Raw genomic sequence first — 57,671 nt, forward strand, 5'->3', positions numbered from 1 at the left:
GATAGCTCAGTCGGTAGAGCAAGTGACTGTTAATCACTGGGTCGCAGGTTCGAGTCCTGCTCCGGGAGCCAATCTCTGCCGTTCTCGTTTCCTTCGTTGTCGGCTCGCGTCGAGTCGCAGTCAGCGTTGATTGGGTGACTGCTCGGCGGGCATTACTGCCGTATACTCGTCATATGAAAAAACGATAGGAATCCTGCCATGCGCAGCGCACTCTCATGTGGCTTGTTGATGTGCCTGGTTGCCGTTACGGGGCATGCCCTCGATGCGCCGGAAGGGCGGGTCATACTGACGGTCACCGGCAGCATTGGCGTGACAAACGGGGAAGGCGCGGCGCTGTTCGATCGTGCCATGCTGGAAGCCATGCCCCAGCATACGATCAGGACTCATACTCCCTGGCACGACGGTCAGGTCACCTTTGTCGGCCCGCTGGGTCGCGACCTGCTCGATGCCGTGGGGGCCCAGGGCGAGATGCTGCGGGTGATGGCGCTGAACGATTACAGCGCCAGCATTCCAGTGGACGATTTCAATCAATACGATGTGATACTGGCGATGACCCTGGATGGCGTCCCTCTGCGGGTGCGCGACCAGGGCCCGCTGTTCGTCATTTACCCCTTCGACGATCATCCCGAATTGCTCAACGAGAAGATCATGTCGCGCTCGGTGTGGCAGGTCGCGCACATCGATGTTCTCCCGGAGTAGTGGCATGTCGCGTACGGCGCGTCCGAGCCTGCATTACCGGATCGCGGCCTGTGCCGCTATCGTGTTGTTCGGCTCGGCGCTGCTGACGGCCAAGATCATCCATGACCGAATGCAACAGATCGAGCATCGCATGCTCGAGGATCTCACCTGGTCGGCTTACCAGTTCGATCGGGAGGTCAGGGAGATGCGGATGACGCTGTCGCCCTGGCGCGGAGATATCGATGGACTGTTGCTGCGCTACGAAATCCTGTACAGCCGTGCCGACCTCTTCGGGCGTGGTGAGCTGAAGCAGAGTCTGGCCACGCAGTCTCTGGGCGAGACCCTGGAGCGTGCCATCGCCATGACGTTCGAGCTCGATTCCATGCTGTCGCCGCTGGAGAGTGGCAATGGCGTACTCGACGCTGCTGCCCTGGCGACACTCATGGAACGGTTGGCTGCGCTACAGGAAAAGACCTCTCGCTTGATTCTCGACATCAATGCTCACGTTGCTCTGTTGCGTACCCAGGAGCGCGGTGACCTGTGGAACCTGTACACCCTCTTGCTCGTGCTGATCGTGCTGCTGATGGGGGCCGGCTCGGTGCTGGTGGCCTTCTTGATCAGCGAGGGCAGGACCAACCGGGAGCGGCGCTATCTGCTCGAGATCCAGGCGCGTGAACTCGATGCCGCGGTGCAGAAGGCGGAAAGGGCGAGCCAGGCCAAATCGGAATTCATGGCGGTGATGAGTCATGAGATCCGTACGCCGCTCAACGGGGTCGTGGGGGTCGCGGAACTGCTCGCCTATGAGCCGTTGAGCGAGCAGGGCGCACGGCTGCTGGGTACCTTGGATGACAGCCTGGTGAGCCTTCAGGCGGTGATCAACGATGTGATCGACTACACCAAGTTCGACGCTGGCGCTCTGGATCTCGATCCGCAGCCCTTCCGGCCCAGTGAACTCATCGACCAGCTGGAGCGCCACTACGGCGTGCTGAGTGCGAGCCGAGGTGTCGCTTTCAGGGCCGAGCTGGAGGGTTCGTTACCTGGCTGGGTGCTGGGCGACCTGACTCGTATTCGTCAGGTGCTGATGAATCTGCTCAACAATGCCTTCAAGTTCACTGCGGCCGGCGAGGTTCGCCTGGCGGTCCAGTGCGGTGAATACGATACGCTTTGTTTCCGCGTCGAGGATACGGGGTGCGGCATTCCCGAGCAGAGTCGGGCGCATATCTTCAAGCCTTTCACCCAGGCGGACAGCACCATCGCGCGCCGCTACGGTGGCTCGGGGCTGGGCCTTGCCATCTGCGAGCGGCTGGTCAAGGCCATGCAGGGGCGCATCGATTTCACCACGGAAACGGGCGTGGGCAGCTGCTTCCAGGTTCAGTTACCGCTGCGCGTACCGAGCCGGGAGGCCATCGAGCGTTACGCGAGAACTCGTCAGGAGCCGGCCTTGAGCCTGCCCAGGGGAAGCATTCTGATCGTCGAGGACCAGCCCGCCAACCGTGAGCTGGCCAGAGCCCTGCTCGAGCGTTTGGGTCAGCGCGTCAGCGTGGCGGCCGACGGTCAGGAGGGATTGGCACTGATGGCGAGCTACCGCTTCGACCTGGTGCTGATGGACATGCAGATGCCCACACTCGACGGTCTGGAAACCACCCGGCGTTGGCGCCGTCAGGAGCCGGACAGCCTCGCGCCGCTGCCCATCGTGGCGCTGACGGCCAATGCGACACCTTCGGCCAGACAGCGCTGTCTCGAGGCCGGTATGAACGACGTGCTGTGCAAGCCCTACACGCGCCATGATCTGCAGCGAGTCATTCGACAGTGGATGCTGCCGCAGGGCGCTCATGCACCCGCCGAAGCGGAGTCTGCCGTGGCGGCCTCGGCGGCACTGCCGACCGCTCCCCAGGGAGACGTCAGCGAAGCGGAGGTGGAGATCGACCCCGCCACGCTGACCTCGCTTCGCGAATCGCTGGACGAAAGGGCGCTGAGCCATCTCGTGCGACAGTTCGTCGTACGGCTGGACGAGGACCGCGCGGCGCTGCTGAGGGATCTTGATCGGCACGATCGCTCTGGCCTCAGGGAGACCTCGCATTCGCTGAAGGGAGCGGCAGCGTCCATGGGCTGCGAAGCGCTGTCGCAAGCCGCTGCCAAGCTCGAGCAAACGGCCGAGGCGGCAGGGCAGGAGGCACTCGAGGCCACGGTGGAGCGTATTACGCGTCTTGGACGCCTGAGCGTAGCGGCCTTTGCCAGGCTGGGGTATGCGGCTGAGCATACGGCGACCGGTGACGTGCCTCGTGGCGATCTGGCATCACCGGCCGAGGGGTGAGTCGAGCCTGGCCGGTCTGCGTCAGCGTGGCTGACAGAGACGACGGCCGATCGAGGCGACGAAAGTGCCGAGCCGATCCGCGGTCATGGGTTTGGCCAACCAGAATCCCTGGATCTCGTCGACATCGAGCGCCTCGAGATAGTCGCGCTGGCGCTGGGTTTCCACGCCTTCGGCAATGGTCTTGAAGCCCAGCCCCTGACTCAGGGTCGTGAGCGAGCGGACGATGGTACGGCTGGAACGCTCCTCGGTCACGCTGTTGGTGAAGCTGCGGTCGATCTTCAGCGTATCTATCGGGAAGCGTAACAGGTAGTTGAAGGTAGAGTGACCGGTGCCGAAGTCGTCGATGGCGATCGAGAACCCCAGGTCCTTGAGCTCGAGCAGCATTTTCAGCGTCTGCTCGGGATGACCCATGGCGGCACTTTCGGTGATCTCCAGTTCGAGCTGCTTGGGTAGTAGCCGATAGGCATTGACGTGTTCCATGATGCGCTGCGGGAAGTCCGGCTGATTGAACTGCACGGCGGAGAGGTTGATGCTCATGCGCAGATGCAGACCGGCCCGCTGCCACTCGGCAAGCTGCCGGCAGGCCTCGCCGATGACCCAGTCGCCGACATCGACGATTTGGCCGGACTCCTCCAGCAGCGGAATGAATTCCGCCGGCGACACCACCCCACGGCTGGCATGACGCCAGCGTAGCAGGGCTTCCACGGCACTGATATGGCCATCGGCCAGGTGTTGCTGTGGCTGGTAGACGAGAAAGAATTCGTCTCTTTGCAGCGCTTGCTGCAGATGGGCCTCGAAGCTCAGCGTGCCACCATTGGTGTGGCCAAGGATTTCATGCCTCAACAGCAGCCGCTGCTGGCCTGTCTGAGAGCGGGCGAGGCGTTGCGCCTGCAGCGCGGCGCCCAGCAGCGTTTCGGCATCCTGTGCATCATCGGGGTACACGCTGACACCGGCGCTGAAGTCGATGTACACCTCTTGCCCGGCGATGTATTGAGCCCGGGCCAGGGGCATCATCCATTGCTGACAGAATTGGCGAGGGTCTGTCGCATCCGGTAACGCGACGGCCACGCCGAAGCTGCCGGCGTCCAGGCGCCCGAGCAGGGCATGGCTGGGCGCAAACCTCTCCAGACGTCGTGAGAACAGCACCAGGGCCTGATCGCCTGCGCGAATGCCCAGGGCTTCGTTGATGCGATGCAGGCGGCTGATATCCAGTACCGCTACCAGCCAGCGGTTCTCGGGTGCCTGCGCCAGGCGCTCGGCGAGCAGGCCGAGAAAGCAGTGGCGTTTGGGCAGCCCGGTCAGCTCGTCGTGGGCCGCCAGGTAAAGCGCCTTGTCCTCGAAGGCGCGTAAAGCGGTGACGTCCTGAAACGCCCCCACCAGGTACTGTTCGTTGTTTTGATCGGCGCTTTGCAGGCGCAGGGTACGTTCGAGATTGCCCTGACCAACGGTAAGCTCGAGGTCCAGCCCTTCGCGGTTCTGGCTGGCGACGCTGAGGGCAGTCTCCAGCCGCTGTCTGTGCTCGGGAGCGATCAGCGTCGTCAATTCCGCCACGCAGCCGGGCAGAGTGGGCCAGCCCAGCATGTCGGCGGCGCCTTCCGACCATTCCAGCTTGCCGCTGTGGACGTCGAGGTGCCAGAAGCCCAAACGGGCGAGCTTGCAGGCGCTGGCCTGTTCCAGCTGTGCCTCGCGCAGGGCCCGCTCGCGGGCGGCGCCGCTCAGCGCATAGCGCACCCGTTCGGTCAGCAGTGGCAGGTTGATCGGCTTGGGCATGAAGTCGGTCGCGCCGGCATCGAAGGCGTCGTTGATCGAGCCTACGTCGTCATGACCGGTCAGCATCAGCAAGGGAACGTAACGACCGTTGACCCCGGCCTGGCCACTGCGAATGGCGCGCAGGGTGCCGAAGCCGTCCAGTCTCGGCATGCTCACGTCCACCAGCACCAGGTCGGGCGCATGCTGATCGAAGACCTCGAGCCCCTCCTGACCATCGGCGGCGAGCAGCACCCGGTATCCCTTGCGTTGCAAGCCGGAGGCAATCAGCAGGCGAATGGTGGGGTCGTCATCGACGACCAGCACGGTGGCCAGGGGGGGAATGTCGCCGTTGCTCTCCACTGTCGTATCGGTAGTCGGCTGAAGGTGCGTAAGGAGGGCAGTGGCTGGATGAAGCCTGCCTGTATCGGTCATGTGCCTTCCCCCGCGCAGGGAGCGCATCGGGCATGCGCTGAACGTGTTACGCGCCTCTGGTGAGCCGCATGGTGCACGTCCATCCTCAGGCATCGGCGAGGTGGCGACAAGCTGTCCGTTTAACGCAGCCGTCAACCTAGGTCGGATTTGGGCAGTAAAGAAACGAGTAACGCCCGGCGCGTGTCGTTGCGCCGGGCGTCAGGTGGGGTAGGGCAAGTCTGTCCGTGCTATTGCGAAGATCTCTCGCGAAGATCTCTCGCGGCTAGAAGCGGCCGGCCAGGCGCCGCTGGGTCAGCTCGGCATAGTCGGCCAGGATGGCTGCGGCTTCGGTCACCTGGACCCGCTCCACCGGCTCCTCTTCGTTCTCCTCGCCACGAGCATCGATCAGCTCGTTCAGCGGATCCAGCCCCAGGGCTTCGCGGCGACGGTTCTCCAGCGCCAGCTGCTCGGCGTCGCGCGCTTCCACTTCGCGCTGGCGCTGTTCGCGGTCGAGGCTGACGGTGGTCTGCTCTTCGCGCATGCGCCGGGCGAGCTCGGTGCGCTCCTTGAGGAAGATGAAGTTGGGATGCGAATCGGCCCGCTCGCGATGCCGGGAGCGCAGGGTTTCCAGATACTCCCAGGGCTCGCCGTAGTGGCGATACTGCACGGCCTGCACCGTATCCCACTCCAGGGCGTTGTCGAGGCTGCTCTCGCCGATGCGTTCGGGGTCGACCATATCGGGGAAGAGGATGTCGGGCTCGACGCCGCGATGCTGGGTGCTCTCGCCCGAGATACGGTAGAACTTGGCGCGGGTCAGCTTGATCTGGCCATGGCTCAGGTCGTTCAGGGTCTGCACGGTGCCCTTGCCGAAGGTGGCGCTGCCCAGCACCAGGCCGCGGCCGTAGTCCTGAATGGCGCCGGCCAGGATCTCCGAGGCCGAAGCCGAGAGACGGTTGACCAGCACCGCCAGCGGGCCGTCGTAGAGCGTGCCGGTCTCGGTGTCGCCGTAGAGGTTGATGCGGCCGCGGGCGTCGCGTACCTGCACCGTGGGGCCGCGGTCGATGAACAGGCCGAGCAGGGAGTTGGCTTCCTGCAGCGCGCCGCCGCCGTTGTTGCGCAGGTCGAGTACCAGACCGTCGATGCCTTCGGACTTGAGGCGCTCGACTTCACGGGCCACGTCACGGGTGGTACTGCGGAACTCCTCGGCGCCGGACTGCCAGGCGTCGAAGTCGACGTAGAAGGTGGGAATGGTGATCACGCCGATACGCTTGTTGCCGTCTTCGCGCTCGACCTCGACGATTTCCCCCTTGGCGGCCTGGTCTTCGAGATCGACCGTGTCGCGGGTGATCTCGACGGTGCTGGAGCGGGTCATGTCCACCGCTTCCGCCGGCACCACCTCGAGACGCACCACGGTGCCCTTGGGGCCGCGAATGAGATCGACCACCTCGTCGAGACGCATGCCCACCACGTTGACGATCTCCTCGTCCTCCTGGCCCACACCGACGATGCGGTCGGCGGGCTCGAGCACGCCGGCGCGATCCGCCGGGCCGCCGGGCACCAGGCTGGTGACCTTCACGTACTCGCCGTCGGATTGCAGCATGGCGCCGATGCCCTCCAGCGACAGCCGCATCTGGATGTCGAAGGACTCGCCCTGGCGCGGAGAGAGGTATTCGGTATGCGGGTCGATGCTGCTGGTCACCGCGGCCATGAACAGGCCGAACACGTCTTCGCCGTTGGTCTGACGCAGACGTGACAGCTGGCCTTCGTAGCGCTGACGCAGGTTGTTTTCCACCTGCTCTTCGTCCTGACCGCTGATGTCGAGGGTCAGGGCAGCGTTCTTGAGGCGCTTGTACCACAGCTCGTCGAGCTCGGCTTCGCTGGTGGCCCAGTCGGCCTCGCGGCGCTCGAGGTCGAGCCGCATGTCGCTCTCGTAGGTGAAGTTCAGCCCCTCGTCGATGGCGCTCAGCAGCCACTCGAAGCGGCTCTCGGCGCGATCGTGATAACGCTGGTAGAGCTCATAGGCCGGGGCCAGATCGCCTTCGAAGAGCATGTCGTCGATACGCTCCTCAAAGTGACGGAACTCGTCGATGTCGCTCTCCAGCAGGAAGGCGCGCTGACCATCGAGAATATCGAGATAGCGCTCGAACGCCAGGCGTGACCAGGTGTCGTCCAGGGCGGTTTCGGCGTAGTGGCCGTAGCGCAGCGACTCGGCGACTTCCAGAGCCGCCTGCCGATGCACGTCGTTGGGCTGGATCTGGGCTAGCGCCGACTGAGCGCACGACAACAACGTCACCAGCGAGAGAATCGCTGTGTGCCTAAGAACGACTGACAGGCTCATCAATGAAGCACCCCTGGTTTCGTGTACACTTCCTTCCCTAGACAAGCGTATGGCTCATGAGTTGCGAGGCCAGACGTCGCATTGTAGCAGTTCTTGCGTCAACCACGACCCCTGATGAGGACCCACATGTCTCGGGAAGCTCGTCTCGAGCGTCTGCTCGAATTTCTCCATCGCTCGCCGACCCCCTGGCACGCCGTCTCGGCCATGGCCGAGCGGCTCGATGCCGCTGGCTTTCGCCGGCTGGACGAGAGTCAGGCCTGGGAGGTCTCGCCCGGCGAGCGTCTCTACGTGACGCGCAACGGCTCGTCGATCGTGGCGCTGCAGCTGCCGCATGACGGGCTTGAGGCGCTGCGTATGATCGGCGCCCACACCGACAGCCCCGGCCTGCGCCTGAAGCCCAACGCCGCTCAGCTCTCGGCAGGCTGGCTGCAGCTCGGCGTCGAACTCTACGGTGGTGCCTTGCTGGCACCCTGGTTCGATCGCGACCTGGGCCTGGCCGGCCGCGTTCACGTGCGGCATCCCGACGGCCGCATCGAAGGCGTGCTGCTGCAGGTGGATCAGCCCGTTGCCATCATTCCCAGTCTGGCCATCCATCTCGACCGCGAGGTCAACAACGGTCGGCCGATCAACGCCCAGACCCAGATGCCGCCGGTGTTTCTGCAGGGTGGCGACAAGCCCGACCTGCGGCGGCTGCTGCTCGAATGGCTGGAGGAGCAGAGCGGCGTCGTCGGTGCCGAGATCCTCGATTTCGAGCTGGCGCTGTATGACGTGCAGCCCCCGGCGCTGGTCGGTGTCGGGCGAGAGCTCATCGCCAGTGCGCGACTCGACAACCTGCTGTCCTGCTTCATCGGGCTCGAAGCGCTGCTGGAGAGCGACGGCAGCCAGGGCGTGGTGCTGGTGGCCAACGACCACGAAGAGGTCGGCAGCGCCAGTGCCTGCGGCGCTCAGGGGCCGTTTCTCGGCGACGTGCTGCGGCGAGTCAATGCCCAGTTGGGCGAGCCGGGTGACGAAGGCTTCATTCGTCTGATCCAGGCTTCGCGGATGATCTCCTGCGACAACGCTCACGCCCTGCATCCCAATTTCACCGACAAGCACGATGCCGCCCATGGCCCCGCACTCAACGGTGGCCCGGTGATCAAGGTCAACGCCAATCAGCGCTACGCCACCAACAGCGCCACGGCAGCGCTGTTTCGCGATCTCTGTCGCGAGGCCGACGTGCCGGTGCAGACCTTCGTCACCCGTGCCGACATGGGCTGTGGTAGCACCATCGGGCCGATCACGGCCACCGAACTCGGCGTGCCGACGTTGGATGTGGGCGTGCCGCAGTGGGCCATGCACTCGATCCGCGAGACGGCGGGCAGCCGCGACGTGGAGTACCTCACCCGGGCGCTGATCGCTTTCGCCAACCGGCCGCGACTGGCCTGACGTGCACTCGGCTGGATTGGCTATGCACTTGGCTACAAGCTACTAATATTAAGAAGTGCCACCACGAAAAACCCGGCGCCAGGGCGCCGGGTTTTTTTTCGATTTCTGGTGGCTACGCCCTGACTCGAACAGGGGACCCCATCATTATGAGTGATGTGCTCTAACCAACTGAGCTACGTAGCCATTCAACGGGGGCGAAGTTTACGGATTCGCCCCCATCAGGTCAAGCCTGAAGGCTACACATTGAAGCGGAAGTGGATCACGTCGCCGTCCTTGACCACGTACTCCTTGCCTTCCAGACGCCACTTGCCGGCATCCTTGGCGCCCTGTTCGCCGCCCAGGGTGACGAAGTCGTCGTAGCCGATCACTTCGGCGCGGATGAAGCCCTTCTGGAAATCGGTGTGAATCACGCCGGCAGCCTCGGGGGCGGTGGCGCCGATCTTGACCGTCCAGGCGCGCACTTCCTTGACCCCGGCGGTGAAGTAGGTCTGCAGTCCGAGCAGCTTGTAGCCGGCACGGATCACGCGATCCAGCCCGGGTTCCTCCATGCCCATCTCGCTGAGGAACATGGCGCGCTCTTCATCGTCCAGCTCGGCGATTTCGGATTCGAGCTGATTGCACACCGGTACCACCACGGCGCCTTCCTCGGCGGCGATTTCGCTGACGACGTCGAGATAGGGATTGTTCTCGAAGCCGTCTTCATTGACGTTGGCGATGTACATGGTCGGCTTCAGCGTCAGGAAGCCGAAGCTCTTGAGCTGGCGCTTGTCGTCATCATTGAGGCCGAAGCTTCTCAGCGGCTGGCCTTCGGCCAGGTGGGGCTGGATGCGTTCCAGTATCGCCTTGGTGGCGATGGCGTCCTTGTCGCCGCCCTTGGCCACGCGTACCAGGCGCTGGATGGCCCGCTCGACGGTGTCGAGGTCGGCCAGGGCCAGCTCCATGTTGATGATTTCGATGTCCGCCCGCGGGTCGACCTGGTTGGCGACGTGAATGACGTTGTCATTGTCGAAGCAGCGCACCACGTGGGCGATGGCCTGAGTCTCGCGAATGTTGGCCAGGAACTTGTTGCCGAGACCTTCGCCCTTGGAAGCGCCTGCCACCAGGCCGGCGATGTCGACGAATTCCATGGTGGTGGGAATCACCTTCTGCGGACCCACGATCTCGGCCAGCTTGTCGAGGCGCGGATCGGGCATCGGCACGATGCCGACGTTGGGCTCGATGGTGCAGAAGGGGAAGTTCTCGGCATCGATGCCGGACTTGGTCAGGGCGTTGAAGAGGGTCGACTTGCCCACGTTGGGCAGACCGACGATACCGCAGTTGAAACCCATGATGATGTCCTGAGTAAGATGGCGAGTGGCGCTCGCGAACGGGCGCTATTCTAGCTCAGCCTTGGCGCCGGTTCAGCCCGAGAAACTGTGCAGTCGGCTCATGGCGCGGGCCCAGTCGCCCGACACGGCCAGCGGCAGCGTGGCCAGGCACTCGTTGAGCGCTGCGCCGATGGCCTCGAGCTCCGCCTTGCCGGGGCGCCCTAGCACGTAGTTGGTGACCTGGCGGGAATCGCCGGGGTGGCCGATGCCGATGCGTAGACGGTTGAAGCCTTTCTCGCCCAGCGCGCTGATGATGTCGCGCAGGCCGTTGTGCCCGCCGTGGCCGCCGCCCTGCTTGTAGCGGGCAGCGCCGGGGGGGATGTCCAGCTCGTCGTGGGCCACCAGCAACTCGTCGGGGGCGATCTTGTAGAACTGACACAGGGCCGCGACGGCTGCGCCGCTGCGGTTCATGAAGGTGGTGGGCTCGAGCAGATGCAGCTCCTGTCCATCCAGCAGCACCTTGGCATAGAGGCCGAGGAACTTCTTCTCCTGGCGCAGTTCGGTGCCGGCCTGGCGCGCCAGAATCTCCACCAGCCAGGCGCCGGCGTTGTGGCGGGTGGCGGCGTAATTGTCACCGGGATTGCCCAGTCCGATGATCGCCTTGATCTGCGGCATGCGGGGTCTCCAAACAAAAACAAGCGCCGCAGCGCTTGGTCGAGACGGAAAGGGGCCGCCCGAGGCGGCCCCGACGGCATGGCTTATTCGGCGCTTTCTTCGCCTTCTTCGCCTTCCTCGCCCTCGGCCGTCTCGCCGCGGGTCTTGGGCTTGGTGATGCTCAGCACGGCGTTGTCATGATCGGCACCGTGGGTCAGCTCGACCAGGGTCACGCCGGCCGGCAGCTCAAGGTCGGAGAGGTGCAGGGTGGTGCCCAGCTCGACGTTGGTGATGTCGACTTCCAGGAAGTCCGGCAGGTCCTTGGGCAGACAGCTGATCTGGACTTCGTTGGAGAGGATGTGCAGTTCGCCGCCCTGGTCCTTGATGCCCTTGGACTTCTCTTCGCCCACCACGTGCAGCGGCACGTTGATGGTGATGGCGTGAGTGGCGTCCACGCGCATGAAGTCGGCGTGGGTGACCAGCGGCTTGTACGGGTGGCGCTGCAGATCGCGCACTACCACCTGCTCCTTCTTGCCGTCGATGACCAGGTTGAGCACGGAGGAGAAGAACGACTCGTCCTCGATGGCCTTGTAGAACGGGGCCTTCTCGAGGGAGATCGGCTGCGGCGCCTTGTCACCGCCGTAGACGATGGCGGGCACTTCGAGGTTCGCACGACGCAGGCGGCGGCTCGCACCTTTCCCCAGGTCGTTACGAACGCTGGCATTGAGTGTGAAATCGGACATGTTGTTGCCTCTTGCTGAATGTAAGGGAGACGTGCGACCCGCGACCTGATCGCGACGTTCCCGAAAGCCCCCGTGGGGGCGCTACTCCGGCGCCTGTTGTGCTGAGAGCTGCTGAGAGTCTCAGTGGAACATGGCGCTGACGGATTCTTCGTTGCTGACGCGGCGGATCGCCTCGGCGATCAGGCCGGCCACGCTGAGCTGACGAATCTTGCCGCTGCGACGGGCGACGTCGGACAGCGGGATGGTGTCGGTGACGACCACTTCGTCGAGTACCGAACCGGTGATGTTCTCCACCGCCGGCCCGGAGAGGATCGGGTGGGTGGCGTAGGCCACCACGCGGCGTGCGCCGTGTTCCTTCAGCGCGTCGCCGGCCTTGCACAGGGTGCCGGCGGTATCGATCATGTCGTCCACCACCACGCAGGTGCGATTCTCGATCTCGCCGATGATGTGCATCACCTGGGCCTGATTGGCCTGGGGGCGACGCTTGTCGATGATGGCGAGATCGGCATTGAGCTGCTTGGCGATGGCGCGGGCCCGGACCACGCCGCCCACGTCGGGCGATACCACCACCAGGTCATCGTAGTTCTGGCGCTCGATGTCGTCGAGCAGGATCGGCGAGCCGTAGACGTTGTCCACCGGCACGTCGAAGAAGCCCTGGATCTGGTCGGCGTGCAGGTCCATGGTCATGACCCGGTCGACCCCGGCCTTGACCATCATGTCGGCTACCACCTTGGCCGAGATCGGCACCCGGGCGGAGCGTACCCGGCGATCCTGGCGGGCATAGCCGAAGTAGGGCACCACGGCGGTGATCCGGGTGGCCGAGGCACGACGCAGGGCGTCAACCATCAGGATCAGCTCCATCAGGTTGTCGTTGGTCGGTGCGCAGGTGGACTGCAGAATGAATACGTCCTTGCCGCGAACGTTCTCGTTGATCTCGACCGCGATCTCGCCATCGCTGAACTGCCCGACCGTGGCATTCCCCATACGAGTATCGAGACTCTCGGCGATCTTCTGGGCGAGTTCGGGGTTGGCATTCCCGGCAAAAACCATCAATTTTGACACGCGCATCCACCTATGCAGTGTTGGGGAGCTCAGTTGGCGATACAGGATACCGCAAGCGCGGCGATTCGGCGCTCGCTGACAGCACGTTCATCGGCCAAGAGCAGCATGTAGCGGGGAGAGGTTCAGGCCGCGAGCCATGAAAGCAGTATAGTGGCTCGGCAGATCTGCCATGATGTGCCGTGCTTCGGCCTGCGAGTCGAGCCGGGCGAAGATGCAGGCACCGGTTCCCGTCAGCATGGCGGGTGCACGGCAGCCTAGCCAGTCGAGTGCCTCGGCGACCTGCGGATAGAGTGATCTGACCGTGGGCTCGCAGTCGTTGCTCCAGCTGGGCGCTCCCCCCTGCAGTGCGCGCGCCATGGTAATCGGGGCAGTGTCACGTGTCAATTGCGGTGCCCCGAACACCGCGGCGGTGGCGACTTCGATGCCGGGGTGTACGACCACGAACCAGGGGGTGTCGAGTTCCACCGGGATGAGCCTCTCTCCTACGCCCTCGGCCCAGGCGGCACGACCGCGGACGAACACCGGCACGTCGGCGCCGAGGCGCAGGCCGAGTTCGGCAAGCGGCTCGAGCGGGTGGTCGAGACGCCACAGGCGGTCGAGGCCGAGCAGCGCGGTGGCGGCATCGCTGCTGCCGCCGCCCAGGCCGCCACCCATCGGCAGGCGCTTGGTCAGATGGATGTCGGCGCCCAGCCGGCAGCCGCTCTCGGCTTGCAGCAGCCGGGCCGCCCGCACGATCAGGTTGTCGCTGTCGGGCACGCCCGGCAGGGCCGGCGTCAGACGGATCTCGCCATCGTCGCGCAGGCGCAGATGCAGGGTGTCGCCGTGATCGAGAAACTGGAACAGGGTCTGCAGCTCGTGATAGCCGTCGGCCCGTCGACCGACGACGTGCAGCATGCGGTTGAGCTTGGCCGGTGCCGGCAGGGTGAGCTCGGCTGCGGTCGCGCTGTCGGTCATCGTCTCGATCGTCGACTTACGCCTCGGCTCAGTCATCGAGCACGGGGCGCCACTCGGTGACCACCAGGGTCACGCGCAGGTCGTCGTACTCCATGATCAGGCGGCGCGGCAGCCACAGTGATTCCACCTCGACCCAGTCGCGATAGTCGATCTGCCAGCCGTCCTGCTCCAGGCGCTGGGGAAAGCCCGTGTCGTCGTGCTCGAGCCGGTACTGGCTGTGATCGGCGGGCAGGCCGCGGATCCAGTCGGCCAGCGAACTCACCGGCAGCGACCAGCCGAGCTGCTGCTGCATCAGCGCTTCCGGGGTCTCGGCCACGAAGCGGCCGTTGGCGTTGGTCAGGGAGAAGCGGCCCTCGCGGCCTTCGAGCAGGTTGCGGCCGCTGCCGAAGGGGCCGCTGATCAGCATGCGGTAGTAGTGCGGATGCTGACTCCAGTCGAGATTGGCGCTGGTCGACTCCTGGGGCGTGCGCAGGCCGGCCTTGCCGACCAGGATCCAGGTATCCAGCTCGGCGAGGCGCTCCTGCTGGGCTTCCCAGCGGTCGGCGCGCATGTCGGGCGCGGTCCCCGGGGCGGCGCAGCCGGCCAGCAGGGCAAGTGTCAGGCCCGCCGCCAGGCATCGTATCGTGGTCATCCGGTGTGTCATGACGTCGTCTCGTGGAGCAGTGGGTTGGATCAGGGTGCCAGCTCGGGTATGCGTTCGAGAAGCTCGTCGATGAGCGGGTGTTCGTCGAAGCGCTGCAGCGCCTGCTCGACCACTCTGCGAGCATCATCGTGCCTTTCCAGTACCCATAGTACCTCGGCCAGGTGGGCGGCAATCTCCTGGTCGGGCATGCCGGCATAGGCGCGCTCCAGCCACGGCAGGGCGCGTTCGGGGTCGCCCAGGCGGTAATACACCCAGCCCAGGCTGTCCATGATGGCGGGGTTGCCGGGCTCCAGCGCATGGGCTCGCTCGATCAGCTCGCGGGCTTCCTCCAGGCGGTCTTCGACGTTGAGGTCCGCCAGCGTGTAGCCGAGAGCGTTCAGGGCGGTGGCGTTGTCCGGGTTGGCTTCGATGATGCGCCCGAGATCGCGCTCCATGGCTTCGATGTCGCCCCGCTCCCAGGCGCGCATGCCGCGAAGATAAAGCAGGGTCTCGTCGTTGGGGGTGCGTGAGAGCTCGCGATTGAGCAGCGCATCGGCTTCCGCTTCCAGGCCGGCTTCGCCGAGCAGCTCCACTTCCAGTGCCACCAGCTCGCTGAAGCGGGCCTCGTGGCGCAGGCGCTCGATACGCAGGAAGGCACGGGCGTCGAGCAGCCGATCGTCGTCGATCAGCATGCGCGCCGCGCGCAGGCGGGCACGCAGGAAGTCGCCGCCGGGCGCCACCTGGCGATAGTAGAGCAGGGCGTTGTCCACCTCGTCCTCCTCCTCGGCAATGATGCCCATCAGGTAGAAGGCGGCGGGTGGGGGCTCGTCGCTGCTCACCAGGGGCAGCAGCAGGCGCCGTGCGGCATCGAGGTGACCGTCCTCCAGATAGAGGCCGGCGAGCGAGATGCGCAGCTCCTGATTGCCGATGTGCTCGTCGAGCAAGGTCGAAGTGTGACGCTCGGCGGCCTCGACATTGCCCAGCATCAGCTCGGCTTGTGCCATCAGCAGCAGAAAGCGCGGGTCGCCGGGAGACACCTCCAGGCCGCGGCTTGCGGCCTCGCGGGCCTGGCGCGGGTTGTTCGCCTCGAGGGCCAGCTGCGCCCGGGTCAGCCACAGGGCTGGCAGTTCGGCGTGGTCGCGGGCGAGCTGGTTCAGACGCCGCTCGGCCTGCAGCGACTGTCCGGTGGCCGCCTCCAGGATGGCCGTGGCCAGCACGGCATCGTGATAGTGGGGGTGAGCGGCGGCTGTGGGGCGTTCGAGATGCGCGCGCAGCCGTTCGCGCAGGGGCAGCGGGTCGGTGCCGGCTTCCAGCGCCAGTTCGGCGAGCAGCGCCAGCTCGGCATGCTGGCCCTGCTCTGCCAGTGCCAGGCGCCATTCCAGGGCAGTCGTCCAGTCACCGCGCTGCAGGGCCAACCCCGAGAGCAGGCGCAAGGGCGCTTCGGCGTTCGGGGCGAGCTCGTGCCAGGTGCTGACCGCCTGGTCGAGCAGCAGGATGTCGTTGCTGAAACGCGCCGCCAGCGTGCCGCGTTCCGCCAGCGGGGCGGCCTGATAGCGCTCGGCCATGGCCAGGTAACCCAGGGTGGCGCGGCGGTAGTCGCCGCGCTGTCCGGCAAACTCCGCCGTCAGCAGCGTGGCCAGCCCTTCGGCGTCCAGGCCGCGCTCGATGGGCGGGGCCGAGGCCAGGGGGTCGTCTGTAGCGGTGGCGAATGGCGAGGTGGCCAGGCCTTGGCAGCCGCTCAGCAGTGCAGCCAGGCCAAGCACTGCCAATCCATGGCGCGAAGAGCGCTTCAACGTCGAGGGCATGCGTGTCTCATCTGGTGTCCCGAGGTGTCAGCATAACGGCTAGCCGCGCGGTGGCAAAGGGATCGCTGCGATCGGGGCGGCCAGGTCATGAATGCCGTTTGCCTTGTCGTGTGTCAATTGCGCGCTTGGTGCGGCTGGCGCCGAGTGCGAAAGGCTGTGATAGAATGCAGCGCCGCAGATACGTTTTTTTCACTTACGCTGCCGCCGGCCGACATCATCGAAGACGCTTAACGCATGACGCTTCTTGCCCTTGGAATCAACCACAGGACGGCCACTGTCGCGGTGCGCGAGCGGGTCGCCTTCACGCCCGCGCAGCTGGAGTCGGCGCTGACCCAGCTGCGCCATATTCCCCAGGTGCACGAAGCAGCGGTGCTGTCGACCTGCAACCGCACGGAGCTCTACTGCGTCACCGAGCCGAGCGGCGAGCGTGCCATTCTCGACTGGCTGAGCCATTTTCATGGGCTCAAGCTCGAGGAGCTCACCCCCTGCGCCTACCACTATCTGGACAACGATGCCGCGCGCCATCTCATGCGTGTGGCCGTCGGGCTCGATTCGATGGTGCTGGGCGAGCCCCAGATTCTCGGCCAGCTCAAGGAGGCGTATCAGTCGGCACGCCAGGCGAGCGGCCTCGGCGGTGAACTCGAGCTGCTGTTTCAGCACACTTTCTCGGTGGCCAAGCAGGTCCGCACGCGCACCGGGATCGGCCAGAATCCGGTGTCGGTGGCCTATGCCGCGGTCAGCCTGGCCAGCCGGATCTTCGAGGATTTCGCTCGGGCACGGGCGCTGTTGATCGGTGCCGGCGAAACCATCGAATTGGTGGCCCGACATCTGCGCGAGGCCGGCGTGCGCGACATGATCGTGGCCAACCGCACGCGCGAGCGTGCCGAGCTGCTGGCCGGCGAGTTCGACGCCGAGGCGATTTCGCTCAACGAGATACCCGATGCCCTGGCGCGCTCCGACATCGTCATCTCTTCCACTGCCGCACCGCTGCCGATCCTGGGCAAGGGCATGGCCGAGCGGGCGCTGAAGAAGCGTCGCCATCGGCCGATCTTCATGGTCGACATCGCCGTTCCTCGCGACATCGAGCCCGAGGTGGGCGACCTGGATGACATCTTCCTGTACACGGTCGATGATCTCAACGAGGTGATCCAGGAGAACCGTCGTCACCGCCAGGCGGCCGCCGATCAGGCCGAAGCGCTGATCGAGCATGGCGTGCATGTCTGGCTGCATGAACGGCGCATTCGCAGCGGCGGCGAGCTGATCCGCCGCTACCGCGACCGGGCGTCCGAGCTGCGTGAACTCTCGGAGCGTCAGGCATTGGCCCGGCTGGCCCGCGGCGAGGATCCCGAAGAGGTGATTCGCCTGCTCGCACATCAGCTCACCAACCGACTGTTGCACCACCCCACGGTGGCGCTGCGCGAGGCGTCCGGGAGCGAGCGACGCGATCTGCTCAGCGCTGCCGAGGCGCTGCTGCTGGACTCCCCATCCACGAAAATCTGACAGGACACGCCATGAAAGCGACCCTGCGCCAGCGTCTCGATGGCTTCGTCGAGCGCTTCGAGGAGCTCGCCGCCCTGCTGGCGGAGCCCGAGGTGATCGGCAATCAGCCCCGGTTCCGTGACTATTCCCGCGAGTATGCCGAGCTCGAGCCCCTGGTCGAGGCCTGGCGCGACTATCGCGCCACCGAGAGCGACCTCGAAGACGCTGCACAGCTGGCCGAAGACAGCGACGCCGAGATGCGCGAGCTGGCCCAACTGGAGCTGGAAGAGGGCCGGGAGCGGCTGGAAGGGCTGGAAGTGAGGCTCAAGCAGTTGCTGGTGCCGCGCGACCCCGACGATGGCCGCAATGTCTTTCTCGAGGTTCGCGCCGGTACCGGCGGCGACGAGGCGGCCCTGTTCGCCGGCGATCTGTTCCGCATGTACTCCCGCTATGCCGAGAAGCAGGGCTGGAAGGTCGAGGTGATCAGCGCCAGTCACGGTGAGCAGGGCGGCTACAAGGAGATCATCTCGCGGGTGAAGGGCGAAGGGGTCTATGCCAGGCTCAAGTTCGAGTCGGGCGCACACCGCGTACAGCGCGTGCCGGCGACGGAGTCCCAAGGTCGTATCCACACCTCCGCCTGTACCGTAGCGGTGATGCCGGAAGCCGACGAGGTCGGCGACGTCGACATCAATCCCGCCGATCTGCGGGTGGACACCTTCCGTTCCAGCGGCGCCGGCGGCCAGCACGTCAATACCACCGATTCGGCCATCCGCATCACCCACCTGCCCACCGGCGTGGTGGTGGAGTGCCAGGAGGAGCGCAGCCAGCACAAGAACCGCGCCAAGGCGATGTCGCTGCTGGCCGCACGCCTCAAGCAGAGCGCCGTGGAGAGCCGGCAGCGTGAGCAGGCCGATACCCGTCGCAGCCTGGTGGGCTCCGGCGATCGCAGCGAGCGGATCCGCACCTACAACTTCCCCCAGGGGCGGCTCACCGACCATCGCATCAACCTCACGCTCTACAAGCTGGGTGAAGTCATGGCCGGAGAGCTCGACGAGGTGCTCGACCCCCTGGTGCACGAGCACCAGGCCGAGCAGCTCGCGGCGCTGCAGCAGGAGGTCTGAGGTGCGGCCCGTGGTGCCCGACGGCAGCGTCCGTCTCGATGCGCTGCTGGTCTGGGCGAGCGAGCGTCTGGCGCGTTCGGGCTCGCCCAGCCCCCGGCTCGATGCCGAAGTGCTGCTGTGCCATGTGCTCGGCGTCGAGCGCACCTGGCTCTACACCTGGGGCGACAGGAAGGCCCCCACCTTCCAGCGCGCGCGCTACGAGGCTCTGGTTGCCGCTCGGGCGTCGGGGCGCCCGGTGGCCTACCTCACCGGTACGCGCGAGTTCTGGGGGCTGTCTCTGAAGACCTCGCCGCATACCCTGATTCCGCGCCCCGATACCGAAACCCTGGTGGAAGTGCTGCTCGAACTGGCGGTACAACCATCGGGGCGGCTGCTCGATCTGGGCACCGGTACCGGCGCCATTGCGCTGGCCTTCGCCAGCGAGCGCCCCGGCTGGCAGGCACTTGGCGTCGATCGGGTGCCCGAGGCCGTGGCGTTGGCCACCTCGAATGCCCACCGTCTGGCCATCGGCAACGCCCGGTTTCAGGTCAGCGACTGGTTTGCCACCCTGGCCGGGGAGCGCTACACCCTGGTGGCCGCCAATCCGCCCTATATCGACCCCGCCGATCCTCACCTGGGTCAGGGCGATGTGCGCTTCGAACCCAGAAGCGCGCTGGTGGCGGCCGACTCGGGGCTGGCGGATCTGCGTCATATCGTCGAGCAGGCCGTCGGTCATCTCGAGCCGGGCGGCTGGGTCGCGCTGGAGCATGGCCACGACCAGGCGGCCGCCGTGCGCGACCTGCTGCGCGGCTGCGGATATGTCGAAGTGGCCAGTCGCCAGGACCTGGGAGGGCGGGAGCGCATCACCTTCGGTCGGTTCATGCCAAAACGTTGAGGAGGCGGTACTGGAGGGGGAGCGGGGGCTGTGGTACACCTGTTCAGGAAATAATTCCAAATGTCGACATGTTTGTGACACCGAACACCAGCACTGCTCCTGATTGCCGCGCATTTTCAGGTCGATTTGCTGTCATGGCGACGCTTCACTCACTCTGAATCGGCATCCCTCGACACGACAATGAAAACCAAGACCCGCTCACTGGACCGTATCGACCTCAAGATCCTGCGCTGTCTGCAGGAGAACGCCCGCATCTCCTACGTCGACCTGGCCGCCCAGGTAGGCCTTTCCACCACGCCTTGCCTGGAACGCGTCAAGCGGCTCGAAAAGTCCGGCGTCATTCGCGGCTACAAGGCCGTGCTCGATCCGCGCTCGCTCAAGGCCAATCTGCTGGTGTTCGTCGAGATCAGCCTGGAGACCCAGTCGCCGGCGGTGTTCGACGAGTTCCGTCGCGCAGTCTCCCGTCTGCCCCAGATCCAGGAGTGTCATCTGGTGTCGGGGCAGTTCGATTACATACTCAAGTGCCGAATTCCCGAAATGGCCGCCTACCGTCAATTGCTCGGCGACGTGGTGTTGACCCTTCCCGGGGTCAAGGAGTCGAAGAGCTACGTGGTGATGGAGGAGGTCAAGGAGGAGTTCTCGCTCTACGTTCCCGACATCGAGGAGCTCGAAGGCAAGTAATGGCCATGAACGACGAGGCGCTGCTGCGCTACAGCCGGCAGATCATGCTGGACGCGATCGACATCGAGGGGCAGGAGCGCCTGCTGGCCTCGCGGGTATTGGTGGTAGGCGCCGGTGGGCTGGGCTCGCCGGTAGCGCTCTACCTGGCCGCTGCCGGCGTTGGCCACCTGATCCTGGCCGATGCCGACGCAGTTGAGCTTTCCAATCTGCAGCGACAGATCGCTCACGGCATGGCCGATCTCCAGCGTAACAAGGCGTGCTCCGCACGCGACTCGGCGCTGGCGCTCAATCCGGGTTGCGACATTCGTGTGATCGAGGCGCATCTCGACGAGGCTGCGCTCGATGCGGTGGTGGCCGACGTCGACCTGGTGCTCGACTGTACCGACCGTTTCTCCAGCCGCTACGCCATCAACGCCGCCTGCCGCCGAGCCGGTGTGCCGCTGGTGTCGGGAGCGGCGATCCGTTTCTCGGGGCAGCTCGCCGTATTCGATCCGCGCGATCCGGCTGCCCCCTGCTACGCCTGCCTCTACCCGCCGGGAGAGGGCGGCGACGAAGAGCTGCGCTGTGCCGAGAATGGCGTCGTGGCGCCGCTGGTGGGACTGATCGGCTGCTTTCAGGCGCTGGAGGCGGTCAAGCTGCTCAGCGGCGCCGGCAGCCCGCACCGCGGGCTCTCCACCTTCGACGGCATGACGGGGCAGTGGCGTCACTTCCAGGTTCCGCGAGATCCCGCCTGTCCAGTCTGTGCCGGCACCGAGAAGAGTGGGTGATGGTTATTATTTGACAGGTTTTGCGTGACGCGAAACCGTAGGGTTACGTGACGTCACGACTTTTGTTTCTTAATTTATTGATTTAAAATATTTTTTCTGAAATTCGAGGCTCACCCAAGAGAATCGTCCGGAAAATATCGTTGTTGGATACTTGACACTCCCCGTTGGTATGATGCCAGACTAAAGCAACCACAAGCTGGATCGCTCCAGGATTCGTTGCATGGCCGATGCCGCACAGTTTGCAAGCCCCGCCTCCTACTACCGAGACTCGGTGGCGGTACGTCTCGACCGGGCGTGCCCACCGCAGCGCGGGCACCAGCGCGTCGACGTCTGTGTGGTTGGCGGTGGCATCACCGGCTGTTCCGCGGCGCTGCACCTGGCCGAGCGCGGCTACTCGGTGGCTCTGCTCGAAGCCCATGAGATCGGATTCGGCGCTTCCGGGCGCAGCGGCGGCCAGATCCTGCCCGGCCTGGGAACCGATATCGCCACCGTGGAGCAGGCGCTGGGCCGTGAGCGGGCCCGCCAGGTGTGGGAGATGAGCCGCGAGGCCGTACGTCTGACGGCGGAGCTGATCGAGCGCCATGCGATTCCCTGCGATCTTGCCTGGGGCTACCTGCATGCTGCGGTGAAGCCGCGTCACGTTCGCGAGTTGCGTCAGTTTCAGGAGCGCATGGCGCGTGACTATGGCTATGAGGCGCTGGCCTGGCTCGAAGGCGAGGCGCTGCGTGAGCGGGTGGTCACCGACGCCTACCCCGGCGCGCTGTTCGATAGCGAAGGCGGGCATCTGCACCCCCTCAACTATACCCTGGGCCTGGCACGTGCCGCCCAGCAGGCCGGGGTGGCGATCCACGAGCATAGCCCGGCCCTGGACGTGCGCCGCGGCCAGCCGGCCACCGTGGTGACCGAGCGCGGCGAGATAACCGCCGACTTCGTGGTGGTGGGGGCCAACGCCTACCTGGGCCGGCTGCTGCCGGAGCTGGACGGCCACATCATGCGTGCGGCCAACTACATCGTTGCTACCGAACCGCTGGGCGAGGCGCGGGCCAGCCAGGTGCTGCCGTACAACGATGCCATTTCCGACGCCAACTTCGTGCTCGACTACTATCGCCTGTCGGCCGATAAGCGACTGATCTATGGTGGAGAGGTCAGCTACGATGGACGCGAGCCGCGTGGCCTGCAGCGGCGCATGGATGCCAAGATCGCGCGGCTGTTCCCGCTGCTCGAGGGCGTGCGCATCGACTACCGCTGGGGTGGGGACGTGGCCATCACGCTCAATCGGGCACCGGACTTCGGCCGACTCGGCGCCAACGTCTACTATGCCCAGGGCTACTCGGGGCACGGCATGGCGCTGGCCGGGCTGGCTGGAAAGCTCCTGGCCGAAGCCATTGCCGGTCAGAGCGAGCGCTTCGACCTCTTTGCCGCCATGCCACACCGTCGCTTCCCGGGGGGCGAGCGTCTGCGCACGCCGCTGTTGGTGCTGGCGACCACATTCTACAAACTGCGTGACCGACTATAACGACGACAGGTTCGGCAAGAGCCGCAACGAGGTTCCCATGAAAGACCTGGAAAGCTGGCTGAAGGAACGACGCATCACCGAGGTGGAGTGTCTGGTCAGCGACATCACCGGCATCGCCCGTGGCAAGATCACCCCCGTGTCGAAGTTCATGGCCGAGAAGGGCATGCGTCTGCCTGAAAGCGTGCTGCTGCAGACCGTCACCGGCGATTACGTCGAGGACGAACTCTACTACTCGCTGCTCGACCCGGCCGATATCGACATGCTGTGTCGGCCCGACAGTTCGGCGGTCTACCCGGTGCCCTGGGCGCTGGAGCCCACCGCCCAGGTGATCCACGACTGCTACGACAAGATGGGCAACCCCATCGAGCTCTCCTGTCGCAATCAGCTCAAGAAGGTGCTGGCGCTGTACGCGGAGCAGGGCTGGAAGCCGGTGGTGGCGCCGGAGATGGAGTTCTATCTGACCAAGCGCTGCGAGGATCCCGACCTGCCGCTGCTGCCGCCCATCGGTCGCAGTGGGCGCCAGGAGACCGGCCGACAGTCGTTCTCCATCGATGCCGCCAACGAGTTCGATCCGCTGTTCGAGGACATGTACGACTGGTGCGAGATCCAGGGGCTCGACATCGATACCCTGATCCATGAAGAGGGTACCGCCCAGATGGAGATCAACTTCCGTCACGGCGACCCCTTGATGCTGGCCGATCAGGTATTCGTGTTCAAGCGCACCCTGCGCGAGGCCGCGCTCAAGCACGACGTGGTGGCGACCTTCATGGCCAAGCCGATCACCAACGAGCCCGGCAGTGCCATGCACATTCATCAGAGCGTGCTGGATGCGACCACCGGCAAGAGCGTGTTCGCCAACGAGGACGGCTCGATGAGCCAGCTGTTCCTGCACCATATCGGCGGCATGCAGCGCTTCATCCCCGAGGCGTTGCCGCTGATGGCGCCCAACGTCAACTCCTTCCGTCGCTTCCTGCCCGATACCTCGGCGCCGGTCAACGTGGAGTGGGGCGAGGAGAATCGCACCTGCGGCCTGCGCGTTCCCGATTCGTCGCCGCAGAACCGGCGCATCGAGAATCGTCTGCCGGGGGCCGACGCCAACGCTTATCTGGCCATCGCGGCCAGCCTGCTGTGCGGCTATCTGGGCATGGTACAGCAGCTCAACCCTTCTGCACCGGTGCAGGGGCGGGCGTTCGAGCGACGCAACCTGCGGCTGCCGTTCACCCTGGAGCAGGCATTGGAGCGCATGGAGAACTGCAGCGAGCTCGAGCAGTACCTGGGCCATCGTTTCGTCACCGGCTACGTGGCGGTCAAGCGGGTGGAGAACGAGAATTTCAAGAAGGTGATCAGTTCGTGGGAGAGGGAGTTTCTGCTGCTGAGCGTCTAGGTTTTGTACGAAAAGTCGGCGAGCGATGGCCAGACAAGGCAAAAATCGGCGAAAAGACGGAGTTTACGGGGTGTAAATGAGTACTTTGAGCCGATTTTTAACGCCGTATGGGCGAGCGCAGACAGTTTTCGTACAGAGCCTAATGGAGTAGGAAGAATGCCCGGCGGATGACATGGTCGGGCTCACGGAAACAGTGCAGACAAAACAATGCAAACACGAGGTGCCATCATGTCCTGTCAACGCAAGCTGTCCCTGGCCGTCGCGCTGGGTTCTCTGGCCATGGCCGCTGCTGCCGTCCAGGCCAACGAGGTGCGGGTCTACAACTGGTCGGATTACATCGCCCCGGACACCCTGGAGAAGTTCACCGAAGCCACCGGCATCCGGGTGATCTATGACGTCTACGACAGCAACGAGGTCCTCGACGCGGCGATGCTCGCGGGCCGTTCCGGCTATGACGTGGTGGTACCCTCCAACCATTACCTGACCCGCCAGATCAGCGCCGGCGTGTACCAGGAACTCGATCACGACAAGCTGCCCAACATGGCCAACCTCAACCCGGAGTTGCTGGACGACCTGGAGTTCATCGATCCCGGCAGCCGCTACTCCATTCCCTACATGTGGGGCACCAACGGCATCGGCTACAACGTCGAGCGGGTCACCGAAATTCTCGGCGACGATGCGCCGCTCGACTCCTGGGCGCTGATCTTCGACCCCGAGATCACCACGGCGCTGCGCCAGGGCGGCTGCGGTATCTCGATGCTCGATTCCGGCGACGAGATGCTTTCGCCGGCCATGGCCTACCTGGGGCTCTCTCCGCTCTCCGAAGAGACGGCCGACCTCGAGGCGGCCGGCGATCTGATTGCGGCCGTGCGCGACAACATCACCTACTTCCACTCCTCGCGCTACATCTCCGACCTTGCCAACGGTGACATCTGCGTGGCGGCCGGCTACTCCGGCGACATCTTCCAGGCCGCCGACCGCGCCGAGGAGGCCGGGCGCGACTTCACCATCGACTACATCATTCCCAAGGAGGGCGCGGCGCTGTGGTTCGACATGATGGCGATTCCCGCCGATGCGCCGAACCCCGACAACGCTCATGCCTTCATCAATTTCATTCTCGAGCCCGAGATCGCGGCCGCGATCACCGAGTACGTGGTCTACGCCAACCCCAACATCGCCGCCAACGAGTATCTCGATCCCGACATCCTCAACGATCCGGCCATCTACCCGGACCAGGAGGTGATGGACAACCTCTACGTGGCCGAGGAGAAGCCGCTGGCCGTGCAGCGGGTACGCACCCGCGTATGGAACCGGGTCAAGTCCGGCATGTGAGGCTTCATGCCGGCCCATGCGGGCCGGCTGGTTCTGGTCTGGCTAGAGGAGGCGCTGCGATGCCGCAGACCCAGACACACGTTTCGGAGCCTGTGCGGCGAGCCACCGAAGGAGCGGTCGAAAGCGCTGCCGCACCCGGCAAGCCGCGACCGGTAAGGGAAGAGGGGCTGATGGAGATCCGTCGCGTCAGCAAGCGCTTCGACGGCGTGCTGGCGGTGGATGACGTCAGCCTGTCGATCCGCCGCGGCGAGATCTTCGCGCTACTGGGCGGTTCGGGCTCGGGCAAGTCGACGCTGCTGCGCATGCTGGCCGGTTTCGAGAAGCCCAGCGAAGGGCAGATCGTGCTCGACGGCGAGGACATCACCACCATGCCGCCCTATGAGCGGCCGATCAACATGATGTTCCAGTCCTATGCACTGTTCCCGCACATGACGGTGGCACAGAACATCGCCTTCGGTCTCAAGCAGGACCGGCTGCCTCGCCGCGAGATCGAGGAGCGGGTGGCCGAGATGCTCAAGCTGGTGCACATGGAAGCCTATGCCCGGCGCAAGCCGCATCAGCTCTCGGGTGGCCAGCGCCAGCGGGTGGCGCTGGCGCGTTCGCTGGCCAAGCGGCCCAAGCTGTTGTTGCTCGACGAGCCCATGGGGGCGCTCGACAAGAAGTTGCGCACCGAGATGCAGCTCGAGGTGGTGCAGATCCTGGAGCGGGTCGGCGTGACCTGCATCATGGTCACCCACGACCAGGAGGAGGCCATGACCATGGCCGACCGGGTGGCGATCATGTCGGATGGCTGGATCGCCCAGGTAGGCACTCCCATGGACGTCTACGAGAGCCCGGCCAACCGCATGGTGGCGGAGTTCGTCGGTTCGGTGAACCTGTTCGAGGGCGACATCGTGGTCGATGAGGTCGATCACTGCGTGATCGAGAGCCCGGCGCTGAGCCGCCCGATCCGTATCGGCCATGGGGTCAGCACCCAGGCCGACGAGCGTCGGGTATGGGTCGCGCTGCGTCCGGAGAAGACCGGCCTCACCCGCGAACGGCCGCAGGGCGACAGCAACTGGGAGGCCGGGGTGGTCGAGGACATTGCCTACCTGGGCGGCCTGTCGGTCTACTTCGTGCGTCTCGAGAGCGGTCAGCTGGTCAAGGCCAGCATGGCCAATACCGAACGTCGCGGCGACAGGCCGCGCTGGGACGAGTCGGTCTTCGTGCACTGGGACGAGCATAGTGCCGTCATCCTGCACGACTGAGCCATCGCCGGAGCCAGGGGAAAACTCATGACCAACCGTATCGCTCGCCTGCGACGGTGGCTCAAGCCCGGTCGCGGCTGGGTCATCGCCGTGCCGCTGCTGTGGCTAACGCTGTTCTTTCTGCTGCCGTTCGGCATCGTGCTCAAGATCAGCCTCTCCGAGGCGGCCATTGCGGTGCCGCCGTTCAGCCCCATTTTCGACTATGCCCACGAGACGCTGAACGTCGTCGTCACCTTCAGCAACTACCTCTTCCTGGCCACCGATACGCTCTACGTGGCGGCCTACTGGGGCTCGGTCAAGATCGCGCTGCTGGCCACCGTACTGTGCCTACTGCTCGGCTACCCCATGGCCTATGCCATGGCCCGGGCACCGGTCCATTGGCAGCTGGTGCTGCTGCTGCTGGTGATGCTGCCCTCCTGGACCTCGTTTCTGATCCGCGTCTACGCCTGGATGGGCATCCTCAGCAACAATGGCCTGATCAACAACTTGCTGATCTGGGCGGGGCTGATCGACTCGCCAATTCGCATGCTCAACACCAACTTCGCGGTGATATTGGGCATCGTCTATGCCTACCTGCCGTTCATGGTGCTGCCGCTCTATGCCAATCTCACCCGGCTCGACGGCTCGCTGCTGGAGGCGGCTTCCGATCTCGGCTCGCGCAAGATCAATACCTTCCTTAAGGTGACCCTGCCGCTGTCCAAGGGCGGCATCATCGCCGGCTCGATGCTGGTGTTCATACCGGCGGTGGGGGAGTACGTGATACCGGAGCTGCTGGGCGGGCCCAATACGGTGATGATCGGCAAGGTATTGTGGGAGGAGTTCTTCCACAACCGCGACTGGCCGGTGGCCTCGGCGCTGGCGATGGTGATGCTGGCGATCCTGATCGTGCCCATCGCCCTGTTCCATCGCTATCAGTCCCGTGAGCTTCAGGAGTGATGACCATGCGCAAGCCATCCTTCACTACCGTGATGCTGATCGTCGGGCTGCTGTTCCTCTATCTGCCGATGGTGGTGCTGGTCATCTACTCGTTCAACGCGTCACGCCTGGTGACGGTGTGGGCGGGGTTCTCGACCCGCTGGTACCTGGAGCTGTTTCGCGACCAGCAGATCCTCTCGGCGGTATGGACCAGCCTGCGCATCGCCTTCTTCTCGGCTTCCATGGCGGTGTGCCTGGGTACCCTGGCCGCCTTCGTGATGGTGCGTTTCACCCGCTTTCGCGGCAAGACGGCACTGTCCAGCATGGTCACCGCGCCGCTGGTGATGCCCGAGGTGATCACCGGGCTGTCACTGCTGCTGCTGTTCGTGCACATGGCGCAGACCATCGGCTGGCCGGCGGACCGCGGCATGGTCACCATCTGGATCGCCCACACCACCTTCTGTAGCGCCTATGTGGCGGTGGTGGTGGCGTCGCGCCTGCGCGAGCTGGATCTCTCCATCGAGGAGGCCGCCATGGATCTCGGTTCGCGGCCGGTGCGCACCTTCTTCCAGATCACGCTGCCGATGATCGCGCCGGCCGTGGCGGCGGGGTGGCTGCTGGCCTTCACCCTGTCGCTGGACGATCTGGTGATCGCCAGCTTCGTCTCAGGCCCCGGCGCCACCACGCTGCCGATGGTGGTGTTCTCCTCGGTGCGCCTCGGCGTCTCGCCGAAGATCAACGCCCTGGCCACGCTGATCATCCTGGCGGTGTCGCTGGCCACCTTCCTTGCCTGGTACATGATGCGGCGCAGTGAGGCCAAGCGCAGGCAGGCCATGCTCCAGGATATGACCGCGGGTCGATAACCTTTTCGTTGAGTGTGAGGTAGCTATGTCGAGCAGTGCCAACGCCGAGCACGTGGCGTCCTACTATGCCGCCACGGCCAACCCTTCGCCCGAGCGCCCCGCCCTCGAAGGCGACATCGAGTGCGAGGTGTGCGTGGTGGGGGCCGGCTTCACCGGGATCTCGTCGGCGTTGCATCTTGCCGAGCAGGGGCATGACGTGGTGGTGCTCGAAGCCGCCCGGGTCGGTTTCGGCGCCTCGGGGCGCAACGGCGGTCAGATCGTCAACAGCTACAGCCGCGACATGGACGTGATCGAGGCCAAGTACGGTACCGAGACCGCCCGCGCCCTGGGCGACATGGCCTTCGAGGGCAACCGCATCATCCGCGAGCGCATCCGCCAGTACGCCATCGCCTGCGATCTCAAGAACGGCAATCTGTTCGCCGCCTGCAACCGCAAGCAGCTCGAGGGGCTGCGCGAGCACAAGGCGCTGTGGGAGCGATTCGGCAACCACGAGCTCGAGCTGCTGGAGGGCGAGGCCTACAAGCGCGAGATCGGCAGCGAGCGCTACACCGGTGCCCTGGTGGACCACTCCGGCGGCCACCTGCACCCGCTCAACCTGGTGCTGGGTCAGGCGGCCGCCTTCGAGTCGCTGGGCGGCGTCATTCACGAACGGACTCCGGTCAGCGGGGTGCGTCACGGCGAGACGGTGACGCTGACCACCCCGCGTGGCAGCGTACGCGCCCGGCGCGTGGTGATGGCCGGTAATGCCTACCTGCAAGGGGTGCTGCCGGAACTGGAGAGCAAGTCGATGCCCTGCGGCACTCAGATCGTCACCACCGAGCCGTTGCCGCAAGCGCTGCGCCGCGAGCTGATTCCCAACGACATGGCGGTGGAAGACTGCAACTATCTGCTCGACTACTACCGCTTCACCGCCGACGGGCGCCTGCTCTACGGCGGCGGGGTCAACTACGGCGGTCAGGATCCGGCAGACATCGCCGCGGTGATCCGACCCAAGATGCTCAAGACCTTTCCCCAGCTTGCCGAAGTGCGCATCGACTTCGCCTGGAGCGGCAATTTCCTGATGACGCTGAATCGCCTGCCCCAGTTCGGCCGGCTCAACGACAACGTCTACTACGCGCAGGGCTACTCGGGCCACGGGGTGACCTGTTCGCACCTGGCGGGTCGGCTGATCGCCGAGGTGATGCGCGGCGAGAGCGCGCGCTTCGATGCCTTCGCCGGCCTGCCTCACTTGCCGTTTCCCGGCGGGCGGCTGCTGCGGGTACCGCTCTCGGCGCTGGGCGCCTGGTACTACGCCACGCGGGACCGGCTCGGCTGGTGAGTGTCGCCAAGGGCTGACACCGGGACAAAAAAAGTGAAAGCCGCTGCGCTACGCTTATTGCCTTGCCTCGACGCCGTATACTGAAGGTATCCCACGGGCGGCATGGAGTCGCCGCCCTGCGTCTCTCCTCCACATCGTATCGAGCCGAGCCTTGTCAGCCCGGGGCGCGTGGCGTCCTGCAGGAGGAGTCTCATGAATAAATCGATCGTGATCGGAACCACGCTGAGCGTGCTCGGTCTGGGTGGTCTGGCCTTGGGCGCGTGGCAAGTGCAGCAGGACCAGGAGCCGCAGGAGCGCGGCCCCCAGTTTGCCGAGGTCGTGGCGGTACAGCCGGTAACGCGCAGCGTCGAGACGCCCCGCGAGGTATGCGAGGACGTGGTAGTGCACCAGCAGGCGCAGGCGCCCAGCCGCGATCCGCATCGCATCGCCGGCACCGCGGCGGGAGCCGTGGTGGGCGGCCTGCTGGGCAATCAGGTCGGCGGTGGCAGCGGCAAGACCCTGGCCACCGTGGCAGGGGCGGTCGGCGGAGGCTACGCCGGACGCGAGATCCAGGGCCGTATCGAGGCCAACCAGACCCAGACCTATACCACCACGCAGCGTCAATGCCATACCGTCATGGACAGCTCCGAGGAGACCGTCGGTTACGACGTGACCTGGCGTCACGGTGAACTGACCGAGGTCTCGCGGCTGGATCACCGGCCCCAGGGCAACCGCGTGCTGCTCGACGAGGGGCAGCCGCGCTGGGACCTGCCGCTGGCCAGTGCGGATGGTTGATACCTTCCCTTCGTGATCTTTCCCGTCATGCATGCCCCGGCCCCGGCCGGGGCGTCGTTTGGCGGCTTGCTGCCTCTCTCGGTCAGGCCTGCTGCGTTAAACGTGACGCAGGTACCAGGCATACTCCAACTGGCTCACCGCCTGCATGGCCTGTTCGCGCTCGGCCCGACGATTGGCCAGGAAGACGTGGACGAAGTCGGCGCCCAGGGCGGCCTTGAGCGGTTCGCTCGCCTCGAGCAGATCGAGAGCCTGCTGCCAGCTGTTGGTCAGCGTGGGCTCGAACTGTTCGTAGGCGTTGCCTTCGACCGGGGCGGGCGGCGTCAGCTGACGGTCGATGCCGTAGTCGATGCCGGCCAGCAGTACCGCCAGCAGCAGGTAGGGGTTGACGTCGGCGCCGGCGACGCGATGCTCGATGCGCCTGGCGTCGTTGCAGCCAGAGGGGATGCGCAGGGCCACCGAGCGGTTGTCGAAGCCCCAGGTAGGGGTCATGGGCACGTAGAGCCCCGGCTGGAAACGGCGGAACGAGTTGAGGTTGGGTGCGCAGATCGCCATGCAGGCCGGCATCAGTTCGAGCAGCCCCGCGACGGCCCGGTGCAGCGTTTCGCTGCCCAGCGGGTCGCCGTTTTCGGCGGCGAAGACGTTGCGCCCGGAGTCATCCAGCAGGCTGAGATGCACATGGGTGCCGTTGCCGGCCTCGAGGCCGTAGGGCTTGGCCATGAAGGTGGCTTCGAAGCCGTGATTGAGCGCCACGCCCTTGATCAATCGCTTGAGCAGCACGGCGCTGTCGCAGGCCTTGAGCGCATCGTCGCAGTGACCGAGGGTGATCTCGAACTGACCCGGTGCACATTCCTTGAGCGTGGTGTCCAGCGGCAGGCCCTGGCATTCGGCGGCCCGGCGCACGTCGTCGAGAAAGTCGGCGTACTCGTCGAGTTCCCCGATGGAGTAGAGCTGGCTCTGGGTGGCGCGTTCGCCGCTGCGGGGCGAGCGTGGCGGCTGGATCCGGCCCTCGGCGGTGCGCTCCCTGTCCAGTAGGTAGAACTCCATCTCGACCGCTGCCACCGGTACCAGACCGCGCTCGCTCAGCCGCTCCAGCTGGCGTGACAGCACCTGGCGCGGGTCGGCGAAAAAGGGGCTCTCGTCGCGCTCGACCATGGTCATCAGCAGCTGCGCCTGGCGCCCGCCGCGCAGCCACGGGGTCGGCATCAGCGTGCCTGTCACCGGTCGACAGACCCGATCGCTGTCGCCGATGGCAAGACCCAGGCCGGTGGCCTCGATGGTATGGCCGTTGATGTCCAGGGCGAACACCGAGGCCGGCAGGTTGATGCCCTGATGGTACACCTTGTCCAGGTTCTCACGGGGAATGCGCTTGCCGCGCATCACGCCGTTGAGGTCACTGATCAGCAGATCGATGCTGTCGATGTCGGGATGACGGTCAAGGAACTCGCGGGCCTGATCTGCACTTGGCGACGGCATGGCAGCACCTGTTGTGTGTTGAGATGTCCGGTTTCGCTCTATCTTTCGATGCCGTGTCGTTGTTGTCAAATCCTTTACGCTAGTGTTCGGGCCAGGATAGCGGTCGTTGGCTTGTTGGCTAGGTTTTCCTTGGGTTTATTCCGAGGATTTTGCCGTTGGGGTGGATTTTTTCTCTGGCTTGGTGGAAAGTTTAATCAACACTCGTCGCTTTTTCATCGTCTGATTTGAGGAGGCTGTCATGCCGAGCCGTCCCTTGGTGGGGGTCATCGCCTGTCGTCGCGAAGTCGAAGGGCATCCCGCTCATGTGGTGACCGACAAGTATCTGAGCGCTCTGCGCGCCTACGGCATGGCGCCGGTGGTGCTGCCGGTGTGGCAGGACGCCGCCGACGGCGATCTGCTCGGCCACTTGGATGGCCTGCTGCTCACCGGCAGCTACTCCAACGTCGAGCCTGCGCGTTATGGCGCCGAGCGGGCACCGGAAAACACGCATGACGACCCGCATCGCGACGCCGCTGCGCTGGCCTGGATACCCGCTGCCGTGACGCGGGGCCTGCCGCTGCTGGGTATCTGTCGCGGCTTCCAGGAGCTCAACGTGGCCTATGGCGGCACGCTGCATCAGGCGGTGCAGAACGTGCCCGGCCTTGCCGATCACCGCGAGCCGGAAGCCGACTACGCCACTCGCTACGCACCGGCCCACGATATCGAGATCGTGCCCGGCGGCCGCCTGGCAGCACTGCATCCCGAGCCCCACGCGCGGGTCAATTCGCTGCATCAGCAGGGCATCGACCGGCTGGGCGGCGGGCTTGCCGTGGAGGCCCGTGCACCGGACGGCCTGATCGAAGCAGTGTCGGTGGCCGCGGTGCCGGGGTTTGCCCTGGCCGTGCAGTGGCACCCCGAATGGCAGCCGCGGGAGCACCCGCTCTACGACGCCCTGTTCAAGGGTTTCGCCGCCGCCTGCCGCGAGCACTGCGGCGAGCGCTCACTGGCCTTGACGAGTTGATCGGGGGAGCCATGCATACCGAGACCTACCGCCAGTTGGATCGGGAGCACCACCTGCACCCCTTCACCGACTTCAAGGCGCTGGGCGAGGAGGGCAGCCGTATCGTCACCCACGCCGAGGGCGTCTACATCCATGACAGCGAGGGCAACCGCATCCTCGACGCCATGGCCGGGCTGTGGTGCGTCAACCTGGGCTACGGCCGCGAGGAGCTGGTCGAGGCGGCCACTGCGCAGCTGCGAGAACTGCCTTACTACAACAACTTCTTCAAGAGTACCCATCCGCCGGCGGTAAAGCTGGCCGAGATGCTGTGCCGGCTGGCGCCGGCGCACATGAACCGGGTGTTCTTCACCGGCTCGGGCTCCGAGGCCAACGACACGGTACTGCGCATGGTGCGCCGCTACTGGGCCCTGGAAGGCAAGCCCGACAAGCAATGGATCCTCGCCCGCGAGAATGCCTACCACGGTTCCACCGTGGCCGGCCTGAGCCTTGGCGGCATGGCGCCGATGCATGCCCAGGGCGGTCCTCTGGTACCCAAGATCGCCCATGTGCGGCAGCCCTATTGGTTTGGTGAGGGAAGGTTTGCAGAAGGACGGGTTGGAGAAGGGCGCGATACCAGCCCGGAAGCGTTCGGCCGCGAGTGCGCTGCAGCCCTGGAGGCGAAGATTCTGGAGCTCGGCGAGGAGAACGTCGCCGCCTTCATCGCCGAGCCGGTGCAGGGCGCGGGTGGCGCCATCATCCCGCCGCAAAGCTACTGGCCGGCCGTCAAGGAGGTGCTGGCCAGGTACGACATCCTGCTGGTAGTGGACGAGGTGATCTGCGGCTTTGGCCGGCTGGGGGAATGGTTCGGCAGCGTTCACTACGATTTGAAACCCGATCTGATGCCCATCGCCAAGGGGCTCTCGTCCGGCTACCTGCCGATCGGCGGCGTGCTGGTGGGCGACCGCGTCGCCGAGACCCTGATCGAGCGCGGCGGCGAGTTCTTCCACGGTTTCACCTATTCGGGGCATCCGGTGTGCGCTGCCGTGGCGCTGAAGAATCTCGAGCTGATGCAGGCCGAGGGCATCGTCGAGCGGGTGCGTGATGACGTGGGACCCTATCTCGCCGAGCGCTGGGCCACCCTGGCCGATCACCCCCTGGTGGGCGAGGTGCGCTCGCTGGGGTTGATCGGGGCACTGGAGCTGATCGACCCCGACACCGGCGAGCGCTTCGACAAAGCGCGGTTCCCCAAGGGCTTTGGTGTCGGCACCCTGTGTCGCGACATCTGCTTCGATCATGGCCTGGTGATGCGCTCGGTGGGTGATACGATGATAATTTCGCCGCCGCTGGTCATTTCCCGCGCCGAGATCGATGAGCTGGTCCGCCTGGCCTGGGAGGCGCTGGACGAGACCGCGAGGCGACTGGCCGCACGCGAACAGGCGGATGGTCCAGCCATCATGATCCAGCCATCAATAGAGGAGTCCCGATCGTGAGCCGTACGCCAACCCCTCGCACCCTTGCCGACTGGCAGGCCCGGGCCGCCGAGCTTTCGTTCGAATCGCGCGCCTTCATCGACGACAGCTTCGTCGCTGCCGAAAGCGGCGCCACCTTCGAGTCGCGCAATCCGGCCACCGGCGAGATCCTGGCCCAGGTGGCCAGCTGCGACGAGCCCGATGCCGCGCGTGCCGTGGCGGTGGCACGCCGGGCCTTCGCCGACGGCGCCTGGTCGCGCCTGGCGCCGGGCAAGCGCAAGAAGACCCTGCTGCGCCTGGCCGATCTGATGGAGGCCAACAAGCACGAGCTGGCGCTGATCGACACCCTCGACATGGGCAAGCCCATCTCGAGTTCGCTAGGCGACATGGCGGGCGCCATCGCCTGCATTCGCTACCAGGCCGAGTGCATCGACAAGCTCTACGGCGAGGTGGCGCCCACCGGCGAGGAGACCCTGGCGCTGGTGCTGCGTGAGCCCATCGGCGTGGTGGCGGCCATCGTACCCTGGAACTTCCCGCTCATGATGACCGCCTGGAAGATCGCCCCGGCGCTGGCCGCCGGCAACAGCGTGATCCTCAAGCCCTCGGAGAAGTCGCCGCTCTCCGCGCTGCGCCTGGCCCAGCTGGCCCAGGAGGCAGGCATCCCGCGCGGGGTGTTCCAGGTGCTGCCGGGCTTCGGCCACACCGTGGGCAAGGCACTCGCGCTCTCCATGGAGGTCGACTGCCTGGCGTTCACCGGCTCCACCGCGGTGGGCAAGCAGCTGATGCAGTACGCCGGGCAGTCCAACCTCAAGCGGGTCTACCTGGAGTGCGGCGGCAAGTCGCCCAATCTAGTCTTCGCCGACTGCAAGGACCTCGACACGGTGGCCAGCCACGCCGCCGCGGCGATCTTCCACAATCAGGGCGAAGTGTGCATCGCCGGCTCCCGACTGCTGGTGGAGAACACGATTCGCGACGACTTCGTCGAGCGGGTACTCAAGGCCGCCGAGAACATGCAGCCGGGCGATCCGCTGGACCCGGACAGCTTCATGGGCGCCATCGTCGACGAGGCCCAGCATCGTCGCATCCTCGACTACATCCGCCAGGGCGTGGAAGAGGGCGCGCGGCTGCGCACTGGCGGTAAGACCATCGACGGCCCGGGGCTGTTCATCCCGCCCACGGTGTTCGACGGCGTCACGCCGCAGATGGCCATCGGCCGCGAGGAGATCTTCGGTCCGGTGCTGGCGGTGTTCGGCTTCGACACGGAAGAGGAGGCGGTGGCCATGGCCAACGACACCCCCTACGGCCTGGCGGCGGGACTGTGGAGCCAGGACATCGACCGCATCATGCGCGTGACGCGGCGGCTGCAGTCGGGGCAGGTATTCGTCAACAACTGGGCGGGTGGCGACCAGACCATGCCCTTTGGCGGGGTCAAGCAGTCGGGCAACGGGCGCGACAAGTCGCATCACAGCCTGGAGGAGTACTCCGAGCTCAAGAGCGTATGGATGTCGCTGCAACCAAGTTGATCCTGTCAGAAATCGGCAGGGGATGAGCCGGCGGCCGTGGCAGGTATACTGGCGCCACGACCGCCTGCTGGAGACTCCCCTTGATCGATCTTGCCACGCTGCTGGCCACGCTTCCCCTTGGCTACGCCATGGCGCTCACGGCGCTGCTGGCGTTCCTGCTCGCCTTCGGCCTGGCCGGCTGGCTCGCTGCGCGACGGCAGCGTGCCGAGGCGGCGCGGCACGAAGCCGCCTTGGCTGACTTGCGCGTGCGTCTGGCCGAGCGTGAGAAGCAGCTCGATGACGCAAAGGCTAGGCTAGGCGAGGCGCAGGTAAGCGAGGCCCGACTGGCCACCACGCTGGAGCAGAAGCAGCAGCACTTCGAGGCCCAGTTGGCGCTGTTGCGCGACAGCCGCGAGCAACTGCGCCAGGAGTTCGAGAACCTGGCCAATGAGATCCTCGAGCGCAAGGGGCGCGCCTTCTCCGAGCTTTCCCAGCAGCGCATCAGCGGCCTGCTGCAACCAATCCAGGCCGAGATGAAGGGCTTTCGCGAGAAGGTCGAGACGATTCATCGCCACGATACCGAGCAGCGCGCCGGGCTGCGCGCGGAACTGCGCCACCTGCAGGCGCTCAATCGCGAGATCACCGATCAGGCCGAGCGCCTGACCCAGGCGCTGCAGGGGCAGAAGAAGGTGCAGGGCAACTGGGGCGAGCTGATGCTGGAGAACGTGCTGGAGGGTTCCGGCCTGCGCCCCGGCAAGGATTACCAGCGCGAGGTGAGCTTCGCCACGGCGGAGGGTCGCCGTCGCCCCGATGCGGTGGTCTACCTGCCTCAGGGGCGCCACCTGGTGATCGACGCCAAGACCTCGCTTGCCGCCTATGTGCGCTACGTCAACGCCGAGGACGAGGGGGAGAGAGGGCAGGCCCTGGCCGCCCATGCCTCGGCGGTGGGCGAGCGTATCGCCGAGCTGGCCGACAAGCACTATTACGACCTGCCGGGCCTCAATTCGCCGGATGTGGTGATCATGTTCATCCCGGTGGAGTCGGCCTACGTCGAGGCGCTCAAGCACGACGAGACCCTCTACCAGCGCGCCATCGAGCACAACGTGCTGGTGGCCACGCCCACCACGCTGCTCACCAGCCTCAACGTGGTGCGTCAGCTGTGGCGCTTCGAGGACCAGAGCCGCCACAGCGCCGAGCTGGCCAATCGTGCCGAGCGGTTCTACAACAAGCTGCGGCTGTTCCTCGAGAGCATGCAGGAGGTGCAGGCAAAGCTCGACGGCGCGCGCGACAGCTACGACCGCGCCATGGGACAACTGGTCAACGGGCGCGGCAACCTGATCAAGCAGGCCGCCGAGTTCCAGGAGCTGGGAGTGGCGGTGAAGAAGGAGCTGCCCGCCGAGCTGGTCGAGCGGGCCGGCCTCGAGCTCGAGACTGCGCGCCCCCGCCAGGCGCTGCCGGACGGGGGCGGACGAGGCTAGGTTCTCCCAGCCGAGTGGGGGCCTAGAAGTTGGCCCACTCCGGCTGGCGCTCCGCGGTGGCAAGCTGCAGCTGACGCATGATGGGCCGGGGCGCCGTAAGCATCTCGCCGTACGGCACGCTTTGGCCATCGGCGCGAGCAGTGCTCGGCAGTTGGAAGGCGGCCATGGCGTTCATCAGCTGACGGGCATGCTGGCGCAGATTGTCGGCTGCCGTGGCGCTTTCTCCCACCAGGGTGGCGTTCTGCTGGGTGACCCTGTCCATCTCGGCCACCGCCGTACCGGCTTCCTGCACGCCGGCGCTCTGTTCGACGCTGGCCTGACTGATCTCGCGCATCAACTGGCTGACCCGCGCGATGGCCTCGACGATCTCCTCGGTGGCCTGACGTGCCTCGGCAGCCCGGGCGTTACCGCTCTTCACCCGCTCCACGTTGCTGGTGATAAGCTCGTTGATGTCGCTGGCGGCCTCGGCGCTCTTCTGGGCCAGCTTGCGCACTTCGGCGGCAACCACGGCGAAGCCGCGGCCGTGCTCGCCGGCGCGTGCCGCTTCCACCGAGGCGTTGAGCGCCAGGATATTGGTTTGAAAAGCGATGTCGTCGATGGTCGAGATGATGCTGGCGATCTCGCTTGCACTGCTATCGAGTTCGTTCATGGTGGCCGCCATCTGCTCCACCGCCATGCCCCCCTGACGTGCCTTGTGCGAGGCACTCTCCGCTTCGTGACTGGCCTGTGCGGCGTTGGCGGTGTTCTGCACCACGGTGCCGTTGAGCTCTTCCATGGCCGAGGCGGTCTGGGTCAGAGCGCTGGCCTGCTGCTGGGTGCGTGAGGCGAGGTCGGTGTTGCCCTCGGCAATCTGTTCGCTGTTGCTGGCCACGGCTTCGGCAGCGCCGCGAACCTGGATCACGATGGCCTGCAGCTGGCGCGCCATTTCCACCTGCGATGCCATGATGCTGTGGCGGTCGCCAACGCGCAGGCGTCCGGCAGTGGCCAGTTCGCCACGACCGATCGCCTCGGCGAAGGCCTTCACCTCATGGGGCTCGGCGCCGAGCTCGCGCAGTAGCTGGCGCGCCAGCAGGTAGGCGATGGTGCCGCCCGTTGCCAGAGCCGCCAGACACAAGGCCAGCATCAGCATCTGGAAGCCGGCGGCGGTGTCGCGGGCCAGCAAGGTATTGGCTGCGCTCTCGGCTTCCTGGTGATCGATGAAGTCATTGATGCGGTCGAGCCAGGCGAAAAAGGCCGGACCGGCCTCGCTCAGCAAGGCTTCCCGTGCACCGCCGACGTCGCCCTGTGCACGGCGCTCCATCACCTGGGCGGCCAGCCGCTGAGTGGTGTCGGCTTGCCGCTCGATGGCCGCCAGCAGCTCACGTTCGCGGGAAGAGGCACTGACCTGTATGGCGGCCGTCATGTCGTTGGCGGCACGCTGGTAGTCGTCGGCCAGCGCCCGGTAGTCGCGTTCGATTTCCCCCAGGGCAGTGGCCGATTCGACCAGGGTCATGTCGCGCAGCAGAATCGCGCGGTCATGCACGCTGCCGCGCCAGTCGATGGCGTGGCGCTGCTTGGCACCATTGACGTCGTGGATGGTAGTGAGGCTGCGATCGATACGGTTCACTTGCACGATACCGATGGCGGTGAGCAGGACGATCAAGGCGAGCACGGCGGAGAAACCGGCGAGCAGGCGAGTGCGAATGCCCAGGCGGGCAAGGCGGGCCGAGGATGCCTTCATGTTCTTGGTTCCCTTGTACGTGTAGTGGTAGGCCTCACAGGGAGGTCCATTGTTGTACAAGAGGCACTCTAATTATTGTACATAACTTATGCAAAATATTTTTATCCTATACAGCCAATAGCCAGCCCCACATGCGGGGATGGCGTGTATCTGACTGACATAAAAAACCTGCCGCTCGGGCAGGCTTGGATAAAGGTTGTACAAAAGGTTGGTTAGAAGGCGCGGGCCGGCGTGCAGCAGCTCACCAGACGGCACGGCTCGCTGCCGGGATTGCGGAAGCGGTGGGGCACGTTGGTGTCGAAGTAGTAGGCTTCACCCGGGCCGAGCAGGCGGGTTTCGGGGCCAATGGTGATCTCGATGGTGCCCTCCAGCACCACGCCGGCTTCCTCGCCCTGGTGGGCGATCATCTCGCGGCCGGTGTCGGCGCCGGGCGGATAGGTCTCGACCATGAAGGCCAGCGCGCGGCTGGCACGATTGGCGCCGACCAGCTTGTAGACGACCTCGCCGCTGCCCACGTCGGCCAGCTCGTCGGCGGTGTAGAAGACCTGGTCGCGGCTCTCCATGTCCATGGTGAAGAAGTCGCCGACGCTGATGGGGATGGCATCGAGGATCTTCTTCAGCGAGCTTACCGAAGGGCTCACCTTGCCCTGTTCGATCAGCGACAGGCTGGAATGGGTGACTCCGCAGCGCTTGGCCAGCTCGCGCTGGGAAATGCCGCGCAGGGTGCGCAGGGCGCGCAGGCGTGCGCCGACGTCGTCCGACATGCCGATCTCCTAATCCCGCGGGCGGCGCCCAGGCGCCGCCCGCCATGCCTCAGCAGAGGGCATCGAGCTTCTGCTTGAGCAGCTCGTTGACCTGTTGCGGATTGGCGGTGCCGCGCGAGGCCTTCATCACCTGGCCGACGAAGTAGCCGATCATCTTGCCGCGCTTGTCCGGCTCGGCGTCGCGATACTGGGCCACCTGGGCCGGGCTGTCGGCGATCACCTGATCGATCATCGCCTCGATGGCGCCGGTATCGGTGACCTGCTTGAGCCCTTGGGCCTCGATGATGTCGTCGGCGCTGGCGCCCTGGCCGTTCCACAGCGCCTGGAACACCTGCTTGGCGGCCTTGCCGTTGATGGTGTCGTCGAGCACGCGAGCGACCAGCTCACCCAGCTGACGGGCCGAGACGGGGCTGTCCTTGACTGCCAGGTTCTCGCGGTTGAGCGCGCCCGCCAGTTCACCCTGCACCCAGTTGGCGGCCTGCTTGGCGTCGCCGCAGACCTCCCTCACCTCGTCGAAATAGTCCGCCATCTCGCGGGTGGCGGAGAGCACGCTGGCATCGTAGGCCGAGAGGCCCAGCTCGTTCTCGAAGCGGGCGCGCTTCTCGGCCGGCAGCTCCGGCAGGTTGTCGCGCAGATGATCGATGTAGGCCTTGTCGAGCACTACCGGCAGCAGGTCGGGGCAGGGGAAGTAGCGATAGTCGTTGGCCTCCTCCTTGGTCCGCATACTGCGGGTCTCGTCGCGCTCGGGGTCGAACAGGCGTGTCTCCTGCACTACCTTGCCGCCATCCTCGAGCAGCTCGATCTGCCGCTCCACCTCGAAGGCGATGGCGCGCTCGACGAAGCGGAACGAGTTGACGTTCTTGATCTCGGCGCGGGTGCCGAAGGCTTCCTGGCCCTTGGGCCGAACCGAGACGTTGACGTCGCAGCGCATCGAGCCCTCGGCCATGTTGCCGTCGGAGATGCCGAGGTAGGTGACGATGGAGTGGATCGCCTTTAGATAGGCGGCGGCCTCCTTCGCCGAACGCATGTCTGGCTCGGAGACGATCTCCAGCAGCGGCGTGCCGGCTCGGTTCAGGTCGATGCCGGTCATGCCGTGACCCTTTCCACTGGAGAAGAGTTCGTGCAGCGACTTGCCGGCGTCTTCCTCAAGGTGCGCGTGGTGCACGCGGATCGGTTTGGTGGTGCCGTCCTCCAGCGTGATCTCGACCACCCCGGCGCCGACGATGGGCTGGTACATCTGGCTGGTCTGGTAGCCCTTGGGCAGGTCGGGGTAGAAATAATTCTTGCGGTCGAACACCGAGACTTCGGGAATCTCGGCGTGGATCGCCAGGCCGAACTTGACCGCCATGGCCACGGCTGCCTCGTTGAGCACCGGCAGCACGCCCGGCAGCCCCAGGTCGACGGCGCAGGCCTGGGTGTTGGGCTCGGCGCCGAAGGCAGTGGAGGCGCCGGAAAAGATCTTCGAGCGAGTGGCGAGCTGGACGTGAACCTCCAGCCCGATCACGGTTTCCCATTGCATCAGGCGTTCTCCTCGGCGAGCGCGGGGCGTTGACGGTGCCAGTCGGTGGCCAGCTGGAACTGATGGGCGACGTTGAGCAGCCGCGACTCGGTGAAGTGGCTGCCCAGGATCTGTAGCCCCACCGGGCGCTTGCCGACGAAGCCGGCCGGCACGCTCATGCCGGGGATGCCGGCGAGATTGATGGCGATGGTGTAGATGTCCTGCAGGTACATCTGCACCGGATCCTTGTTGGCGCCGAGGTCGAAGGCCGGGGTGGGCGAGGCGGGGCCCATCAGGACGTCGACCTCCTCGAAGGCGTCGAGGAAGTCCTGACGGATCAGCCGGCGTACCTGCTGGGCCTTCTTGTAGTAGGCGTCGAAGAAACCCTCGGAGAGGGTGTGAGTGCCGATCAGGATGCGGCGCTTGACCTCGTCGCCGAAGCCCTCGGCGCGGCTGCGCTTGTACAGGTCGATCAGGTCCACGGGGTTGGCGCAGCGGTGGCCGAAGCGCACGCCGTCGTAGCGCGACAGGTTCGACGAGGCTTCCGCCGGGGCGATGACGTAGTAGGCCGGAATCGCGTAGTGGGTGTGCGGCAGGCTCACCTCGCGCACGCTGGCGCCGAGCGATTCGAAGACCTTGATCGCCTCGCGCACGGCGGCTTCCACCTGCGGGTCGAGGCCGTCGCCGAAGTACTCGCTGGGCAGGCCGATCTTGAGCCCGGAAAGCGCGGTGCCGAGCTCTTCGGTGTAGTCGGGCACGCCGCGCTGCACGCAGGTGGAGTCGCGCAGGTCGTGGCCGGCCATGGCGTTGAGCAGCAGGGCGCAGTCCTCGGCGCTGCGAGCCATGGGGCCGGCCTGGTCGAGGCTCGAGGCGTAGGCGATCATGCCGTAGCGCGACACCCGGCCGTAGGTGGGCTTGAGCCCGGTGATGCCGCAGAAGGCCGCGGGCTGGCGAATCGAGCCGCCGGTATCGGTACCGATCGCCGCCGGTACCAGGCCCGCCGCCACCGCCGCGGCGCTGCCGCCGGACGAGCCGCCCGGCACGGCGGCGAAGTCCCAGGGGTTCTTCACCGGGCCGTAGTGGCTGTTCTCGTTGGAGGAGCCCATGGCGAACTCATCCATGTTGGTCTTGCCCAGGCTGACGGTACCGGCGGCTTTGAGCTTCTCGACCACGGTGGCGTCGTAGGGGGCGATGAAGCTGTCGAGCATCCGTGAGCCGGCGGTGGTCTTCACGTCCTGGGTGCAGAAGATGTCCTTCAGCGCCAGCGGCAGGCCGGTGAGCGTACCGGCCTTGCCCGCGGCACGGGCGGCGTCGGCGGCATCGGCGGCGGCCAGAGCCTGCTCGTGGGTCACGGTGATGAAGCTGTTCAGCTCGCCGTCGAGACGGTCGATGCGGCCGAGCAGGTGCTGGGTCAGTTCGCGGCTGGAAAAGTCGCCGGCGTCGAGCGAACGGGTCAGTTCGGCAAGGGTCTTGTCATGCATGCGGCATGGCTCCATGAAAGCGTGCCGTTGAAAGAGAGGCGAATGCGGCGCCGATGGGCGCTGCCTGAATGGCGACCGGGATCACTCGACGACGCGAGGAACCAGGTAGAGCCCATTTTCCACGGCCGGAGCGCACTGCTGGAAGCGGCTGCGCTGGTCGCGCTCGGTGACTTCGTCGGCGCGCAGGCGCTGGGTGACGTCGAGCGGATGGGCCAGCGGGGCGACCCCTTCGGTGTCGAGTGCCTGGAGCATGTCGACCATCTCGAGAATACGGCCTAGGTCGTCCACGTAGCGGGCGGCCTCGTCGTCGGTCAGGCCGAGCCGGGCCAGATGAGCGGCCCGCTGCACGTCTGCGTGTTCAAGCGCCATGAGCTGAGTGTCCTCGCACGGATGGAGTGTTATGAACAGCGGGAAAAGGTACCATATTCGAGCCATGGCGGGCACTCTTCTCGCATCTGGAGCGGCCTATGTCGCTTGCTGCACTGAGGCGGCGATGATACCGTTTGCATCCGCACTGGTCCCGGTCTGCACTAGGTAACGACGTCCATGTTCAAACGCTTGAGGGGGCTGTTCTCCAGCGATCTTTCCATCGATCTGGGTACGGCCAATACACTGATTTACGTTCGCGGTCGCGGTATCGTGCTCGATGAGCCGTCCGTAGTGGCCATTCGCCAATCCGGCAACATGCGCAGCGTGGCCGCGGTTGGCGCCGATGCCAAGCGCATGCTGGGCCGTACGCCGGGCAACATCACTGCGATTCGTCCGATGAAGGATGGCGTGATTGCCGACTTCACCGTTACCGAGCAGATGCTCCAGCACTTCATTCGCAAGGTGCACCAGAGCACTTTCCTGACGCCGAGCCCGCGGGTGCTGGTCTGCGTACCCTGCATGTCGACCCAGGTCGAGCGCCGGGCGATCAAGGAGTCTGCGGAAGGGGCCGGTGCCCGTGAAGTGTTCCTGATCGAGGAGCCCATGGCCGCCGCCATCGGCGCCGGCCTGCCGGTGGACGATGCCCAGGGCTCGATGGTGGTGGACATCGGTGGCGGAACCACCGAGATCGCCATCATTTCGCTGAATGGCGTGGTCTATTCCGAATCGATCCGTGTCGGTGGCGACCGCTTCGACGAGGCGATTTCCGCCTACGTACGCCGTCACTACGGCAGCCTGATCGGCGAGGCCACCGCCGAGCGTATCAAGGAAGAGATCGGCTGTGCCTACCCCGGCGGCGAACTGCGCGAGATCGACGTGCGCGGCCGCAACCTGGCCGAGGGTATCCCGCGCAGCTTCACGCTGAACTCCCATGAGATCCTCGATGCCCTGCAGGAGACGCTCTCCTCGATCGTCGCTGCGGTCAAGAGCGCGCTGGAGCAGTCGCCGCCCGAACTCGCCTCCGACATCGCCGAGCGCGGCCTGGTGCTGACCGGCGGCGGCGCCCTGCTGCGCGACCTGGACAAGCTGATCTCCGAGGAGACCGGGCTGCCGGTCATCGTCGCCGAGGATCCGCTGACCTGCGTGGCGCGCGGGGGCGGCAAAGCGCTCGAGATGATCGACCGGCACACTTTCGAGCTGCTCTCGAGCGATTGACGCCGCAAGGCCGTTTTCCAGTGCGAATCGACGTATGAACAGGTGCGGCCGGGCGTGCCGCGCCCGGTGCGGGGGGAACGTCTATTAAACCGCTGTTCTCGCACGGTCATGTGCCTGGCTACCGCATGCTGCTGTGTGTGGTAGCCGCGTCTGCCTTGATGTTCGTCGATCATCGTTTCACCCGCATGGAAGAAGTGCGGGCTCAGCTCACCACCGTCGTGGCGCCGATTCAGTGGCTCGTGGCGCTGCCCAGCGACGTGCTCACCTGGGGCTCGCTGGCGCTTTCCGAGCAGCGTGCCCTGGTGGAGGAGAACCGCCGCTTGCGCGAGCAGATCCTGCATCTGTCGCACCGGGTCCAGCACATGTCGAGCCTGACGGCCGAGAACGTGCGCCTGCGCGAACTGCTCGGTGCCGCCGCTCGTCTGGAGGCTCCCTATATCACTGCCGAGCTGCTCTCGCTCGACTCCGACCCGTTCACCCATCAGATGGTGATCGACCGCGGGCGTCGCAACGGGGTCTACGTGGGGCAGCCGGTACTGGATGCGTCGGGGCTGGTGGGGCAGGTGACGGCGGTATCGGCCTATTCCAGCCGGGTGCTGATGGTGGCCGACGCCAGCCATGCACTACCGATTCAGATCAACCGTAACGGTCTGCGCTTCGTGCTGCAGGGCAGCGGCCAGTACGATGCCCTGAGAGTGATACACGTGCCGGATACGGCCGATATTCGCGAGGGCGACCTGCTGGTAACCTCGGGGTTGGCGGGACGCTTCCCGCCGGGTTATCCCGTGGCCAGGGTCACCGAGGTGGTCCACGACCCGGGACAGCCCTTTGCCCGAGTGACGGCCGAGCCCGTCGCGCGCCTGCAGCGTTCCCGTCACTTCCTGCTGGTGTTCCCACCCGATCCGGCGCCGGTGCCTGACGATGAAGTGTGGGACCTCGAGTTGCCCGATGAGCTGGTGGACGAAGCCACGCTGGAGGAGTCGAACTGATGCCGAGCGGATCGACCACGGCGCTGCCCTGGATTTGGCTCACCCTGCTGCTGGCGCTGTGCCTGCAGGTGATGCCGCTGGCCGAGGGCTGGCAGATCTGGCGCCCGGACTGGCTGGGGCTGATGCTGATCTATTGGTGCATGGCCGCCCCCGCCCGGGTCGGGGTCTTCCACGGCTTCGTGCTCGGCATCCTGCTCGACCTCATCGAAGGTGCCCCGCTGGGGCAGAACGCCTTGACCCTGTCGCTGCTGGCCTTTCTCTCGGCTTTGATCTATCCGCGCTTTCGCACCTACTCGCTGGTGCAGCAGGCGCTGCTGATTCTGGTGCTGCTGGGGCTCGTGCAACTGGTCGAACAGTGGCTGCGCACCCTGTTCGGTCCGTTCTCGATGCATCTTGCCTTCCTGATCCCTTCGCTTATCGGCGCGGCGCTGTGGCCGTGGCTTGCGACCATGTTCCAGGCCTTCGAGCGCCGCTTGGTCCGGCATGACTGAGGGCCGGCCCGGAAGCCACGAGACGCCGGCAGCGGCCGTGCTGTGCCTGGCATCGGCCTCGCCGCGACGCCGCGAGCTGCTGGCCAGCATCGGCGTCGGCGTCGAGGTGCGGCCGGTGGACATCGATGAGACGCCGCTGCCCGACGAGCTGCCCGAAGCCTATGTGCTTCGCCTGGCCCGGGAGAAGGCGCTGGCGGGCAGCCGTCGATCGACGCTGCCGACGCTGGGGTCGGATACCGCTGTGGTTTGCGATGGGCGGATACTCGGCAAGCCTGCCGACAGGTCCGAGGCGGCGACCATGCTGCGTCTGCTGTCGGGGCGCGTCCACCAGGTGCTCACCGCCGTGGCCGTGACGGGGCCGGCCGGGCTGCTCGAGACCTGCGTGACGACACGGGTCTTCATGCGCGAGATCGACGACAGCGAAATGGCGGCTTACTGGGCGACCGGCGAACCTGCCGACAAGGCTGGCGGCTATGCCATCCAGGGTTTGGCGTCGATCTTCATCGAGCGCATCGAGGGCAGTCACTCCGCGGTCGTCGGGCTGCCGCTTTACGAAACGGCGCAGCTGCTGGTACGACAGAACGTGCCGCTTTGGTGTGGTGCTGTCTAGCCGCATCACTATGTCATAATGCGGCTATTGAACTGGACAAGGATTTCCGCATGAGCGGCGAAGTACTGATCAACCTGACGCCGATGGAAACCCGCGTGGCGGTGGTGGAAAACGGCGTGCTGCAGGAGGCGCTGATCGAGCGTACGCGCCGACGCGGCATCGTCGGCAACATCTACAAGGGACGCGTGGTGCGGGTGCTGCCCGGCATGCAGGCGGCCTTCGTCGACATCGGCCTCGACCGTGCGGCTTTCATCCATGCCCATGAAGTGATGCCTCCCGGCACCCCGCCGGAGGAGCAGGCCACCATCGGCCAACTGCTCCACGAGGGGCAGGCGCTGGTCGTCCAGGTCACCAAGGATCCCATCGGTTCCAAGGGCGCACGTCTCACCACCCATCTGTCGGTTCCTTCACGCTACCTGGTCTACATGCCCGACTCCCCGCACCACGGCGTGTCGCAGCGCATCGAGGACGAGCGTGAGCGAGAGCGCCTGCGCGAGCTGCTCGAACTCTGCCAGCAGGAGCAGGAGATCGAGATCACCGGCGGCTTCATCGTGCGTACGGCGGCGGAGAACGTGGGCAAGGAGGAGCTCTTCTCCGACATGCACTTCCTGCTGCGGCTGTGGCGCAAGGTCAGCGAGCGCAAGGTGACCGCGCCGGCACCCAGCGTGATCTACGACGATCTGCCGCTGTTCATCCGTACCCTGCGCGACCTGATGCGCGACGAGATCGAAAAGGTGCGCATCGATTCGCGGGAAAATTACGTCAAGCTGCTGGAATTCGCCGAGGAGTTCATGCCCGACTCCTCGGCACGCATCGAGTACTACCCCGGGGAGCGGCCCATCTTCGATCTCTACAGCGTCGAGGACGAGATCCAAAAGGCGCTGGGGCGCAAGGTGCAGCTCAAGTCGGGCGGCTATCTGGTGATCGACCCGACCGAGGCGATGACCACCATCGACGTCAACACCGGCGGCTACGTGGGGCACCGCAACCTCGAAGAGACCATCTTCAAGACCAATCTCGAAGCGGCCAACGCCATCGCCCGACAGCTGCGGCTGCGCAACCTGGGCGGCATCATCATCATCGACTTCATCGACATGGAGGACCCGGAGCATCAGCGCCAGGTGCTGCGGGTGCTCGAGAAGGCGCTGGAGCGCGATCATGCCAAGACCAAGTGTACCGGGGTCACCGAGCTGGGGCTGGTGCAGCTGACCCGCAAGCGCACCCGCGAGAGCCTCGAGCAGACCCTGTGCGAGTCGTGTCCCACCTGCGGTGGGCGGGGCACCCTGAAAACCGCCGAGACGGTGTGCTACGAGATCTTTCGCGAGATCCTGCGCGAGGAGCGTGCCTACAACGCCGAAACCTACATGGTGCTGGCATCCCAGCCGGTGGTGGATCGGCTGCTCGATGAGGAATCGGCTGCGGTCGCCGATCTGGAGGCCTTCATAGGCAAGACGATTCGTTTCCAGGTCGAGGCGCACTATTCCCAGGAGCAGTACGACATCGTGCTGATGTGAGCGGCCGATGCATCCTTTGCGTCAGGTAGGCCGCTGGAGTCTCACCCTGCTGGCCGTGCTGCTGGCCCTGGTCGCGGTGCTGCTGGTGGCGCTGCGGCTGGCGCTCACCCAGGTCGACCAGTTGGCGCCGCGCGTCGAGCGGTTGCTGGAGGCGCGTACGGGGGCAACGGTAGAGCTGCGTGAATTCGACGCCGGACTGGCCCGGCTCGACCCCGTGATGACGGGTGGCGGGCTCACCATGAGCACGCTGCCGGGGGAAGCCGGCCTGCCGCTGCTGGAAGTCGAGCATGCGCAACTGCGGCTGGATACCGCAGCCAGCCTGCGCACCGGTGTGCCCGTGGTCGCGGATGCGCGTCTCCGCGGGCTCACGCTTCACCTCTATCAGGACGAGCAGGGCGGCTGGCACTGGCCGGATCCCGCCAGGATTCCTCCTGAGCTTCTCGAAGGCGATTTCGATCTCGAGCGGCTCGACTTCTGGGTCGGGCTGCTGCTGCGACAGCGCGCCTGGGTGGAGGACGTGAGGCTGGTGCTGCACGGGCGCGAGCGGCGGGTCGACATGCTCGCGCCGCGCCTGCTGCTCACCGGCGACGAGCGGCGTGCCCATCTCGAGGGCGAAGTGCATCTCGAGGGGCAGGAAGAGGCCACGCTGCAGGCCGTGCTGGAAGTGTTCCCCGGACCCACCGGATTCCGCGATTTCAGCGCCGCCCTCCAGGCCGACATGAAGCTCGACACGCTGATCGATCTGGTCGAGGTGTTCACCCTCGACGACCCCCTGCGCCTGGAGGACGCCAGCGGTGACGTCACCCTCTGGGGTCGCTGGCATCGTGGAGCGCTGGCCGATGCGCGGCTGGATATCGACGTGCCGCGGCTGGTGCTGCGGCGTGACGACGAACCCATCGTGCTGGAGCCGCTCAGAGCCCGCGGTCAGTGGCTGCGCAACGACGAAGGCTGGGAGGCGTGGCTGCAGGGTGACGCTGCGGCTGCCGACTGGGCGGAGCCGCATGAGCTCGCAGACGAGCGACAGCCGGCGCTGCCGCACTTCTGGCACATGCGCTACGACGACGACGAGGGCTGGTGGCTGACCACCAGCCAGTTCGAGCTGGCGTCGCTGGCGGCCTGGCGCGAACGCATTCTGCTTCCCGAAGGGTTGGTGCGCACCATCGACGCCCTGGAGCCTCGCGGGCTGATCTCCGGACTGGGCGTGGGCCGGCGCAACGGCCACTGGCTGGCTCAGGCCGCGCTGCATCGGGTCGAGGTGGAGCCGTGGGACGAAGTGCCGGGCGGTGGACCTCTCGATGCCTGGGTCGAAGCGCGGGATCTCTCGGGGCGAATCGAGTTCGTCGGTGTCGGTGACCCCGCGTTCAAGGTGCCAGAGCTCTATCCGGCGCCGATGGAACTCTCCCATGCCAGCGGCGAGGTGCGCTGGACCTACGAGGGGCCGCGCACCTTCGTCAGTGGACGAAATCTCATGGCCGGCTGGCAGGGGGCTGAAGTGGAGGGCGGTTTCGGCCTGGCGATCGGCGGTGGCGTGCATGGCGGCCTGGGGCTCGACTTGCGCTTCCGCAACGCCGATGCCCTGGAGCGTCCGCTGGTGGACTGGCTACCTGCCGACGTGTTGGGCGAGGAACTCGATGCCTGGCTCGCGGCCGGTGTGGCCGGCCGTGTGCCGTATGGCGAGCTGAAGCTGCATCTGCCGCTCCGACGTGGCGGCAGCGGCATCGAGCCGCGACTGCAACTGGACCTCGAGATCGAGGAGGGCAGGCTTCCCTTCGACCCTCGCTGGCCGGTGATCGAAGGTCTCGAGGGGCGACTCACCGCGGGTATCGGCACTCTCGATGCCGAGGTCTATCACGCCGAGAGCCTGGGAGTCCTGGGGCGCAACGGGCGGGTCACCATCGAGGATGACGTGCTGCACGTGATCGGCGACCTCGCGTCCGATGCCGATGGGATACGCCGCTACCTGCGCGCCATCCCCGTCGACGGCATGGAGCAGGTCGACGATTGGCGCGGGGAGGGGAGCGCCAGCGGCAGGATCGAGCTCAGCACCCTGCTGGGAGAGGACGACGGCTTTCGGCTCGACCTCGAGACCGACGTCGACATGCAGCGGCTCGTCTACCTGCCGCTGGAAGTGCCCCTCAGTGATGTGAAGGGGCCACTCGCCTGGCGTCAGCGCGATGACGACGGCGGGCTCGAGGGGCGCCTGGAAGGGCGCCTGTTCGGCGGGCCGATCAATGCCGACATCGATACCCTGGCCGGGCGTGTCGAACTGGATGGCGCTGCCGAGGTGGCGCGGATACTGCAGCGCTTCGATGCCACCGCCCTGGCCGGTGGGGTGTCGGGGCGTCTGCCCTGGCGGGCGCGCTTCACGCTTGGTGAAACGCGCAATACGTTCCGCTTCGACAGCAACCTGCAGGGTGTCGCCATCGACCTGCCGTCGCCGCTGGGCAAGTCGGCCGGCGAGAGTCGTCCGCTGTGGGTCGAGGCCGATCTCGATCAGCAGCGAGTGGAAGCGGAAATGGGCGGCGATGCCCGCCTGCGCTGGCGCGGCCTGCCGTGGTCGGATATAGGCCAGGGCCAGTTCTGGTTGGGGCGACTGCCGGAAGCACCCAGTTGGCCCGAGCAGGAGGGCTGGTCGGGCACGATATACCAATCCCGCCTCGACCTGGTGGAGTGGGGCGCGGCGCTGGCACCGATGCTCGATGGAGGAGCGCCGGGGGGTGATGGCCCTGGGGCGCTGCGTTACCTGCGGGTGGACACCGCCTGTCTCGTCGGCCCGGAGGATTGCCTGGGCGTGATGTCGGCCGAAGCGCGTCCGCACACGGGCGGCGGCTGGCGCATAGGCCTGCGGGGAGATCTGCTCGAGGGCTATCTCGATTATCGTCCCTTTCTCGCCGAGCCGCTGGACATCGCGCTAGACCGTTTGACGCTGGACGGCCTGCTGCCCGCCGAGACGCAAGACACCGGCAATCTTCTCGCGGAGCTGGATGTGCCGCCGGACCCGACGCCGTTGCCCGGCTGGGTCGGCGAGGTACCCAACGGCCGGCTGCGACTGGCGGAGATCCTGTATCAGGGCCGGGTGATCGGCCCGCTCACGGCCCACTGGGAGGGCTCGCCGCAGCGGCTCAGAGTGGCGCCACTGGGGCTCACCCTGGGGCAGATCTCGGCGCGGGGAGAAGTGATCTGGGAGTCCGCCGGTCCGGGCGACAGCCTGACCCGCTCACGGCTCGACCTCGATGGGCGCGACCTGGGTACGGCGCTGGAGCGGCTCGGTCAGCCGGTCTCGATTCGCAGCAACGAGACACGCGTACGCAGTCAACTGGCCTGGCCGGGGCCGCCCTGGCAGTTCGCCCTGGCCCGCTCGCGTGGCAGCGTCGAGGCGGAGCTGCGCAATGGACGCTTCGTCAACCTGGAGTCTCCCACGGCGCGGGTCGTGGGTCTGCTCAACGTCGACAACCTGGTACGACGGCTGCGCATGGACTTTTCCGACGTGACCGGCCAGGGTACGGCCTTCGATCATGTCATCGGGGCTGCTACCCTGTATGGAGGCGTACTGGAGACGACCGGCCCCATCAGGATCGACGGCCCGGCCACGTCCTTCACGCTGGAGGGCACCGTCGACCTCTCGCGTCGGGAACTGGACCAGCGACTGGGCGTCACAGTACCCGTCAGCAGCAGTTTGCCGCTTGCGGCGGTGATTGCCGGTGCGCCGGTGGTAGGTGGCGCGCTGTTCATCGCCGATCGACTCTTCGGCAGCGCCATCGACCGAGTCACCCGAATTCACTATCGCGTGCGCGGTCCCTGGACCTCGCCCGACATCACCTTGGAAACCGCAGAATGACGACATCCTCATCCGCTCTGCTCGATACCGCCGCGGAGATTCTGTTGCACCCCGGCGGACTGGACGTCGAGGCGCTCGACGCAGGTCTTGGCCATGTGCTGACCCCGGGCGTCGACTATGCCGATCTCTACTTTCAGCGCAGCTGGCACGAAAGCTGGGTGCTCGAGGATGGTGAAGTCAAGGAAGCGAGCTACAACATCGACGGCGGTGTGGGCGTGCGCGCCATGGCCGGCGAAAAGACCGGCTTCGCCTATTCCAACCAGATTACCGCCGATGCCCTGGCGGAAACCGGCCGCACGGCGTCCGGCATCGTGCGCAGCGGCGCCAGCCTGTCGGTTGCGCCGCGCATCGCGACCGGCGCAGAGCTGCGCTACGCCACGGTCGACCCGCTGTCGGGTCTATCGGCCGAGGAGAAGATCGCGTTGCTCAAACAGGCCGATCGCGTGGCGCGCGCCGCCGATCCCGCCATCACCCAGGTCAGCGCTTCCCTGACCGGCGTTCATGAGGTCGTGCTGGTACGTGCCAGTGACGGCACCCTGGCGGCGGACGTGCGCCCGCTGGTGCGCTTCAACGTCAGCGTCATCGCGGTGAAGAACGGCCGTCGCGAGCGCGGCAGCGCCGGTGGCGGTGGGCGCTACGCCATGTCCCGCCTGCGTGACGACAACGCCGCCGAACGCTTTGCCAAGGAAGCGGTACGCCAGGCCCTGGTCAATCTGGAGGCGGTGGACGCCCCCGCCGGACAGATGCCGGTGGTGCTCGCGCCCGGCTGGCCCGGCATCCTGCTGCACGAAGCGGTGGGGCACGGCCTCGAGGGCGACTTCAATCGCAAGGGCAGCTCGGCCTTTGCCGGGCGCCTGGGTCAGCGGGTGGCGGCTCCCGGGGTCACGGTGGTGGACGATGCCACCCTGGCCGATCGGCGCGGCTCCATGAGCGTGGACGACGAAGGCACGCCGGGCCAGTACACCCCGCTGATCGAGGACGGCATTCTCACCGGCTACATGCAGGACAAGCTCAACGCCCGGCTGATGGGCATGCAGCCCACCGGCAACGCCCGGCGCGAGTCGTTCGCCCACATGCCGATGCCGCGCATGACCAACACCTACATGCTGGCCGGTCAGGACGACCCGGCGGAGATCATCTCGAGTGTTCGCCGCGGCATCTATGCGGTCAGCTTCGGCGGTGGCCAGGTGGACATCACCTCGGGCAAGTTCGTGTTCTCGGCAAGCGAGGCCTACCTGATCGAGGACGGCAGGATCACCGCGCCGGTCAAGGGGGCGACGCTGATCGGTAACGGGCCGGAGGCGATGGGACGGGTATCGATGATCGGCCACGATCTGGAGCTCGACACCGGCATCGGCGTATGCGGCAAGGAGGGGCAGGGCGTGCCGGTGGGCGTGGGCCAGCCCACCTTGAAGCTTGATGAGCTCACCGTCGGCGGCACCGCTTCATGAGTGAACGTGCCTGCCGCCTGACCAGTCCCGAGCGGCGAGTGGTTTAAAGCCCCGCCGTCTCGCGGATGAGTCGGAACAGCTTGCGCGCATTGGCCGGGGGCTTGCCCCGCTCACGCTCGTTCTTGGCGTTGCGGATCAGCTGGCGCAGGGCCTGACGGTCGACGTCGGGATGCTCCTCGATGAAGGCTTCGACGGCATCGTCGCCCTCCTCGATGAGGCGGTCGCGCCACTTCTCGAGGCGATGGAAGGCCAGGTCGCGATGACGTTTCTCCTGCTCGACCTCGTCGAACACCGCCTGGATCGCCTCGAGATCCTCGCGCCGCATCAGCTTGCCGACGTACTGCATGTGGCGACGGCGCCCTTCATGAGAGCGGATGCGGGAGGTTTCCTCGACGGCGGCGAGCATGTCCTCGGACAACGGGAAGCGGGCGCGCTCGGTCGGCGTCATGGCGATGATCTGTTCGCCCAAGGCCTGCAGCGCGTGCATTTCGCGCTTGAGCTGGGACTTGCTGGGCCGTTCGTCGGAGCTTTCGTCGGAGAAAGTGGGAATGTCCTGGGTCATGCCGCATCCAAGTGATGTGAGGGCCGGCTTCGGGCTGGCCATCGGGTGATGAATAGGGTCGAATGACCGCAGTATATCAGTCCGTCGCGCTGCGGCGGGAACAGACACGAACGGATACCGGCGCTGCCGGTGGATGAGGGAGATGAACATGAGCAAGGCTTTCGATGCCGCCGCCCAGCAGGCGCTGCTGGAGTCGCGTGCCGAGCAGGCGCTGGCGCTGGCGCGACACCTGGGAGCCGATGCCTGTGAGGTAGGGGCCAGCGTCGACCAGGGTATCGGCATCAGCGTGCGGGAAGGCGAGGTGGAATCCGTCGAGCTTTCCCGCGATCAGGGTATTGCCGTGACCGTCTACCTGCGTGGCCACAAGGGCAGCGCTTCCTCCACCGATGCCGGTGAGGCGTCGATCCGCGAGGTCGTGGAGAAGGCCATGGCCATTGCGCTCTACACCGGTGAAGATCCCGCCGCGGGCCTGGCCGACGCCGAGCTGATGGCCACCGAGCTGCCCGACCTCGACGTGCACCACCCCTGGCCGCTCAGCACCGAGCAGGCCATCGAGCTGGCGCTGGCCTGTGAAGCGGCAGGCCGCGCCGAGGCGGGCATACGTCAGTCGGAGGGTGCCTCGCTCTCCAGCGGCGAAGGGGTGAGGGTCTACGCCAACAGCCATGGCTTTCTCGGCAGCCAGCGCGGCAGCCGCCACTCGCTCTCCTGCATGCTGATCGCCGAGGATGCGAGCGGCATGCAGCGCGACTACGACTACACCAGTGCACGTAACCCGCGTGAACTGCGCGACGCCGAGTCGGTCGGCCGCAAGGCGGCCGAGCGCACCCTGCAGCGGCTGGGGGCGCGTCGGCCCGCCACCGGGCGCCTGCCGGTGATGTTCGATGCCACCGTCGCCAGCGGTCTCGTCGGTCACCTGATGAGTGCCATCGCCGGCGGTTCGCTCTATCGTCAGGCCTCGTTCCTGTGCGATCGGCTGGGAGAGAGGCTGTTTCCCGACTGGTTCACGCTCGGCGAGCGGCCCATGGAGCGCGGTGCCATGGCCAGCTCCCCGTTCGACAACGACGGCGTGCAGACTCGTGACAACGTTTTCATCGAAGAGGGGCGTCTGGCCAGCTACATGCTGTCGGCCTACAGCGCACGCCGCCTGGGCCTGCAGACCACGGGCAACGCCGGCGGCGCCCGCAACCTGCGGATCGCGGCACCGCTGGCGGCGCGCGAAGAGCTGTTGGCCCGCATGGGGCGTGGGGTGCTGGTGACCGAGCTGATGGGCCAGGGGGTGAACGGCGTGACCGGCGACTACTCCCGCGGAGCGGCTGGCTTCTGGGTCGAGAACGGTGAGATCCAGTATCCGGTCGAGGAGTTCACCATCGCCGGCAATCTCGAGACGATGTTCAAGGGCCTGCAGGCCGTGGGCAGCGACATCGACACCCGCGGCAGCATTCACACCGGCAGCTGGCTGATCGACGAGATGACCGTGGCAGGCAGCTGAATCGTATATTGGGCCTTACCGCAAAAGCTCGCGGATGAGCGAGCGATGGTCAGACCAGGCGAAGCCCGATGAGCACTGCGAAGAGGGCTTCGACGCCACATGGCCGAGCGCAGCCATTCCTAAAGATCCTCATCGAAGCGGGCCTCGAAGAGAGCCTCGATGGCCTCGAGAACCGCTTCCGCATCCGCACCCTCGGCGTTGATGTCGAGTTCGGTGCCGCACGGGGCGCCGAGCATCAGCAGGGCCATGATGTTGGTGGCCTCGGCCTGCTGGGCGCCTCGGCAGACGAACACGCGTGCATCGAAAGGCTGGCAGCACTGAACCAGCTTGGTGGCAGCGCGTGCATGGAGGCCGCGTTTGTTGGTCAGAGTCAGCTTGCGGCTGGGCACGCTCAGGTTTCCTTGCGGTCGGATGGCGCTGCGGTCATCTCCTGCGTGGTAGAGACCGGTATATGGATGCCGAGCTCGCGGTGGCGCAGACGCACGTCGGGCTGCTGCTGGGCGAGGTGGCGGGCGAGGCGCTCGGCCAGGTACACCGAGCGATGCTGGCCGCCGGTGCAGCCGATGGCGACCGTGAGATAGCTGCGATGGCTGTCGCGATAGGCCGGCAGCCAGCGCTCGACCCAGGTGACGATGTCCTCGTGCATCTGGTGGACCAGAGGGTACTGTTCGAGAAACTCCACGATGCTCGCTTCGCGGCCGGTCGCCGCGCGCAGGCGCGGGTCCCAGTAGGGATTGGGCAGGCAGCGCGCGTCGAACACGATATCGGCGTCCAGCGGTACGCCGCCCTTGAAACCGAACGACTCCACCGTGAGGGTCAGTTGGTCGGCGCGATGGCTGGCCACCTGTTCGGTGATGCGCCCGCGCAGGTCGTGGACCGAAAGCCGCGAGGTATCGATGATCAGGTCGGCCAGGTTGCGAATCTCGCTCAGCGTCGTGTCTTCAGTCTCGATCGCCTCGCTCAGGGTCATGTCCCGGTCGCGGGTCAGCGGGTGCCGGCGCCGGGTGGCGGAGTAGCGCTCGATCAGGATTCGCGCATCGGTGGTGAGGTAGACGATCTGGCAGTCGACCTGCTTGGCACGCAGCTCCTCCAGCAGCCTGGGGAACCGTTCCAACGCATGAGGAAGATTGCGTGCATCGATGCTTACGGCGATGCACTGCTGTACCGTGGGTGAGCCGCGCAGTTCATCGACCAGGGAGCCGAGCAGCATCGCCGGCAGGTTGTCGATGGCGTAGTAGCCGATGTCTTCGAGCGCCTGCAGTGCGATCGACTTGCCGGAGCCTGAGCGGCCGCTGATGATCACAAGCTGCATTACGTTTCTCCTGATCAGGGGCTGGCCGAGCGGCTGGGGATGGCGGTCAGGCCGAGGACTGTCGTCGAATGGCGCCGATGAGACGCTCGTGAAGTTCGCGCTGGCTTTCGCACTTGCGCAGTTGCGAACGGGTCTCGGCATCGTTCATCACGCCGGCGACCTGGCTCAGCAGCGACAGATGCGTGTCGTCGGCCTCCTCGGGTACCAGCAGCACGAAGACCAGATCGACCGGCTCGCCGTCGATGGCGTCGAAATCGATGGGCTCGGCCAGCTTGAGGAAGGCGGCGACTGGGCTGTGACAGTGCGGGCTTCGCGCGTGCGGGATGGCGACGCCGTTGCCGATGCCGGTACTGCCCAGCCGCTCACGGCCGATCAATCGGCCGAAGACCTCCTGGCTGTCGAGGCTCGGGGTGTTCTGCGCAATGAAGGTGCTGAAGAACTCCAGCACCCTCTTCTTGCTGCCCCCGGGAACGTCGAACAGCGCGCGCTCAGGGGGCAGTATGTTTTCCAGTGTCATGGCAACTCAGCGAATGCCGGCGCCCTGGGCGCGGGCCTGGGCCTTTTCCTTGTGCTTGACCAGTTGACGATCGAGCTTGTCGGTCAGCGCATCGATGGCGGCGTACATGTCCGGGTCGGAGGCTTCGGCATGCAGATCGGCACCGGCGGCATGCAGCGTGCAAGCGGCCTGCTGGCGCTCCTTCTCGATCGAGAGGGTGACCTGCACGTTGGTGATGTTGTCGTAGTGCCGTTGGACGCGGTTGAGCTTTTCGCTCACGTAGTCACGCAGGGAATCGGTCAGTTCAACATGATGGCCGGTAATGTTGACTTGCATGACGAGCTCCTTCGTCCTTCGAGTGGTGGTTTGATTGTAACCCTTTTTGCCTCCTTGCAAACCCCTCCGAACGACGCTCTTGTCCGGCGTCAACGCTGCGCGCCGAGTTCAACGAAAGCGCTTGCGTTCGCTCGAGGAAGGTATTCCCAGCGCTTCACGATACTTGGCCACGGTGCGGCGCGCCACCTGAATGCCGTCGTCGGCCAGCAGCTCCACCAGACGACTGTCGGAGAGCGGTTTGCGCGGTGGCTCGTCGGCGATCAGCTTGCGAATGCGGGCGCGAATCGCGGTGCTGGAGTGAG

The 57,671-nt window shown here is 65.9% G+C and carries 49 protein-coding genes and 1 tRNA gene (1 of these 50 only partly in view); 28 read left to right on the forward strand and 22 right to left on the reverse strand.

The window, feature by feature from the left end; translation table 11 throughout:
- Positions 1-198: 198 nt before the first annotated feature.
- Both C4S71_RS02700 and C4S71_RS02705 read left to right on the forward strand, forming a co-directional pair.
- A complete protein-coding gene (locus C4S71_RS02700) occupies positions 199-699 on the forward strand; it encodes a putative pterin-binding protein (protein WP_086509895.1) in 501 nt (166 codons plus the stop codon).
- Positions 700-703: 4 nt separating this feature from the next.
- The gene (locus tag C4S71_RS02705; RefSeq protein WP_160113346.1) at positions 704-2,992 is read left to right on the forward strand and encodes an ATP-binding protein; all 2,289 of its coding nucleotides are present in this window, start codon (positions 704-706) and stop codon (positions 2,990-2,992) included.
- Positions 2,993-3,013: 21 nt separating this feature from the next.
- Here C4S71_RS02705 and C4S71_RS02710 read toward each other — a convergent pair whose 3' ends face one another.
- Positions 3,014-5,101 (reverse strand): putative bifunctional diguanylate cyclase/phosphodiesterase, encoded by a 2,088-nt coding sequence (locus C4S71_RS02710; protein ID WP_235014161.1) that lies wholly within the window; start codon positions 5,099-5,101, stop codon positions 3,014-3,016.
- 334 nt (positions 5,102-5,435) lie between these two features.
- The gene (locus tag C4S71_RS02715) at positions 5,436-7,490 is read right to left on the reverse strand and encodes a carboxy terminal-processing peptidase (RefSeq protein WP_103968134.1); all 2,055 of its coding nucleotides are present in this window, start codon (positions 7,488-7,490) and stop codon (positions 5,436-5,438) included.
- A gap of 126 nt (positions 7,491-7,616) precedes the next feature.
- On the opposite strand from C4S71_RS02715, the gene C4S71_RS02720 reads away from it, so the two are divergent.
- On the forward strand, positions 7,617-8,915 hold the full coding sequence (locus tag C4S71_RS02720) for a M18 family aminopeptidase (protein ID WP_103968135.1): 1,299 nt from the start codon (positions 7,617-7,619) through the stop codon (positions 8,913-8,915).
- Between the two features lie 106 nt (positions 8,916-9,021).
- Here the strand turns inward: C4S71_RS02720 and C4S71_RS02725 are convergent.
- The 8 genes from C4S71_RS02725 to C4S71_RS02760 form a co-directional block, all read right to left on the reverse strand.
- A tRNA-Met gene (locus C4S71_RS02725) sits at positions 9,022-9,098 on the reverse strand.
- A gap of 53 nt (positions 9,099-9,151) precedes the next feature.
- Positions 9,152-10,243, reverse strand: a complete 1,092-nt coding sequence (ychF, locus tag C4S71_RS02730) for a redox-regulated ATPase YchF (RefSeq protein ID WP_103968136.1) — start codon at positions 10,241-10,243, stop codon at positions 9,152-9,154.
- A 72-nt stretch (positions 10,244-10,315) separates the two neighbouring features.
- Positions 10,316-10,897, reverse strand: a complete 582-nt coding sequence (pth, locus tag C4S71_RS02735) for an aminoacyl-tRNA hydrolase (RefSeq protein ID WP_103968137.1) — start codon at positions 10,895-10,897, stop codon at positions 10,316-10,318.
- Between the two features lie 83 nt (positions 10,898-10,980).
- On the reverse strand, positions 10,981-11,619 hold the full coding sequence (locus C4S71_RS02740; protein ID WP_086509888.1) for a 50S ribosomal protein L25/general stress protein Ctc: 639 nt from the start codon (positions 11,617-11,619) through the stop codon (positions 10,981-10,983).
- A 120-nt stretch (positions 11,620-11,739) separates the two neighbouring features.
- Positions 11,740-12,681, reverse strand: coding sequence for a ribose-phosphate pyrophosphokinase (locus C4S71_RS02745; protein WP_176342835.1), 942 nt, complete (start codon positions 12,679-12,681; stop codon positions 11,740-11,742).
- Positions 12,682-12,768: 87 nt separating this feature from the next.
- The gene (ispE, locus tag C4S71_RS02750; RefSeq protein WP_103968138.1) at positions 12,769-13,635 is read right to left on the reverse strand and encodes a 4-(cytidine 5'-diphospho)-2-C-methyl-D-erythritol kinase; all 867 of its coding nucleotides are present in this window, start codon (positions 13,633-13,635) and stop codon (positions 12,769-12,771) included.
- 28 nt (positions 13,636-13,663) lie between these two features.
- Positions 13,664-14,266: a lipoprotein insertase outer membrane protein LolB gene (lolB, locus tag C4S71_RS02755; protein WP_234238277.1), complete on the reverse strand. Its 603-nt coding sequence runs from the start codon at positions 14,264-14,266 to the stop codon at positions 13,664-13,666.
- 41 nt (positions 14,267-14,307) lie between these two features.
- On the reverse strand, positions 14,308-16,062 hold the full coding sequence (locus C4S71_RS02760) for a tetratricopeptide repeat protein (protein WP_235014163.1): 1,755 nt from the start codon (positions 16,060-16,062) through the stop codon (positions 14,308-14,310).
- Between the two features lie 234 nt (positions 16,063-16,296).
- Between C4S71_RS02760 and hemA the strand changes: the two genes are divergently transcribed.
- The 13 genes from hemA (at position 16,297) to C4S71_RS02825 (ending at position 30,333) form a co-directional block, all read left to right on the forward strand.
- Positions 16,297-17,562: a glutamyl-tRNA reductase gene (hemA, locus tag C4S71_RS02765; protein ID WP_103968140.1), complete on the forward strand. Its 1,266-nt coding sequence runs from the start codon at positions 16,297-16,299 to the stop codon at positions 17,560-17,562.
- Between the two features lie 11 nt (positions 17,563-17,573).
- The gene (prfA, locus tag C4S71_RS02770) at positions 17,574-18,662 is read left to right on the forward strand and encodes a peptide chain release factor 1 (RefSeq protein WP_103968141.1); all 1,089 of its coding nucleotides are present in this window, start codon (positions 17,574-17,576) and stop codon (positions 18,660-18,662) included.
- A 1-nt stretch (position 18,663) separates the two neighbouring features.
- Positions 18,664-19,536 (forward strand): peptide chain release factor N(5)-glutamine methyltransferase, encoded by an 873-nt coding sequence (gene prmC, locus C4S71_RS02775; protein ID WP_304481821.1) that lies wholly within the window; start codon positions 18,664-18,666, stop codon positions 19,534-19,536.
- A 180-nt stretch (positions 19,537-19,716) separates the two neighbouring features.
- On the forward strand, positions 19,717-20,217 hold the full coding sequence (locus C4S71_RS02780) for a winged helix-turn-helix transcriptional regulator (RefSeq protein WP_086509881.1): 501 nt from the start codon (positions 19,717-19,719) through the stop codon (positions 20,215-20,217).
- Between the two features lie 5 nt (positions 20,218-20,222).
- Positions 20,223-20,984, forward strand: a complete 762-nt coding sequence (locus C4S71_RS02785) for a HesA/MoeB/ThiF family protein (protein WP_086509915.1) — start codon at positions 20,223-20,225, stop codon at positions 20,982-20,984.
- Positions 20,985-21,204: 220 nt separating this feature from the next.
- Entirely contained in the window at positions 21,205-22,500 is a 1,296-nt protein-coding gene (locus C4S71_RS02790) for an NAD(P)/FAD-dependent oxidoreductase (protein WP_103968142.1), read from the forward strand.
- A 37-nt stretch (positions 22,501-22,537) separates the two neighbouring features.
- Positions 22,538-23,884 carry a glutamine synthetase family protein gene (locus C4S71_RS02795; protein ID WP_086509879.1) on the forward strand — a complete coding sequence of 449 codons (1,347 nt, stop codon included), beginning with the start codon at positions 22,538-22,540 and terminating at the stop codon, positions 23,882-23,884.
- Between the two features lie 228 nt (positions 23,885-24,112).
- On the forward strand, positions 24,113-25,216 hold the full coding sequence (locus C4S71_RS02800; protein ID WP_103968143.1) for a polyamine ABC transporter substrate-binding protein: 1,104 nt from the start codon (positions 24,113-24,115) through the stop codon (positions 25,214-25,216).
- A 170-nt stretch (positions 25,217-25,386) separates the two neighbouring features.
- Positions 25,387-26,463, forward strand: a complete 1,077-nt coding sequence (gene potA, locus C4S71_RS02805; protein ID WP_103968144.1) for a polyamine ABC transporter ATP-binding protein — start codon at positions 25,387-25,389, stop codon at positions 26,461-26,463.
- Positions 26,464-26,490: 27 nt separating this feature from the next.
- Positions 26,491-27,399 carry an ABC transporter permease subunit gene (locus C4S71_RS02810; protein WP_103968145.1) on the forward strand — a complete coding sequence of 303 codons (909 nt, stop codon included), beginning with the start codon at positions 26,491-26,493 and terminating at the stop codon, positions 27,397-27,399.
- A complete protein-coding gene (locus tag C4S71_RS02815) occupies positions 27,399-28,241 on the forward strand; it encodes an ABC transporter permease subunit (RefSeq protein ID WP_086509875.1) in 843 nt (280 codons plus the stop codon). Before C4S71_RS02810 ends, C4S71_RS02815 begins: the two co-directional genes overlap by 1 nt.
- Before the next feature lie 25 nt (positions 28,242-28,266).
- Positions 28,267-29,559 carry an NAD(P)/FAD-dependent oxidoreductase gene (locus tag C4S71_RS02820; protein ID WP_103968146.1) on the forward strand — a complete coding sequence of 431 codons (1,293 nt, stop codon included), beginning with the start codon at positions 28,267-28,269 and terminating at the stop codon, positions 29,557-29,559.
- Positions 29,560-29,751: 192 nt separating this feature from the next.
- Positions 29,752-30,333: a glycine zipper 2TM domain-containing protein gene (locus tag C4S71_RS02825; protein ID WP_086509873.1), complete on the forward strand. Its 582-nt coding sequence runs from the start codon at positions 29,752-29,754 to the stop codon at positions 30,331-30,333.
- Positions 30,334-30,429: 96 nt separating this feature from the next.
- Here the strand turns inward: C4S71_RS02825 and C4S71_RS02830 are convergent, their stop codons facing one another.
- A complete protein-coding gene (locus tag C4S71_RS02830; RefSeq protein WP_103968147.1) occupies positions 30,430-31,806 on the reverse strand; it encodes a glutamine synthetase family protein in 1,377 nt (458 codons plus the stop codon).
- A 238-nt stretch (positions 31,807-32,044) separates the two neighbouring features.
- Here C4S71_RS02830 and C4S71_RS02835 point away from each other — a divergent pair, with 238 nt between their 5' ends.
- The 4 genes from C4S71_RS02835 (at position 32,045) to C4S71_RS02850 (ending at position 37,234) form a co-directional block, all read left to right on the forward strand.
- Entirely contained in the window at positions 32,045-32,806 is a 762-nt protein-coding gene (locus C4S71_RS02835; RefSeq protein ID WP_103968148.1) for a gamma-glutamyl-gamma-aminobutyrate hydrolase family protein, read from the forward strand.
- Positions 32,807-32,817: 11 nt separating this feature from the next.
- Positions 32,818-34,275 (forward strand): aspartate aminotransferase family protein, encoded by a 1,458-nt coding sequence (locus C4S71_RS02840; RefSeq protein WP_103968149.1) that lies wholly within the window; start codon positions 32,818-32,820, stop codon positions 34,273-34,275.
- On the forward strand, positions 34,272-35,777 hold the full coding sequence (locus tag C4S71_RS02845; protein ID WP_422666834.1) for an aldehyde dehydrogenase: 1,506 nt from the start codon (positions 34,272-34,274) through the stop codon (positions 35,775-35,777). The genes C4S71_RS02840 and C4S71_RS02845 overlap by 4 nt, the downstream gene beginning before the upstream one ends.
- Positions 35,778-35,857: 80 nt before the next feature.
- Positions 35,858-37,234 carry a DNA recombination protein RmuC gene (locus tag C4S71_RS02850; RefSeq protein ID WP_200825219.1) on the forward strand — a complete coding sequence of 459 codons (1,377 nt, stop codon included), beginning with the start codon at positions 35,858-35,860 and terminating at the stop codon, positions 37,232-37,234.
- Between the two features lie 22 nt (positions 37,235-37,256).
- Here C4S71_RS02850 and C4S71_RS02855 read toward each other — a convergent pair whose 3' ends face one another.
- The 5 genes from C4S71_RS02855 to gatC form a co-directional block, all read right to left on the reverse strand.
- The gene (locus C4S71_RS02855) at positions 37,257-38,954 is read right to left on the reverse strand and encodes a methyl-accepting chemotaxis protein (RefSeq protein WP_103968151.1); all 1,698 of its coding nucleotides are present in this window, start codon (positions 38,952-38,954) and stop codon (positions 37,257-37,259) included.
- Between the two features lie 212 nt (positions 38,955-39,166).
- Entirely contained in the window at positions 39,167-39,718 is a 552-nt protein-coding gene (locus C4S71_RS02860; protein ID WP_103968152.1) for a cupin domain-containing protein, read from the reverse strand.
- Positions 39,719-39,767: 49 nt separating this feature from the next.
- Entirely contained in the window at positions 39,768-41,237 is a 1,470-nt protein-coding gene (gatB, locus tag C4S71_RS02865) for an Asp-tRNA(Asn)/Glu-tRNA(Gln) amidotransferase subunit GatB (protein WP_103968153.1), read from the reverse strand.
- Complete coding sequence (gene gatA, locus C4S71_RS02870; protein WP_103968154.1) at positions 41,237-42,697, reverse strand: Asp-tRNA(Asn)/Glu-tRNA(Gln) amidotransferase subunit GatA; 1,461 nt, start codon at positions 42,695-42,697, stop codon at positions 41,237-41,239. The genes gatB and gatA overlap by 1 nt, the downstream gene beginning before the upstream one ends.
- Positions 42,698-42,778: 81 nt before the next feature.
- Entirely contained in the window at positions 42,779-43,066 is a 288-nt protein-coding gene (gatC, locus tag C4S71_RS02875; protein ID WP_010629196.1) for an Asp-tRNA(Asn)/Glu-tRNA(Gln) amidotransferase subunit GatC, read from the reverse strand.
- A gap of 177 nt (positions 43,067-43,243) precedes the next feature.
- Between gatC and C4S71_RS02880 the strand changes: the two genes are divergently transcribed.
- From C4S71_RS02880 to tldD, 7 genes are all read left to right on the forward strand, one after another.
- The gene (locus C4S71_RS02880; protein WP_010629195.1) at positions 43,244-44,281 is read left to right on the forward strand and encodes a rod shape-determining protein; all 1,038 of its coding nucleotides are present in this window, start codon (positions 43,244-43,246) and stop codon (positions 44,279-44,281) included.
- Positions 44,282-44,391: 110 nt separating this feature from the next.
- Positions 44,392-45,270 (forward strand): rod shape-determining protein MreC, encoded by an 879-nt coding sequence (gene mreC, locus C4S71_RS02885; RefSeq protein WP_371832018.1) that lies wholly within the window; start codon positions 44,392-44,394, stop codon positions 45,268-45,270.
- A complete protein-coding gene (mreD, locus tag C4S71_RS02890) occupies positions 45,270-45,761 on the forward strand; it encodes a rod shape-determining protein MreD (protein ID WP_086509863.1) in 492 nt (163 codons plus the stop codon). Before mreC ends, mreD begins: the two co-directional genes overlap by 1 nt.
- Positions 45,754-46,371: a Maf family protein gene (locus C4S71_RS02895; protein WP_103968155.1), complete on the forward strand. Its 618-nt coding sequence runs from the start codon at positions 45,754-45,756 to the stop codon at positions 46,369-46,371. The genes mreD and C4S71_RS02895 overlap by 8 nt, the downstream gene beginning before the upstream one ends.
- Before the next feature lie 50 nt (positions 46,372-46,421).
- Entirely contained in the window at positions 46,422-47,885 is a 1,464-nt protein-coding gene (rng, locus tag C4S71_RS02900; protein ID WP_086509861.1) for a ribonuclease G, read from the forward strand.
- Between the two features lie 7 nt (positions 47,886-47,892).
- Positions 47,893-51,723 (forward strand): YhdP family phospholipid transporter, encoded by a 3,831-nt coding sequence (locus C4S71_RS02905; RefSeq protein ID WP_103968156.1) that lies wholly within the window; start codon positions 47,893-47,895, stop codon positions 51,721-51,723.
- Positions 51,720-53,174 carry a metalloprotease TldD gene (gene tldD, locus C4S71_RS02910; protein ID WP_086509859.1) on the forward strand — a complete coding sequence of 485 codons (1,455 nt, stop codon included), beginning with the start codon at positions 51,720-51,722 and terminating at the stop codon, positions 53,172-53,174. The genes C4S71_RS02905 and tldD overlap by 4 nt, the downstream gene beginning before the upstream one ends.
- A 43-nt stretch (positions 53,175-53,217) precedes the next feature.
- Here tldD and yjgA read toward each other — a convergent pair whose 3' ends face one another.
- Positions 53,218-53,736, reverse strand: a complete 519-nt coding sequence (yjgA, locus tag C4S71_RS02915) for a ribosome biogenesis factor YjgA (RefSeq protein ID WP_086509858.1) — start codon at positions 53,734-53,736, stop codon at positions 53,218-53,220.
- A gap of 148 nt (positions 53,737-53,884) precedes the next feature.
- On the opposite strand from yjgA, the gene pmbA reads away from it, so the two are divergent.
- Positions 53,885-55,225, forward strand: a complete 1,341-nt coding sequence (gene pmbA / locus C4S71_RS02920; protein ID WP_103968157.1) for a metalloprotease PmbA — start codon at positions 53,885-53,887, stop codon at positions 55,223-55,225.
- A 119-nt stretch (positions 55,226-55,344) separates the two neighbouring features.
- On the opposite strand, the gene C4S71_RS02925 is transcribed toward pmbA, so the two are convergent.
- The 5 genes from C4S71_RS02925 to C4S71_RS02945 all read right to left on the reverse strand — a co-directional run.
- Positions 55,345-55,614 carry an HPr family phosphocarrier protein gene (locus C4S71_RS02925; protein WP_086509856.1) on the reverse strand — a complete coding sequence of 90 codons (270 nt, stop codon included), beginning with the start codon at positions 55,612-55,614 and terminating at the stop codon, positions 55,345-55,347.
- Between the two features lie 2 nt (positions 55,615-55,616).
- Positions 55,617-56,537: an RNase adapter RapZ gene (rapZ, locus tag C4S71_RS02930; RefSeq protein WP_086509855.1), complete on the reverse strand. Its 921-nt coding sequence runs from the start codon at positions 56,535-56,537 to the stop codon at positions 55,617-55,619.
- Between the two features lie 46 nt (positions 56,538-56,583).
- The gene (gene ptsN, locus C4S71_RS02935) at positions 56,584-57,054 is read right to left on the reverse strand and encodes a PTS IIA-like nitrogen regulatory protein PtsN (protein WP_103968158.1); all 471 of its coding nucleotides are present in this window, start codon (positions 57,052-57,054) and stop codon (positions 56,584-56,586) included.
- A gap of 6 nt (positions 57,055-57,060) precedes the next feature.
- Entirely contained in the window at positions 57,061-57,369 is a 309-nt protein-coding gene (hpf, locus tag C4S71_RS02940; RefSeq protein WP_086509853.1) for a ribosome hibernation-promoting factor, HPF/YfiA family, read from the reverse strand.
- A gap of 108 nt (positions 57,370-57,477) precedes the next feature.
- On the reverse strand, positions 57,478-57,671 hold the final stretch of the coding sequence (locus C4S71_RS02945) for an RNA polymerase factor sigma-54 (protein WP_086509852.1). Its footprint extends 1,228 nt past the window's final position; only the last 194 of its 1,422 coding nucleotides appear in the window; its start codon lies off the right edge, out of view — the gene reads right to left on this strand; its stop codon occupies positions 57,478-57,480.

Source organism: Billgrantia desiderata (genome assembly GCF_900108215.1).
GTDB classification, from domain to species: Bacteria; Pseudomonadota; Gammaproteobacteria; order Pseudomonadales; family Halomonadaceae; genus Halomonas; species Halomonas desiderata.

Bases quoted from the DNA above. Each gene is read 5' to 3' on its own strand.
- C4S71_RS02700 (WP_086509895.1), top strand. From the start codon at position 199: ATGCGCAGCGCACTCTCATGTGGCTTGTTGATGTGCCTGGTTGCCGTT.
- C4S71_RS02705 (WP_160113346.1), top strand. From the start codon at position 704: ATGTCGCGTACGGCGCGTCCGAGCCTGCATTACCGGATCGCGGCCTGT.
- C4S71_RS02715 (WP_103968134.1), bottom strand. From the start codon at position 7,490: ATGAGCCTGTCAGTCGTTCTTAGGCACACAGCGATTCTCTCGCTGGTG.
- C4S71_RS02720 (WP_103968135.1), top strand. From the start codon at position 7,617: ATGTCTCGGGAAGCTCGTCTCGAGCGTCTGCTCGAATTTCTCCATCGC.
- ychF (WP_103968136.1), bottom strand. From the start codon at position 10,243: ATGGGTTTCAACTGCGGTATCGTCGGTCTGCCCAACGTGGGCAAGTCG.
- pth (WP_103968137.1), bottom strand. From the start codon at position 10,897: ATGCCGCAGATCAAGGCGATCATCGGACTGGGCAATCCCGGTGACAAT.
- C4S71_RS02740 (WP_086509888.1), bottom strand. From the start codon at position 11,619: ATGTCCGATTTCACACTCAATGCCAGCGTTCGTAACGACCTGGGGAAA.
- ispE (WP_103968138.1), bottom strand. From the start codon at position 13,635: ATGACCGACAGCGCGACCGCAGCCGAGCTCACCCTGCCGGCACCGGCC.
- lolB (WP_234238277.1), bottom strand. From the start codon at position 14,266: ATGACCACGATACGATGCCTGGCGGCGGGCCTGACACTTGCCCTGCTG.
- C4S71_RS02760 (WP_235014163.1), bottom strand. From the start codon at position 16,062: ATGCCCTCGACGTTGAAGCGCTCTTCGCGCCATGGATTGGCAGTGCTT.
- hemA (WP_103968140.1), top strand. From the start codon at position 16,297: ATGACGCTTCTTGCCCTTGGAATCAACCACAGGACGGCCACTGTCGCG.
- prfA (WP_103968141.1), top strand. From the start codon at position 17,574: ATGAAAGCGACCCTGCGCCAGCGTCTCGATGGCTTCGTCGAGCGCTTC.
- C4S71_RS02780 (WP_086509881.1), top strand. From the start codon at position 19,717: ATGAAAACCAAGACCCGCTCACTGGACCGTATCGACCTCAAGATCCTG.
- C4S71_RS02785 (WP_086509915.1), top strand. From the start codon at position 20,223: ATGAACGACGAGGCGCTGCTGCGCTACAGCCGGCAGATCATGCTGGAC.
- C4S71_RS02790 (WP_103968142.1), top strand. From the start codon at position 21,205: ATGGCCGATGCCGCACAGTTTGCAAGCCCCGCCTCCTACTACCGAGAC.
- C4S71_RS02795 (WP_086509879.1), top strand. From the start codon at position 22,538: ATGAAAGACCTGGAAAGCTGGCTGAAGGAACGACGCATCACCGAGGTG.
- C4S71_RS02800 (WP_103968143.1), top strand. From the start codon at position 24,113: ATGTCCTGTCAACGCAAGCTGTCCCTGGCCGTCGCGCTGGGTTCTCTG.
- potA (WP_103968144.1), top strand. From the start codon at position 25,387: ATGGAGATCCGTCGCGTCAGCAAGCGCTTCGACGGCGTGCTGGCGGTG.
- C4S71_RS02810 (WP_103968145.1), top strand. From the start codon at position 26,491: ATGACCAACCGTATCGCTCGCCTGCGACGGTGGCTCAAGCCCGGTCGC.
- C4S71_RS02815 (WP_086509875.1), top strand. From the start codon at position 27,399: ATGACCATGCGCAAGCCATCCTTCACTACCGTGATGCTGATCGTCGGG.
- C4S71_RS02820 (WP_103968146.1), top strand. From the start codon at position 28,267: ATGTCGAGCAGTGCCAACGCCGAGCACGTGGCGTCCTACTATGCCGCC.
- C4S71_RS02825 (WP_086509873.1), top strand. From the start codon at position 29,752: ATGAATAAATCGATCGTGATCGGAACCACGCTGAGCGTGCTCGGTCTG.
- C4S71_RS02830 (WP_103968147.1), bottom strand. From the start codon at position 31,806: ATGCCGTCGCCAAGTGCAGATCAGGCCCGCGAGTTCCTTGACCGTCAT.
- C4S71_RS02835 (WP_103968148.1), top strand. From the start codon at position 32,045: ATGCCGAGCCGTCCCTTGGTGGGGGTCATCGCCTGTCGTCGCGAAGTC.
- C4S71_RS02840 (WP_103968149.1), top strand. From the start codon at position 32,818: ATGCATACCGAGACCTACCGCCAGTTGGATCGGGAGCACCACCTGCAC.
- C4S71_RS02855 (WP_103968151.1), bottom strand. From the start codon at position 38,954: ATGAAGGCATCCTCGGCCCGCCTTGCCCGCCTGGGCATTCGCACTCGC.
- C4S71_RS02860 (WP_103968152.1), bottom strand. From the start codon at position 39,718: ATGTCGGACGACGTCGGCGCACGCCTGCGCGCCCTGCGCACCCTGCGC.
- gatB (WP_103968153.1), bottom strand. From the start codon at position 41,237: ATGCAATGGGAAACCGTGATCGGGCTGGAGGTTCACGTCCAGCTCGCC.
- gatA (WP_103968154.1), bottom strand. From the start codon at position 42,697: ATGCATGACAAGACCCTTGCCGAACTGACCCGTTCGCTCGACGCCGGC.
- gatC (WP_010629196.1), bottom strand. From the start codon at position 43,066: ATGGCGCTTGAACACGCAGACGTGCAGCGGGCCGCTCATCTGGCCCGG.
- C4S71_RS02880 (WP_010629195.1), top strand. From the start codon at position 43,244: ATGTTCAAACGCTTGAGGGGGCTGTTCTCCAGCGATCTTTCCATCGAT.
- mreD (WP_086509863.1), top strand. From the start codon at position 45,270: ATGCCGAGCGGATCGACCACGGCGCTGCCCTGGATTTGGCTCACCCTG.
- C4S71_RS02895 (WP_103968155.1), top strand. From the start codon at position 45,754: ATGACTGAGGGCCGGCCCGGAAGCCACGAGACGCCGGCAGCGGCCGTG.
- rng (WP_086509861.1), top strand. From the start codon at position 46,422: ATGAGCGGCGAAGTACTGATCAACCTGACGCCGATGGAAACCCGCGTG.
- C4S71_RS02905 (WP_103968156.1), top strand. From the start codon at position 47,893: ATGCATCCTTTGCGTCAGGTAGGCCGCTGGAGTCTCACCCTGCTGGCC.
- tldD (WP_086509859.1), top strand. From the start codon at position 51,720: ATGACGACATCCTCATCCGCTCTGCTCGATACCGCCGCGGAGATTCTG.
- yjgA (WP_086509858.1), bottom strand. From the start codon at position 53,736: ATGACCCAGGACATTCCCACTTTCTCCGACGAAAGCTCCGACGAACGG.
- pmbA (WP_103968157.1), top strand. From the start codon at position 53,885: ATGAGCAAGGCTTTCGATGCCGCCGCCCAGCAGGCGCTGCTGGAGTCG.
- rapZ (WP_086509855.1), bottom strand. From the start codon at position 56,537: ATGCAGCTTGTGATCATCAGCGGCCGCTCAGGCTCCGGCAAGTCGATC.
- ptsN (WP_103968158.1), bottom strand. From the start codon at position 57,054: ATGACACTGGAAAACATACTGCCCCCTGAGCGCGCGCTGTTCGACGTT.
- hpf (WP_086509853.1), bottom strand. From the start codon at position 57,369: ATGCAAGTCAACATTACCGGCCATCATGTTGAACTGACCGATTCCCTG.